The 57,237-nt window shown below is 46.4% G+C and carries 60 protein-coding genes, 1 tRNA gene and 1 pseudogene (2 of these 62 only partly in view); 47 read left to right on the top strand and 15 right to left on the bottom strand.

The annotated features are described in order from the left end of the window. The 4 genes in view from AC50X8_RS17135 to AC50X8_RS17150 are tightly spaced (at most 5 nt apart) and all read left to right on the top strand, a layout consistent with a single transcriptional unit that may run on beyond the window. Positions 1-1,404 carry the 3' portion of an exo-rhamnogalacturonan lyase family protein gene (locus tag AC50X8_RS17135; RefSeq protein ID WP_494880572.1) on the top strand. Its footprint begins 1,365 nt before the window's first position, so only the last 1,404 of its 2,769 coding nucleotides appear in the window; its start codon lies off the left edge, out of view; its stop codon occupies positions 1,402-1,404. Then, complete coding sequence (locus AC50X8_RS17140) at positions 1,401-2,075, top strand: DUF1961 family protein (RefSeq protein WP_494862022.1); 675 nt, start codon at positions 1,401-1,403, stop codon at positions 2,073-2,075. Before AC50X8_RS17135 ends, AC50X8_RS17140 begins: the two co-directional genes overlap by 4 nt. Before the next feature lie 2 nt (positions 2,076-2,077). Beyond that, on the top strand, positions 2,078-2,893 hold the full coding sequence (locus AC50X8_RS17145; protein WP_056041898.1) for a polysaccharide deacetylase family protein: 816 nt from the start codon (positions 2,078-2,080) through the stop codon (positions 2,891-2,893). A gap of 5 nt (positions 2,894-2,898) precedes the next feature. Beyond that, complete coding sequence (locus AC50X8_RS17150) at positions 2,899-4,173, top strand: rhamnogalacturonan lyase family protein (RefSeq protein ID WP_494880577.1); 1,275 nt, start codon at positions 2,899-2,901, stop codon at positions 4,171-4,173. A gap of 92 nt (positions 4,174-4,265) precedes the next feature. Here AC50X8_RS17150 and AC50X8_RS17155 read toward each other — a convergent pair whose 3' ends face one another. Continuing rightward, on the bottom strand, positions 4,266-4,859 hold the full coding sequence (locus AC50X8_RS17155) for a YdeI/OmpD-associated family protein (RefSeq protein ID WP_494880581.1): 594 nt from the start codon (positions 4,857-4,859) through the stop codon (positions 4,266-4,268). Between the two features lie 169 nt (positions 4,860-5,028). After that, the gene (locus AC50X8_RS17160; RefSeq protein ID WP_494880583.1) at positions 5,029-6,120 is read right to left on the bottom strand and encodes a GGDEF domain-containing protein; all 1,092 of its coding nucleotides are present in this window, start codon (positions 6,118-6,120) and stop codon (positions 5,029-5,031) included. A 305-nt stretch (positions 6,121-6,425) separates the two neighbouring features. On the opposite strand from AC50X8_RS17160, the gene AC50X8_RS17165 reads away from it, so the two are divergent. Continuing rightward, positions 6,426-7,559 (top strand): glycosyltransferase family 4 protein, encoded by a 1,134-nt coding sequence (locus AC50X8_RS17165; protein WP_056041890.1) that lies wholly within the window; start codon positions 6,426-6,428, stop codon positions 7,557-7,559. 55 nt (positions 7,560-7,614) lie between these two features. On the opposite strand, the gene AC50X8_RS17170 is transcribed toward AC50X8_RS17165, so the two are convergent. Further along, complete coding sequence (locus tag AC50X8_RS17170) at positions 7,615-8,658, bottom strand: YkvI family membrane protein (protein WP_056042087.1); 1,044 nt, start codon at positions 8,656-8,658, stop codon at positions 7,615-7,617. 123 nt (positions 8,659-8,781) lie between these two features. Between AC50X8_RS17170 and AC50X8_RS17175 the strand changes: the two genes are divergently transcribed. Continuing rightward, positions 8,782-10,071 (top strand): ArsB/NhaD family transporter, encoded by a 1,290-nt coding sequence (locus AC50X8_RS17175; protein WP_494880585.1) that lies wholly within the window; start codon positions 8,782-8,784, stop codon positions 10,069-10,071. A 2-nt stretch (positions 10,072-10,073) separates the two neighbouring features. Here the strand turns inward: AC50X8_RS17175 and AC50X8_RS17180 are convergent, their stop codons facing one another. Next, entirely contained in the window at positions 10,074-10,787 is a 714-nt protein-coding gene (locus tag AC50X8_RS17180; RefSeq protein WP_494880587.1) for a hypothetical protein, read from the bottom strand. Positions 10,788-11,019: 232 nt separating this feature from the next. Between AC50X8_RS17180 and AC50X8_RS17185 the strand changes: the two genes are divergently transcribed. From AC50X8_RS17185 to AC50X8_RS17205, 5 genes are all read left to right on the top strand, one after another. Further along, positions 11,020-11,589, top strand: a complete 570-nt coding sequence (locus tag AC50X8_RS17185) for a xanthine phosphoribosyltransferase (RefSeq protein ID WP_056041884.1) — start codon at positions 11,020-11,022, stop codon at positions 11,587-11,589. Positions 11,590-11,671: 82 nt separating this feature from the next. Further along, positions 11,672-11,992, top strand: a complete 321-nt coding sequence (locus AC50X8_RS17190) for a hypothetical protein (protein WP_046229684.1) — start codon at positions 11,672-11,674, stop codon at positions 11,990-11,992. 111 nt (positions 11,993-12,103) lie between these two features. Then, the gene (locus tag AC50X8_RS17195; RefSeq protein ID WP_056041882.1) at positions 12,104-12,328 is read left to right on the top strand and encodes a hypothetical protein; all 225 of its coding nucleotides are present in this window, start codon (positions 12,104-12,106) and stop codon (positions 12,326-12,328) included. Between the two features lie 3 nt (positions 12,329-12,331). Beyond that, positions 12,332-12,904, top strand: coding sequence for a xanthine phosphoribosyltransferase (locus AC50X8_RS17200; protein WP_494862007.1), 573 nt, complete (start codon positions 12,332-12,334; stop codon positions 12,902-12,904). A gap of 14 nt (positions 12,905-12,918) precedes the next feature. After that, positions 12,919-13,344, top strand: coding sequence for an Rrf2 family transcriptional regulator (locus tag AC50X8_RS17205; RefSeq protein ID WP_099521865.1), 426 nt, complete (start codon positions 12,919-12,921; stop codon positions 13,342-13,344). 59 nt (positions 13,345-13,403) lie between these two features. Here the strand turns inward: AC50X8_RS17205 and AC50X8_RS17210 are convergent, their stop codons facing one another. Continuing rightward, positions 13,404-13,751 (bottom strand): hypothetical protein, encoded by a 348-nt coding sequence (locus AC50X8_RS17210; RefSeq protein WP_494880589.1) that lies wholly within the window; start codon positions 13,749-13,751, stop codon positions 13,404-13,406. 177 nt (positions 13,752-13,928) lie between these two features. On the opposite strand from AC50X8_RS17210, the gene AC50X8_RS17215 reads away from it, so the two are divergent. After that, entirely contained in the window at positions 13,929-14,504 is a 576-nt protein-coding gene (locus AC50X8_RS17215) for a GNAT family N-acetyltransferase (protein ID WP_056041877.1), read from the top strand. Positions 14,505-14,558: 54 nt separating this feature from the next. Continuing rightward, on the top strand, positions 14,559-15,095 hold the full coding sequence (locus AC50X8_RS17220; RefSeq protein ID WP_056041875.1) for a ClbS/DfsB family four-helix bundle protein: 537 nt from the start codon (positions 14,559-14,561) through the stop codon (positions 15,093-15,095). 103 nt (positions 15,096-15,198) lie between these two features. Here AC50X8_RS17220 and AC50X8_RS17225 read toward each other — a convergent pair whose 3' ends face one another. Further along, complete coding sequence (locus AC50X8_RS17225) at positions 15,199-15,795, bottom strand: TetR/AcrR family transcriptional regulator (protein WP_056041873.1); 597 nt, start codon at positions 15,793-15,795, stop codon at positions 15,199-15,201. Between the two features lie 97 nt (positions 15,796-15,892). Between AC50X8_RS17225 and AC50X8_RS17230 the strand changes: the two genes are divergently transcribed. From AC50X8_RS17230 to AC50X8_RS17250, 5 genes are all read left to right on the top strand, one after another. After that, positions 15,893-16,444, top strand: coding sequence for a hypothetical protein (locus AC50X8_RS17230; RefSeq protein WP_494861997.1), 552 nt, complete (start codon positions 15,893-15,895; stop codon positions 16,442-16,444). A gap of 233 nt (positions 16,445-16,677) precedes the next feature. Next, on the top strand, positions 16,678-17,358 hold the full coding sequence (locus AC50X8_RS17235) for a response regulator transcription factor (protein ID WP_056041870.1): 681 nt from the start codon (positions 16,678-16,680) through the stop codon (positions 17,356-17,358). Next, positions 17,355-19,121 carry a sensor histidine kinase gene (locus AC50X8_RS17240; RefSeq protein WP_494861995.1) on the top strand — a complete coding sequence of 589 codons (1,767 nt, stop codon included), beginning with the start codon at positions 17,355-17,357 and terminating at the stop codon, positions 19,119-19,121. Before AC50X8_RS17235 ends, AC50X8_RS17240 begins: the two co-directional genes overlap by 4 nt. A 94-nt stretch (positions 19,122-19,215) precedes the next feature. Further along, entirely contained in the window at positions 19,216-19,614 is a 399-nt protein-coding gene (locus AC50X8_RS17245) for an Rrf2 family transcriptional regulator (RefSeq protein WP_056041866.1), read from the top strand. A 95-nt stretch (positions 19,615-19,709) separates the two neighbouring features. After that, positions 19,710-20,261, top strand: coding sequence for a methylated-DNA--[protein]-cysteine S-methyltransferase (locus AC50X8_RS17250; protein WP_056041863.1), 552 nt, complete (start codon positions 19,710-19,712; stop codon positions 20,259-20,261). Positions 20,262-20,354: 93 nt separating this feature from the next. Here the strand turns inward: AC50X8_RS17250 and AC50X8_RS17255 are convergent, their stop codons facing one another. Then, positions 20,355-21,299, bottom strand: a complete 945-nt coding sequence (locus tag AC50X8_RS17255) for a helix-turn-helix transcriptional regulator (protein WP_056041862.1) — start codon at positions 21,297-21,299, stop codon at positions 20,355-20,357. A gap of 142 nt (positions 21,300-21,441) precedes the next feature. Here AC50X8_RS17255 and AC50X8_RS17260 point away from each other — a divergent pair, with 142 nt between their 5' ends. The 7 genes and pseudogenes from AC50X8_RS17260 to pelA (AC50X8_RS17290) all read left to right on the top strand — a co-directional run bounded on the left by AC50X8_RS17260 (position 21,442) and on the right by pelA (AC50X8_RS17290) (position 27,957). Then, positions 21,442-21,615: a hypothetical protein gene (locus AC50X8_RS17260; RefSeq protein WP_442952561.1), complete on the top strand. Its 174-nt coding sequence runs from the start codon at positions 21,442-21,444 to the stop codon at positions 21,613-21,615. Between the two features lie 14 nt (positions 21,616-21,629). Continuing rightward, a pseudogene (locus AC50X8_RS17265) lies at positions 21,630-22,494 on the top strand (MFS transporter); the annotation flags it as partial. A 153-nt stretch (positions 22,495-22,647) separates the two neighbouring features. After that, positions 22,648-25,224, top strand: coding sequence for an excinuclease ABC subunit UvrA (gene uvrA / locus AC50X8_RS17270; RefSeq protein WP_494880592.1), 2,577 nt, complete (start codon positions 22,648-22,650; stop codon positions 25,222-25,224). After that, positions 25,190-25,510 (top strand): hypothetical protein, encoded by a 321-nt coding sequence (locus AC50X8_RS17275; protein ID WP_056041855.1) that lies wholly within the window; start codon positions 25,190-25,192, stop codon positions 25,508-25,510. Before uvrA ends, AC50X8_RS17275 begins: the two co-directional genes overlap by 35 nt. 21 nt (positions 25,511-25,531) lie before the next feature. Then, positions 25,532-26,137: a pentapeptide repeat-containing protein gene (locus tag AC50X8_RS17280; protein WP_494861988.1), complete on the top strand. Its 606-nt coding sequence runs from the start codon at positions 25,532-25,534 to the stop codon at positions 26,135-26,137. A 210-nt stretch (positions 26,138-26,347) separates the two neighbouring features. Then, complete coding sequence (locus AC50X8_RS17285; RefSeq protein ID WP_494880771.1) at positions 26,348-26,839, top strand: EVE domain-containing protein; 492 nt, start codon at positions 26,348-26,350, stop codon at positions 26,837-26,839. Positions 26,840-27,006: 167 nt separating this feature from the next. Continuing rightward, complete coding sequence (pelA, locus tag AC50X8_RS17290) at positions 27,007-27,957, top strand: pectate lyase (RefSeq protein ID WP_056041851.1); 951 nt, start codon at positions 27,007-27,009, stop codon at positions 27,955-27,957. A 146-nt stretch (positions 27,958-28,103) separates the two neighbouring features. Here pelA (AC50X8_RS17290) and AC50X8_RS17295 read toward each other — a convergent pair whose 3' ends face one another. The 3 genes from AC50X8_RS17295 to AC50X8_RS17305 are packed head-to-tail and all read right to left on the bottom strand — an operon-like array spanning position 28,104 to position 30,557. Further along, positions 28,104-29,108, bottom strand: a complete 1,005-nt coding sequence (locus tag AC50X8_RS17295; protein WP_056041849.1) for an alpha/beta hydrolase family protein — start codon at positions 29,106-29,108, stop codon at positions 28,104-28,106. Positions 29,109-29,133: 25 nt separating this feature from the next. Further along, a complete protein-coding gene (locus tag AC50X8_RS17300; RefSeq protein ID WP_494880595.1) occupies positions 29,134-29,769 on the bottom strand; it encodes a GNAT family N-acetyltransferase in 636 nt (211 codons plus the stop codon). After that, positions 29,766-30,557, bottom strand: coding sequence for a helix-turn-helix domain-containing protein (locus AC50X8_RS17305; protein ID WP_494880597.1), 792 nt, complete (start codon positions 30,555-30,557; stop codon positions 29,766-29,768). The genes AC50X8_RS17300 and AC50X8_RS17305 overlap by 4 nt, the downstream gene beginning before the upstream one ends. Before the next feature lie 269 nt (positions 30,558-30,826). Here AC50X8_RS17305 and pelA (AC50X8_RS17310) point away from each other — a divergent pair, with 269 nt between their 5' ends. The 12 genes from pelA (AC50X8_RS17310) (at position 30,827) to AC50X8_RS17365 (ending at position 43,196) form a co-directional block, all read left to right on the top strand. Beyond that, positions 30,827-31,777: a pectate lyase gene (pelA, locus tag AC50X8_RS17310; RefSeq protein ID WP_056041843.1), complete on the top strand. Its 951-nt coding sequence runs from the start codon at positions 30,827-30,829 to the stop codon at positions 31,775-31,777. Positions 31,778-31,975: 198 nt separating this feature from the next. Continuing rightward, complete coding sequence (locus tag AC50X8_RS17315; RefSeq protein WP_494880599.1) at positions 31,976-33,013, top strand: DMT family transporter; 1,038 nt, start codon at positions 31,976-31,978, stop codon at positions 33,011-33,013. Positions 33,014-33,292: 279 nt separating this feature from the next. Beyond that, complete coding sequence (locus tag AC50X8_RS17320; protein ID WP_494880773.1) at positions 33,293-34,123, top strand: histidine racemase CntK family protein; 831 nt, start codon at positions 33,293-33,295, stop codon at positions 34,121-34,123. A 27-nt stretch (positions 34,124-34,150) separates the two neighbouring features. Further along, positions 34,151-34,948: a methyltransferase domain-containing protein gene (locus AC50X8_RS17325; protein WP_494880601.1), complete on the top strand. Its 798-nt coding sequence runs from the start codon at positions 34,151-34,153 to the stop codon at positions 34,946-34,948. 46 nt (positions 34,949-34,994) lie between these two features. Beyond that, on the top strand, positions 34,995-36,308 hold the full coding sequence (locus tag AC50X8_RS17330; RefSeq protein WP_494880603.1) for an opine metallophore biosynthesis dehydrogenase: 1,314 nt from the start codon (positions 34,995-34,997) through the stop codon (positions 36,306-36,308). 31 nt (positions 36,309-36,339) lie between these two features. Continuing rightward, the gene (cntA, locus tag AC50X8_RS17335) at positions 36,340-37,974 is read left to right on the top strand and encodes a staphylopine-dependent metal ABC transporter substrate-binding lipoprotein (protein WP_494880605.1); all 1,635 of its coding nucleotides are present in this window, start codon (positions 36,340-36,342) and stop codon (positions 37,972-37,974) included. 26 nt (positions 37,975-38,000) lie between these two features. Further along, positions 38,001-38,933 (top strand): nickel/cobalt ABC transporter permease, encoded by a 933-nt coding sequence (gene opp1B / locus AC50X8_RS17340; RefSeq protein WP_056041833.1) that lies wholly within the window; start codon positions 38,001-38,003, stop codon positions 38,931-38,933. Beyond that, on the top strand, positions 38,934-39,827 hold the full coding sequence (gene cntC / locus AC50X8_RS17345; protein WP_494880607.1) for a staphylopine uptake ABC transporter permease subunit CntC: 894 nt from the start codon (positions 38,934-38,936) through the stop codon (positions 39,825-39,827). It abuts the gene before it with no gap. Between the two features lie 4 nt (positions 39,828-39,831). Further along, entirely contained in the window at positions 39,832-40,653 is an 822-nt protein-coding gene (gene cntD, locus AC50X8_RS17350) for a staphylopine uptake ABC transporter ATP-binding protein CntD (RefSeq protein ID WP_056041829.1), read from the top strand. Beyond that, entirely contained in the window at positions 40,640-41,383 is a 744-nt protein-coding gene (locus AC50X8_RS17355; protein ID WP_056041827.1) for an ABC transporter ATP-binding protein, read from the top strand. Before cntD ends, AC50X8_RS17355 begins: the two co-directional genes overlap by 14 nt. Before the next feature lie 62 nt (positions 41,384-41,445). Beyond that, a complete protein-coding gene (gene cntE, locus AC50X8_RS17360; protein WP_494880609.1) occupies positions 41,446-42,636 on the top strand; it encodes a staphylopine family metallophore export MFS transporter CntE in 1,191 nt (396 codons plus the stop codon). Between the two features lie 251 nt (positions 42,637-42,887). After that, the gene (locus AC50X8_RS17365) at positions 42,888-43,196 is read left to right on the top strand and encodes a hypothetical protein (RefSeq protein ID WP_056041823.1); all 309 of its coding nucleotides are present in this window, start codon (positions 42,888-42,890) and stop codon (positions 43,194-43,196) included. An 81-nt stretch (positions 43,197-43,277) separates the two neighbouring features. Here the strand turns inward: AC50X8_RS17365 and AC50X8_RS17370 are convergent, their stop codons facing one another. Further along, on the bottom strand, positions 43,278-43,940 hold the full coding sequence (locus AC50X8_RS17370) for a helix-turn-helix transcriptional regulator (protein ID WP_056041821.1): 663 nt from the start codon (positions 43,938-43,940) through the stop codon (positions 43,278-43,280). 169 nt (positions 43,941-44,109) lie between these two features. On the opposite strand from AC50X8_RS17370, the gene AC50X8_RS17375 reads away from it, so the two are divergent. The 8 genes from AC50X8_RS17375 (at position 44,110) to AC50X8_RS17410 (ending at position 52,678) form a co-directional block, all read left to right on the top strand. Further along, positions 44,110-45,510: an MFS transporter gene (locus tag AC50X8_RS17375; protein WP_494861968.1), complete on the top strand. Its 1,401-nt coding sequence runs from the start codon at positions 44,110-44,112 to the stop codon at positions 45,508-45,510. Between the two features lie 19 nt (positions 45,511-45,529). Beyond that, entirely contained in the window at positions 45,530-46,894 is a 1,365-nt protein-coding gene (locus AC50X8_RS17380; RefSeq protein WP_494861966.1) for an FAD-binding oxidoreductase, read from the top strand. 62 nt (positions 46,895-46,956) lie between these two features. Next, the gene (locus AC50X8_RS17385) at positions 46,957-47,880 is read left to right on the top strand and encodes a transposase (RefSeq protein ID WP_494880611.1); all 924 of its coding nucleotides are present in this window, start codon (positions 46,957-46,959) and stop codon (positions 47,878-47,880) included. Between the two features lies 1 nt (position 47,881). Next, positions 47,882-48,238: a HesB/IscA family protein gene (locus AC50X8_RS17390; protein WP_494880613.1), complete on the top strand. Its 357-nt coding sequence runs from the start codon at positions 47,882-47,884 to the stop codon at positions 48,236-48,238. Positions 48,239-48,380: 142 nt separating this feature from the next. Beyond that, complete coding sequence (locus AC50X8_RS17395; RefSeq protein ID WP_056041814.1) at positions 48,381-48,563, top strand: hypothetical protein; 183 nt, start codon at positions 48,381-48,383, stop codon at positions 48,561-48,563. A 149-nt stretch (positions 48,564-48,712) separates the two neighbouring features. Continuing rightward, positions 48,713-50,365 (top strand): spore germination protein, encoded by a 1,653-nt coding sequence (locus AC50X8_RS17400; RefSeq protein WP_056041812.1) that lies wholly within the window; start codon positions 48,713-48,715, stop codon positions 50,363-50,365. Between the two features lie 26 nt (positions 50,366-50,391). Next, positions 50,392-51,495, top strand: a complete 1,104-nt coding sequence (locus tag AC50X8_RS17405; RefSeq protein ID WP_494861961.1) for a GerAB/ArcD/ProY family transporter — start codon at positions 50,392-50,394, stop codon at positions 51,493-51,495. Further along, positions 51,488-52,678, top strand: a complete 1,191-nt coding sequence (locus AC50X8_RS17410) for a Ger(x)C family spore germination protein (protein WP_494861959.1) — start codon at positions 51,488-51,490, stop codon at positions 52,676-52,678. Before AC50X8_RS17405 ends, AC50X8_RS17410 begins: the two co-directional genes overlap by 8 nt. A gap of 169 nt (positions 52,679-52,847) precedes the next feature. On the opposite strand, the gene AC50X8_RS17415 is transcribed toward AC50X8_RS17410, so the two are convergent. Beyond that, a complete protein-coding gene (locus tag AC50X8_RS17415) occupies positions 52,848-53,264 on the bottom strand; it encodes a MarR family winged helix-turn-helix transcriptional regulator (protein WP_155973513.1) in 417 nt (138 codons plus the stop codon). A gap of 365 nt (positions 53,265-53,629) precedes the next feature. Here AC50X8_RS17415 and AC50X8_RS17420 point away from each other — a divergent pair, with 365 nt between their 5' ends. Further along, entirely contained in the window at positions 53,630-54,640 is a 1,011-nt protein-coding gene (locus tag AC50X8_RS17420) for an LLM class flavin-dependent oxidoreductase (protein ID WP_056041805.1), read from the top strand. Positions 54,641-54,726: 86 nt separating this feature from the next. On the opposite strand, the gene AC50X8_RS17425 is transcribed toward AC50X8_RS17420, so the two are convergent. From AC50X8_RS17425 to AC50X8_RS17435, 3 genes are all read right to left on the bottom strand, one after another. Continuing rightward, positions 54,727-54,810, bottom strand: a tRNA-Leu gene (locus AC50X8_RS17425). An 80-nt stretch (positions 54,811-54,890) separates the two neighbouring features. Then, a complete protein-coding gene (locus AC50X8_RS17430; protein WP_494880615.1) occupies positions 54,891-55,625 on the bottom strand; it encodes a hypothetical protein in 735 nt (244 codons plus the stop codon). A gap of 60 nt (positions 55,626-55,685) precedes the next feature. Then, a complete protein-coding gene (locus AC50X8_RS17435) occupies positions 55,686-56,516 on the bottom strand; it encodes a hypothetical protein (protein WP_494880617.1) in 831 nt (276 codons plus the stop codon). 203 nt (positions 56,517-56,719) lie between these two features. Here AC50X8_RS17435 and AC50X8_RS17440 point away from each other — a divergent pair, with 203 nt between their 5' ends. Then, a protein-coding gene (locus AC50X8_RS17440) for a divergent polysaccharide deacetylase family protein (RefSeq protein WP_494880619.1) crosses the window boundary here: on the top strand, positions 56,720-57,237 show its 5' portion. The gene runs 427 nt beyond the window's last position; 518 of the gene's 945 nt are visible here — the first part of the coding sequence; its start codon is at positions 56,720-56,722; the stop codon falls past the right edge of the window.

The raw sequence follows: 57,237 nt of genomic DNA on the forward strand, positions 1-57,237 counted from the left end.
GCCAATACGAGCGAGCTGACGCTTTGGTGCACGGCGGCAACGCCAAATGAAGAGGGGCTGGCGCATATGCTGGCGGAAATTCAGTCGCCCTCCCAGCTTGTATGCGAGCCGGAGCATTTGCATGAGGCACGTGCCTTCGGCATTTGGAGCTTGCCGGATCGCAGCACCGCTGCAAAGGCGCAGCTAGAGGAGCGGCTGGATGGCATTGTCGCCTTTTATCAGGCTGAGGTGGAGCAGCGCCGTTGGTACGGCTTTTGGGATTTTGGCGATTTCATGCACAGCTATGATCCGGTCCGTCATGTGTGGAACTATGATCTTGGCGGCTGTGCATGGCAAAATTCAGAGCTGGTGCCGAATATGTGGCTGTGGCTTATGTTCATGCGCAGCGGGCGCGAGGATATTTTCCGTTTGGCTGAGGCGATGACGCGGCATACGAGCGAGGTGGATGTGTATCATTTTGGCGAATATGCCGGGCTTGGCTCGCGGCATAACGTGGTTCATTGGGGCTGCGGCTGCAAGGAGGCGCGCATTGCGATGGCGGGGCTGCACCGCTATTACTATTATTTGACCGCCGATGAGCGCATTGGCGATATGCTTGATGAGGTAAAGGACGCCGATTTCAGCACGGTGGTGCTGGACCCGATGCGCGCATATTTTCCAAAAGACGAGCATCCGGCCCATATTCGTGTCGGGCCGGATTGGGCCGCGTTCAGTTCAAACTGGATGACGCGCTGGGAGCGCTTCGAGGATACGTTGTACCGGGATAAAATAGTAACCGGCATTAACAGCGTCAAGCAGGCGAAATATCGGCTCATCTCCGGGCCAACATATGGCTATGACCCGACGACCAATGTGCTTACGCCATTTGGCGAGGACAATTATGGCCGCCATTTGGCCATATGCATGGGTGCGCCGCAGGTATGGTTTGAGCTGGCGATGATGCTGAAGGACCCGGAATGGGAAGATATGATGGGTGAGTTAGGCGTTTATTACAACTGGACGCAGGAGCAAAAGGATGAGCTGACGGGCGGGGAAATCAGCGACAGCCGTTTTGAGCATCCGGTCCTCAGCATTGCGATTACCGCTTACGGCGCTTTCCGCCGCCAAGATGCGGCAACGGCAGCCTTTGCCTGGAAAACGCTGCTGGGCAATGCTTTTGCCCGCACGGACTTGCTGGGCGAGGCTGCCCTTGTCCAAAACATCCGCAGTATGAAGGAAATCGATTGGATCAATACGAATGAGGCGTCGCAGTGGTCGCTGAATACGATCATTAGCCTGGAGCTGATCCCAGAGGCGCTGCCTGCTATGGAGTTGGCGCCTCCAGGGACAGGCGGCGATGGCCAGGCCGATCAGATCGGTGCAGCGGCAGAAGCGCAGGAGCAGAAGGAGTTGAGCGGGCGATGATACCAGCTCACTGGAAGCTGATCTATGACAATCCGCTGAGCTGTGCGGAGGATATGAACGGTTTCCGCGCGGAGGGGGATGCTGTCCTCTCCTTTCCGCAGCAGCGGCTGCGTCTAGCCAGTGCCCGGGATGCGGCAGAAGGCCAGCAGGCGAACTTTGTATTATGGTGCCCGCATCATTTTCCGGCGGATGTGGCGATTGCTTGGGATTTTCGCCCGATTGCGGAGCCGGGGCTGGCGATCTTGTTTTTTGCAGCGGAGGGGCGCAGCGGGGAGGATTTGTTCGATTGTGCGCTTGCTGCGCGAAACGGCCCCTATGAGCAATATCATCACGGCGATATAAATGCGCTGCATTTGGCTTATTTTCGCAGACGCTGGCCGGAGGAACGGCAGTTCCATACTTGCAATTTGCGCAAAAGCTACGGCTTTCATCTCGTGGCGCAAGGCGCCGATCCGCTGCCGGGGACGGCAGACTGCGCAGAAAGCTATCGCATGCTGCTTGTGAAGCGGGGCGGGAGCATTTATTTTTCTATGAATGAGCTGCCTATTCTGGAATGGAAGGATGACGGCGTAGCTTATGGCCCGCTGCTCGGAGCTGGCAAAATCGGATTTCGGCAAATGGCGCCGCTCGTTGCGGAATATACCAATTTGAAAGTATATGGGGAGGAATGAAGATGCCGTCTATACTGCTTTGTTTTCCACAGGGCAAGCATAAAGCATTGACAATGAGCTATGACGATGGGGTGAGCGCAGATAAGCGCCTCGTAAATATTTTTAACCAGCATGGCATTAAAGGCACGTTTCATATCAATGGCGGGCTGTTCGGCACGGGGCGCAGGCTGACGGAGCAGGAGGCGGTAAAGCTTTACGACGGGCACGAGGTTTCCGCTCATACGCTGACCCATCCGACGATTGCACGATGCCCGGCTGAGCAGATTGTGCATGAGGTGATGGAGGACCGCAAACGGCTGGAGCAATTGTTCGGGTATGCCGTTAGAGGGATGTCTTATCCGAATGGTTCGTTCAGTCCAGCGATTAAGACGATGCTGCCCTCGCTGGGCATTGAATATGCGCGGGTTGTACAGACGACAGGAGGCTTTGGCCTGCCAGACGATTGGCATGAATGGAAGGCGACCTGCCACCATAATGATCGTCTGATGGAGCATGCGGAGACGTTTGCGGGACTGCACAAAACGCAATATTTGTATCTCATGTACGTATGGGGCCACAGCTACGAGTTTGATGACCAAGGCAATTGGGAGCTGATGGAGCAGTTTTGCGAGTACATCGGGGGCCGGGATGATATTTGGTACGCAACGAATAAGGAGATTGTTGATTATATAAAAGCGTATGAGCGGCTGCAATTTTCAGCTGCTTTAACGTTTGTGGAAAATCCGAATGCGCAAAGCATCTGGCTTAGCGTAGATGGCGTAAAGCTCGAAGTTGCAGGCGGCAGCCGCGTATCCCTTATAGGAAGCAAGGAGGAATAACGATTATGTCAGGAACGGAATCGGTATATACGCTCGGAAGCATCGACATTAGGGAGGCAGGGCCGCGCTGCAAAATGCTGATCGGCGATTTGGATGGTGATGGCCGCATGGAACTGCTGCTCGTACAGCCGGACAATCGGCAGGATGTTCGCTATATTCCCCATCAGGTACGGTGCCTGACCGCCTATGATTTGCAGGGCAGGCTGCTGTGGCAGCATGGCAAGCCAGATCCAGAGGCAGGCAAACAAGGCTCGGATTATCCCGTGCAAATTTATGATTTGGATGGGGACGGCAGGCTGGAGGTGCTATGCATTATGGAGGACCGTTTTTTGCTGCTGGATGGCGCGACTGGGACGGTTAAGGAAAGCTATGACCTGCCGGATCCTCATGCCCATGACTGCATCATCATTGCGAACTTATCAGGCGGCGAGCACGCCTCCGACATTATTTTGAAAGACCGCTACCATAAGCTGTGGGCGCTTAATCGGCATTTTGAGCTGTTGTGGACGCATGAGGGCAACCCGGGGCATTATCCATGGGTGTACGATTTGGATGGCGACGGCAAGGATGAGGTAATGGCGGGCTATGATTTGCTGGATGCGGCGGGCAAGCTCCGCTGGAGCTGTACGGATCTGGATGACCATGCCGACTGCATCTGGGTTGGCGATGTGAATGGCGACGGAGAGCCGGAGCTCGTCATTGGCGGCAGCGTTACGGTCATGTACAGCCGCAGCGGCGAGGAGTTATGGCGTTATGAAGGCTCCATTGAATCGCAGCACATCGCACTAGGACGTTTTCGCAGCGACTCGCCTGGTCTGCAAGTGGCCGGGCTCGACCGGCTCGTACGCGAGGATGATGGCAAAGGCCTGAAAGGGAAAGACGCGCTGTTCTTGCTTGATGCCACAGGACAAGAGCTGTGGAAGGAGGACCGCAGTACGGCTGGCTGGCTGACGATCATTGAGACGGTGAGCGTCTGGCGCGAGCAGGCGCCTGACTATATTCTTGGCTACCGCCGTGGGGGTGGCGTATTTCCTGCCCTGTATGACGGTTATGGAGAAGTCGTTGCAGAGTTTCCTATGGAAGGCTACGCGGTACATGCGGATTTGCTAGGAAGCGGGACGGAGCAGGTTGTTATTTATAACGATGAGCTGGCGACGATCTATGCAAGCAAGCCGAAGGAGCTTGAGCCGGCACCGGGGCAGGGCGGAGCGCTTGCACAGCCTAAGCGGCTGTACAGCTCGACGCTGTATCCCGGCGGAGAGGTTCCTATTCAATCCTAACCATTATTCTTTTTCTTTGGATCAGGCTTTACTCCAGATTTTACTGCACGTTTAGAGAGAAGGAGCTTCTACTACTTAGAAGTTCCTTCTTTTTAATCCTTTAATCCTTTTCCATTCAAAATTTGCTGCATATATTTTTCAACCCGTGATTGCCGTGTTTTGGATTGTTTAGGTTCAGAAAAATAAAAAATGTAAGCTCTTTGCCGTCCGGGTGTCAATGCTTCAAAAGCCGTCTTCAAGGCAGGAATTTCATCGAGTTTATTTTGAAGTTCTTCAGGAATGGTGTATTCTGTATTCTTTTTAAATTCCACTTCCAGACCGGCCTTTTCAACTTCAATAGCTTCATAAATATAGGCTTTCAAAGTCGTTTCCATTTCAACGATCTGTTGAACATTGGTAAACCTAATTTGGCGCGCCGCCTGTACATTTTCCGTTTGTTGAATTAGAATGCCATGGGTATCGCGCAACAAGGCGCCTTTGTGAAACAGTAGCGCACAATATTCTTTAAATCCGTGTATTAAAACGATGTTTTTATTTTCAAGCGTGTAACAAGGATGCATCCACTTAAAATCTTCGGTCAGCTCACAGTCAAGAACGATCGTTCGCAGCTTCTCATATTCTTCCTTCCACATTTTAGCTTTGCTCAAAAATGCTTCAACCTGAGCATTCATTGCACTTTCTGTCATCAAGGCACACTCTTTTCTTCGCTTATTTCGTCTTTGCATCACATAGGTTCAATTGTAATGATTTTTTATGGATTGTACAGTTGCACACAAAAAGACACATTAGCGAAAGGATTAACCTTCCGCTAATGCGTCTTTATTAATTACCGTTATGATCCAAAAGGGACGGCTGCTAAAGCGACTGCTTCATAGCCGCAGAGGCGGGAGCTATGGTGACGCGGTTTTTACCGCTTTTTTTGGATGTATACATCGCTTCATCAGCGGCTTTCACCAGCTCCTGAATGTCTGCGTTTTTCTTCGCGATGCATACGCCGACGCTGATCGTCACGATCGTCTCCAGCTCTACGCGCTTGCGGATCGATTCAGCTACCCGCTCCGGCTTCACCTTGTCGAGGGTAATGCAGGTGAGCAGCTCTTCGCCGCCATATCTTCCGGCCGTTCCAATTCCCGCCGATTCCTCTTTCAAAATTTCCGACACCTGCTTCAGCACAATATCCGCCTTATGATGGCCTTGCGTATCATTAAGCTGCTTGAAGTTGTCAATGTCGCAGAAAATAACGGCCACGCCTTTGCCGCGCTTCATCAGCTGGCCCGCCTTCATATTGAAAGTGCGGCGATTATACAGCCCCGTCAAACCATCGGTAATCGACGATTGATAGGTTGCAATAAGACGCTCAATAACCCAATCAAACAACAGCAGAAACAGCTGGACAAAATAGACGACCGACAGCAAATAGGTGAAAATTTGCATCCCTGGCATCGTGCCGTGAAAAGCGTACGCATCAGCCAAATGAGCGAGCTCATAGACGAAATAGGTGACGAGGCTGGCGAAATATTTCGTATTCATATCGATACCCTTCGTATCGAGCAAAACCAGAAACGTAACGATCAGGGCGTAAAAATCAAGGCCGATAAAGTTGCCTGCTCTGCCTGAGGCAGCCTCTGCTCCAGTGAAGGACATATACGTAATGTGCAGCCCAGCGATCACAAAAGTGAGAACGAGCATGACGACAAAAGGCGTCACTTTCAGGCGGGTTCCCCGATGAGTATATAATTTCATGAAAACAAGGTTTATAATGATAAAAGAAATGATTTGCAATGTTGTAGCCAGCAGATGAATCCACGGCGGAATAGCGGTGCCTGCATAAGCAAGCATGGCCAGCAGCGCCTGATGAATCATGAAGAAGGGCAGCGTTGCATTGAGCAGCCCATACGTTCGATTGTTCTTGTAGCTGGCGCTAAGGCGCACAGACATGAATAACATAAGAATAAGGATGAGAATAACGCATGAAGATGCGAGCAGTTGACCATTAGGTCCTGCTAACCAGGAAAGGATTGTCATTGTAAGACCACCATATGCTCAAAATATAAAAATTAAAAAAATAATTGCGCTTGTCAACATTCGTCTTGTTTACAGAAACATATGTTCTACTATATCATGTTTGATGGCAGATGAACAACGCCAATATAAGTAGTATCGGCATCGTTGCCCAAAATGTGTAATCCGTTGCAAGCAATCGAATACGGGTAATTGAGGCTTTGAGCGCAAATTTGGAGGAGATTGAAGTTATGAACATCTTACAAGCTTTATTTTTCCCGCCGGAGCAGCCGGGTGGTGTTTCTTCCATGATTCCCTATATTCAGGACCGCTTTCAGCAAATGGGATGGGAAATGGAGCTATTCTCGATTCCGAAGCGAGTAAGAGGAAAAGGGCAGGAGGAAGTGGTATTCGAAACATTCGATTACCACGCTTTTGAAGGGGATCCGCTTGTCGATAAATATATTCAAACGTACCGCGATTACGTCTGGTGGACGAAGCTGCGGCTGAAGAAGTCCTATGATATTATTCATGCGCATCATCCGATTGCGGCGCTGGTTATGAAGCAGCTTTATCCAGACACGCCCGTCATGATGACGATTCACTCCAGCTATGAACGCGAGCTAATATTGAATGGCAAAATCGAAGAGAATGGCAAGGTGCATCAATTTTTGACCGCTATTTACGGCGAGCTGGAAGCGCGTGTTGACAAGCTGCTGACGGTGTCGGAATCATTCCGCACGTATATTTCTCCTTATGTGTTGGACGCAGCAGCGATTAAGGTCATTCCGAACGGATTTGATGAGAAGCGCTTTAAGCCGATTGCCCATGAAAATGAAGTTCCACAGCTCATTACCGTATGCCGCCTAGTACCGGCCAAAGGCATTGACATTCTTCTTCATGGCTGTGCCGAGCTGAAGCGCAGGGGTCATCCCTTCGTCCTGCATATTATTGGAGATGGGCCGATTCGCCTTGAGCTGGAGCAGCTTGCAGTCGAGCTGGATTTATATGACGATATTATTTTTTACGGTTACATGCTGCATCCCGAGGAATTTATGCCGTTTTTTGATATTTTCGTGCTGCCTTCGCGTGCGGAGGCGTTCGGTTCCGTATTTGCCGAGGCCGCGCTCTGCTGGTTGGCGCTTGTCGGAACGAATGTCGGGGGCATTTCGGAGCAAATTGATGATGGCGTCAATGGATTGCTCGTACCGCCAGAGGACCCGATTGCACTTGCTGAGGCGCTGGAGAAGCTGGTTACGGATTCCTCTTATCGCTACAACTTGGCGCGTTCAGGCTGGGATAAAGCAAAGCAGGTTTATTCGCTGACGCGGGTTATTGCACAGTTGAAAAAAGTGTACGTCAATACGCTGCGTCAAGCGGAATAATCAAATGCTGTCATTTCGGAGTGGGCTGGAGCAGAAGGCCAAGGGCAGAAGCTGCCTAAGCCTCGCTCCGGTCCATTCGCTTGCGGATAATTAAATACAGCCAGCCGAGACTGATCAGCCCGAATATCGGGTAAAGAGTGGATAGAAGCGGCCCGAATCCGATCTGGCTTGCCATATAGCAGAACAGCAGGATGATCGTTGTAATAATGGAACGTGACCATTTCAGCCGCTCTTGCAGCTGGAGGGTAAGGCCGTAAATGTCGGCGATCAGGGTGGTGAAAATTTCGGCGAAAATCAGGAATACATAAATAAATTGCACGCTTTGCCCAAGCTGCTTGGCGATGCCTCCCATTGGAATGGCATATTGCTGAATGCCAGGCATATGTACGGACAAGGCAATATGGCCGGCAAGAAGCATGAAGCCAATGCCAATGCCGCCGAGCCAAGAGCCGATGATGATCACTTTACGGTCGCGGATTTCGGCTCCGAGCGGGACAAGTACCGCTTGGGACATCGACAGGTTGAAGGCGGCATACAGGAAAGGCGCAGCCCATGCTGCCCAGATCGAATGATCGCTGGCAAGCGAGATAAAGCGCCCGGCGCCTGGCGTATTGAATGTATCAATAATAATGAGGACGGTAAACAGCAGCATGACGGGAACGACGATCGCATTGACCATCAAAATCGACTTCATCCCTTTGCGCAGCAGGAAATAACAGCCGACAATCGTAATGAGCAGGCCGGTTTGATAAGAGATATTCCAGTTTTCATAAAAAATCGTTCCGGCTCCAGCTAGCATAACGGCGGTAACCCCGAGCAAAATAACGAACATAAAGTGGCTGATCCAACGGCCATATTGCTCGCCAAACAGCGCTTTATTCAGATCTTCATACGATTTGGCGCGAATATCGCTGGCAATCAGCATCATTTTGGTACCTAGCCATATGAAGAGGAAGGTCGCTAAAGCGATCGTCAGCGTCCCCCAATAGCCGAAACGGGTGAAAAATTGTAAAATTTCCTGCCCTGTCGCAAAGCCGGCTCCCACAACAGTACCCATATAGGTAGATGCAATTTGCAGCACCTTACCTGTTCGTTTCATTATCATGATTTGCCCTTCCCCCGTTTCCGAACTCTTCTGCACATGCTTTATAGAAGGTATGTCCAAAACGGGACGGGCATGACTGCAAGTTCATCTGACTAAAGGCAGGTTGGCATAAAGGCTATGACTATGATTATTTCCATTATCGTATTTATTATCACGCTGGCGCTTATACTGGTGAAGCCAAAAGGCATGAATGAAGCTTTAATTGCGCTTGCCGGAGCTATTATTTTATTTGTTTTACAGCTGCTAAAGCTGGAGGATGTCGTATACATCTGGGGATTTGTGTGGAATGCGACGTTTTCATTGATTGGCATTATGATTTTTACGTCTTTGCTGGATCAAAATGGCTTTTTCCGCTGGGCGGCGCTGCATATTGTCCATCGCTTTAACCGACTGCCGCTGCTGCTGTTTACAATGCTGTCGCTGCTCGCTGCGGGAATTACGATTTTTTTCAACAACGATGGAACGATTTTGATTATGGTGCCAATTGTGCTCGAAGTAACCGCGCTGCTGAAGCTGTCCCGTAAAGCAAGGCTCGCCTACTTGCTCGGAATCGGGCTGATGGCAGATACAGCAAGCGCTCCCTTGATGATGAGCAACTTGACGAATATATTGACGGCCGATTTTTTTCATATTCCTTTTGATCAATATGCCTCGCAAATGCTGCTGCCTGGACTTGCGGCAATTAGCGCGACCATTGCAGTTACTTTAACTTATTTTGGCCGGATCATTAAAAATGACAAGAGCAGGGGCGACATGCCAAAGGTATTTCCGAAGCCTGCAACCGTGCTGGGCCATGTTACGCTGTTCAGGCTTTCCTGGGTCATTATCATCATCATGATGGCCGGTTATTTGATGTCGGAGCATTTCGGGCTTCCAGCTTGTGTGATTGCGCTTGGTTGTGCGGGGCTCCATTGGGTGGCGTCGGCTATTTTTAAACAAGTGGATGCCAAACAGACGGTGCTGCGGGCACCGTGGCTCATTATCGTATTTGCGCTGGCGATGAATTTGGTTGTGTACAGTTTGCATGTGCATGGGGCTGTTGCGTGGTTTCCGGACTTGATTGCTGCGGCTTCCAGCGGCTCGCCAATGGCTGGCATATTTGGTTCGGGATTGTTGTTTGCGCTGCTGGCGGCAGCTATTAACAACCTGCCCGCGGTTCTCATTTCGTCGCTTGCGATTACTCAGGTGAATGGGGCAGATTATTTGCCTTACGCCAGCCTGCTAGGAACGGCGATTGGGGCGAAGCTTACGCCCATCGGTTCGCTTGCTACGCTGCTGTGGCTGCAACTGCTGAGTCAGGGCGGCGTAAAGGTTTCATGGCGGGAGTATACGAAATATGGGCTGCTGTTTACGTTTCCGATTTTGCTCGTTGCTTTACTCATGCTGTGGTTGACCGGGGATTACTAAAGCTAGCTGCGGGCAAGCAGCTTGATGGACACGATCTCGCTTAAATCGGGATCAAGATCGAGCTTGAGCAGCGTCTTTGTTCCCTCGTATGCGATAATAAAGCCGCTTTGTGACGTAGGTTTGCCAAGCGCCTTAACGGCAGTTTTGGAATGGTCGCCGATTTTAACGCCGCTAAGTCCGGTTTTTACTTTTTTATCATACACTTCGATGTATTGAATCGTATTTTTGTCGCTCAGGCCAATAGCGAAGCCATCATATTCGTGGACTTCAATTTTAACCTGATTTTCTTCCTCCAGCGTGTAGGAATCGAGAGCAGTGCCAAAAAGCTTCGTCATGGCTGCTTTGGAATCGCCGATTGCAAGGCCGAGAAGTGCCGGCTTGGCGGCATTCCATTTTCCTTCTTCCGTTGTTTTGGCTGGTGTTGTTTTATTGCTCGACAAGCCGTTTGCAGCATTCACTTCGGTACTGGCGTCTACATGATCTTCAATCGCCTGATTTTGCACAGGGCTTTGCTGTTGCTCCAGAACGTTTTCCAAATAGGTTTTTTGCGGGCTGTCCGACTGAGTGAGCAGCTGGTCTGCTGTCAAGGGAGTACTTGCGCTTTGAGCCGTTTCATTTGGCCCGGCCATGCTTTGACAGCCAGCTGTTGCAACGGCAATGGTTATAACTGCGGCATGTTTTGCAAATCGATAAGGTGATTTCTTCATGTTCGTCACTTTGCAGCGCTCCTCGCTTGTCATCATTGTGATGATGCTTTTATTCTACTATAAGGTAAAACGGATGATATTGGGAAAAAGTTTCTGTTAAAGGGCAAAAAAGTTGGGGAAACGACCCATTAATTCCTATGGGCGGAAACGAGGAGGCAAGTTATGCGTTTCTTATTGCGCTGCTGGCTATACCTATGGTAAGTTATCCAAAAGGAATTTTTGGTGGGGGGAATGGCATACGATGGATATTTTAAAACAACGAATTTTGGAACAGGCTTCGGTACTGTCAACGGATGTGCTTAGGCTGGATTCTATTATCAACCACCAGGTCGATCCTGCATTAACGATGGAAATGGGCCATGAGTTTGCAAACCGCTTCGCTGGGGAGCAAATTACGAAGGTCATCACAATAGAGTCTTCAGGCATCCCGTCTGCTTTTGCAGCTGCTTATGTGCTTGGTGTACCGCTTGTTTTTGCAAGACGCAAAAAGACGCTAATCGCAGATAATGACGCTTATTGTGAGCGTGTCCCTTCGTTTACGAAAGGGATGGTTACCGATATTATGGTATCCAAGCAATATTTGACAAGCGAAGACCGGGTGCTGTTTATTGATGATATTATTGCCAATGGCGATGCAGCACGAGGACTTCTCAAAATTATTGAGCGCTCTGGCGCAAAGCTTGTGGGCATGGGTGTTGTCGTGGAAAAATCGTTTCAGGCAGGCTCGCGCACGCTGCGTGAGCAAGGGGTTCGCGTGGAATCGCTCGTTAGCATCTCGTCGCTTGAAGGCGGCCAAATTACATTTGAGTAAGATGTTCCAGAACAATTGCTCTTTCCCCGCAAGTGAAATTGGCTTATAATAAAACGTAAGTGATCGAGGGGAGGCAGAAATAATGGGAAATTGGTCAGCAGAATTCATGGATGTCAAATTATCCGATGCGAAAAATCATTTTGAGCGTGCATTAGATTGCAAACATACGGAATTTGATGATTTGTACCCTTATATGATTGAGCATCCGCAATTTTTCTGGTACAAAAGATATGTAGCATGGTCAGAGCTGCTTACGATCGTGAAGCTGTTTGAAGAGCTGGATCTGGAATGGCGTGAGCCGTTTAGCGAGCGTCAAGCCGAGTACATTGGTAAGCGTGTCATGTCCTCGCGCGTATTGGATGAGTGGTATGAAACGAATGATTCCAAGGAACATGTTGGCTAAGGCATACGCAGATCAATAGCATATATCAGCCTCAATAAACGGTTCTACAGTTTATTGAGGTTTTTTTTCACCATATACGGGAGTGCGGCTTGAGGGGAGGAGTGTTCGTGCATGGTTAGTGAGGAATTGCTGGATCAGTTCCGAATAAGCGGCGAGAAAGTGCGCGTTGTCCGCGACGGGCTGGAGATGAATGACGTCATTGGCATCGTCGTAGCTTGGGATGATGCTTCCGTCGTCATTCGCAGAGCAAACAGGCGGGTCGTCAAGCTGAGCAGGACGTATTTGTATGAACCGGCCTCTCAGGAACGTGGCAGCATTTTGGAAGGGGAAGTATGACGGATGGAGCTTTTGAAGCAGAAGATTAGAGAAGAGGGCATCGTGCTAGGCGAGCAGGTGCTTAAAGTAGATTCGTTTTTGAATCACCAGATTGATCCGAAATTGATGTTTGCCATTGGGGAGCATCTTGCAGAGCTGTTTGCTGCTGCGGGTGTGACGAAGGTGTTAACGATTGAATCATCAGGAATTGCGCCTGCCGTCATGGCGGCAATGAAGCTGGACGTTCCGCTGATTTTTGCCCGGAAACGCAAGTCATTGACGCTTCAAGATGATTTATACACGCATAAGGTATATTCCTTTACGAAGCAGGAGGAGAGCGAGGTTAGCGTTGCCCGCAAGTTTGTACAGGCGGACGATGTGTTTCTCGTCATCGATGATTTCCTGGCAAATGGGGAGGCGGCACTTGGCATGGCGCGCATCGTAGAGCAAGCTGGAGCCAAAGTTGCAGGAATCGGCATCGTCATTGAAAAGTCTTTCCAGCCGGGCAGAGAACGATTGCTTGAGCTGGGATACCGAGTGGAGTCGCTGGCAAGAATTGCTTCACTTTCGAATGGACAGGTTGCATTTGTCGAATAGAAAGCAGGGTGGTCATCGTGACTAGCAATCGGTTTGCAGTAGCCATACACATCATGAGCCTGCTGGATTTGGATAAGGACGAGCGTTTGACGTCCGACCATATTGCAGGCAGTGTGAATACAAACCCGGTTGTCATTCGCCGCATCATCGGCATGCTGGCGAAAGCGGGTCTTGTACAGACTAGTCCGGGAGTGGCTGGAGCGAGCATTACCCGTCCGCTGGACGAAATTTCGCTGCTCGATATTTATCGGGCAGTTCAATCGCAGACGCAGGAGGAATTGTTTGCGATTCATGACAAGCCGAATCCGGCTTGTCCGACTGGACGAAACATCCAGTCGTCGCTCGAAGAGGTGTTTGCTGAAGCGCAGCAGGCGATGGAGGATAAGCTTGCATCCATACGGCTGTCGCAGGTAACACAGAGTATTGCGAGTAAAATTTAACAAACAAGAAGAGCTGGGCCTTCATAGGCCCAGCTCTTCTTGTTTGTATTTGCTTCAGCTCAAGGGAGCAAAGGAGCATGGCGATTAACGGTTGCCGCCAGTGCGGTTGCCGCCAGTGCGGTTGCCGCCAGTGCGGTTGCCGCCAGTGCGGTTGCCGCCAGTGCGGTTGCCGCCAGTGCGGTTGCCGCCAGTGCGGTTGCCGCCAGTACGGTTGCCGCCAGTGCGGTTGCCGCCAGTACGGTTGCCGCCAGTGCGGTTGCCGCCAGTACGGTTGCCGCCAGTACGGTTGCCGCCAGTGCGGTTGCCGCCAGTACGGTTGCCGCCAGTACGGTTGCCGCCAGTACGGTTACCTTCAGAACGGTGTGAACTTTCGATGTTAGGCATATGCATTCCCCTTTCCACTTCATAAGATAATATATGAAGCGAACCTAGTGTTTGTAACGAGACAATTGATTGTTTTATAGATTAATAGGCTCATAAAGGAATAGAGGGGAAAGCTGGCGAAAATAGGCTGGTAAAATAATGGAATCGCCGTTATACTATAAAAAATTTATTTCCTTATCCTTCAGGAGGTGCTGTATGAAATGAGCGAAAATCCAATTTTAATTTCTTTCCCTGAATCGTTTGAAACCGAGCACTTGCTCATTCGGGCTCCGCAGTGGGGGGACGGTGTTTTTAGCAATGAGGCGATTGTTGAAAGCCTGGAGCAGTTGAAGCCGTGGATGCCATTTGTGCAAACCATGCCTACTGTAGAGCAATCGGAAGCTTATGTAAGGAAGGCTCGGTTGAATTTTTTGGAGCGTACCGATTTGCCCCTGCATTTGTTTGATAAGCAGACGGGTGAATTTGTCGGCAGCAGCGGATTGCACCGATTTGACTGGGATGTGCGGAGGTTTGAAATCGGCTATTGGCTGAGAACGTCGCGTTCCGGCCAAGGTTTGATGACGGAGGCGGTAAATGGAATTACCACCTTTGCCATTCAGGAGCTGAATGCCAGCCGAATCGAAATTCGCTGTAATGAGATGAACCACGCCAGTGCGCGGGTAGCGGAGCGGGCCGGTTTTACGCTGGAGGGCATTTTGCGAAAGTCCGCCCGTGAGCAGACAGGCGAGCTTGCTAATACTTGTGTTTATGCGAAGGTGAAAGGGTATGAATTTTAATTCATCATTGCACACGGATGTGATATAACCGAAATGATAAAGAGGGGTGTTATTATGGCGAGCTATGAATATACATCCAAAAAAGAACTGTTGGAAGTTATCCACTCCAATTATGTACTGCTCGACAAGGAGTTTGATGAAATCAGCAATGATCAAAAGGATGACAGAATACCGGACGTGGATAAAACGCCTGCTGAAATAATCGCTTACCAACTGGGCTGGCTTGGTCTAGTTATGGGCTGGGATAGGGATGAGGAAGCAGGGCGCCGTGTCATTATGCCAACTCCAGATCATAAATGGAACCAGCTCGGTAACCTGTACCAATCTTTTTACGAGAGGTACGGTGCATATTCCCTATCTGAGCTTAGAGACTTATTTCGGAAAGAGGAGCAGCGCTGGCTGGAATGGATTGACACATTAACCGAGGACGAGCTTTTTATACAAGGCGCTCGCCACTGGACGGGTAGTAAGGAAAACTGGCCGATGGCCCGGTGGATTCATATTAATTCGGCGGCTCCATTTAAATCATTCCGTGCGAAAATAAGGAAATGGAAAAAATATAATATAAAGCATAAATCATTAACTCCATAGTAAATGATACATATGGAAGCCATTAAATAAGCCGGATCAACGGCATAGCTTATTTAATGGCTTCCAACTGACCAGCTCCTATTTTTTGAAAACATCCAGATGTTCAAGGGATTTTCATCAGTGTATCGAGATGCTGGATAACGATGCTTTTCATCCTTTCCTTGCTGAATCGCTGTGGATAGGTGACGCCATGCACGACAAGTCCGTCCACTAGGGCATGAAGCCTTGCCGTTTCGTATTCGGCATCTATATTTGCTATCGTTACGCCTTGCTGGATAAGACGCTCTAACGACCTTCTTAGGCCGTTGTATATTTCCTCATAGGTGCTGAGGCTTATCGCTCGTATCGCTTCGCTTACGGACGCTCTTCCTGCGAAGGCGAGCCAAATTTGCGCTTCTTGCATACTCACTTCCTCCAGTGGCATCAGCTCCCAGATGATCAGCTCCATATCGTGGCGGACCATTCCGGTAAAGGGCAGCGCTTGTATACGCTCATTGACACGCTGTGAAACAAGCTGCATGGAAAAGACCAGCAGCTCGTCCTGCGAAACAAAATAATGTCTAATGGATCCGAGCGACATGGCCATCTCGTCGGCAACGCGGCGCACGGAGACGCTGTCCAGCCCTTCCCTAACGATAATGCGCCATACGGCTTCGGCAATTTCTTCTTTTCGTTTATTGTGATCAACTATTTTTGGCATGAGTGTATTATAGCGCAGTTGTTTTTTTAATACAATTGAGCTATAATAACAACGGTGTTTAAATAATACATTCGTACTAAAAAAGGCGGAGGATACAATGGCCGTGTTTATTATTGGCTGTGAAATGGCTTTCTGGGTGTTTGTGCTGGCTGGTCTAATTAGCCGCTATATGCTGCGCGCCCCTAAGCTAGGAGCGTTTCTGCTGTACTGCACCCCTGTCATCGATCTGGTGCTGCTTGCCGCTACAGTTATTCACCTTCGTGGCGGGGCAGAGGCGAGCTTCGTTCACGGGCTGGCTGCCATATATATCGGCTGTTCGATCGCATATGGGCATTCGATGATCCGTTGGGCAGATGTGCAGTTTGCCCATCGCTTTGCCGGAGGCCTTGCACCACAGAAGAAAGCGAAAACGGGTGAAGAGCATGCCCGCAATGAGCGGTTAGGCTGGCTTCGCCATCTCGCTGCTTGGGCTATTGGATGTGCAGTGTTGTATGGCATGATTATAATGGTTAACGAGCCGCCCCAGACAGTGGCTTTAAGGCAAGTCATGGAGTGGTGGACATGGGTGCTCGGCATTGATTTTGTGATCAGCTTCAGCTATACGATCTGGCCAAGAAAGGCTAAAGCAGCTAATGAGAAAGCCAGTTGACTAGCAAGTAGGTTAATGGTGTACAAAAAGAACGAAGCGAAGGCGCTTCTTCCCTTTGGAAGAGCAGCTATGCTTCGTTCTTTTTGCTATATGGTTATGCAGCACGCCCTATCTCCTCAAACTAGATTGGGTATAATAGATAAGATCGATCTGCTCTGAGCGGATTGGGCACATAAAAGCCATAGTCGATTGTTAAAGTAAGGATCATTATGGATAGAAGAGGAACTCAAATAATGAATAAAACGTTATTGCTAGTTGAAGACGAAAGCTTGATTCGGGAAGTGATAGCCGATTATTTCAAGATGAGCGGCTGGCGCGTATTTGAGGCGGAAAATGGCAAGGAAGCGCTGCTTTGGCTGGGCACTGTGCAGCCCGATCTGATCATTCTCGACATTATGATGCCGCAATTGGATGGCTTCGAGGTATGCCGGCAGGTACGGAGCAGCTTGGCTATTCCGATTATTTTATTGACGGCTAAATCAAGCGATGAAGATAAAATTATGGGGTTTGAGCTAGGTGCCGACGATTATGTGACGAAGCCCTTCAGTCCTAAGGTGCTGCTGGCGCGAGCAGCCGCCTTAATGAAACGGGTGGAGGGCAGCGTCGTGCTGCAGCCGAATATATTGAAATTTGGCGATGCGATGCTTAATTTGACCGCTCACCGTTTGGATGTAAGCGGCGCCGAGGTGGTGCTCGCGCCTAAAGAATACGATTTGTTATTGTTTTTAATTAAAAATAAAGGGATTGTTTTGCGCAGAGACGTCATTTTGAACCAAATTTGGGGGATGGATTTTGAAGGGGATTCCCGTGTCGTTGATTCCCATATTAAGAAGCTCCGGAGCAAGCTCGGCTTTGAGGCCCGGCATATTCGCACCGTTATTGGTACGGGTTATAAATTTGAGGAGGAGCCATGAAGAAGCGGGGAGTTACTTTTAAGCTGTTCATTATGACCGTTGTCTTTTTTCTTTGTTTTTACGGCATGGTCATCCTCTGTCAGCTGCTGCTGTTTGATCAATTTTATGAAAATCAGAAAATAAGCGGCAATGAAAAGCAGCTGGCGAAATTTGCCCAAAACTATGCCCAGACCGGCTGGAGCTCCAGCAAAACGTCTAATGAAGCTGCCCGTTTTATGCTTCAAAATAAAATCCAGCTCGCCATTTTAACGCTGGACGGCAAAGTGAGAATGGATGATCCTTATCACATTACATTAAAAACGGATGATCAAAGCTTGTATGTTGTTCCCTTGTCCTTGTTCTTGAATAGCTACGAAACGGAATTCCGGGCAGCCGGCATTCAGTCGGGGAATGTTGTAACGGTGGAAGGGGAGATGGAGCCTGGGGCAGAATCGATGAATCAGGTGCTTTATCCGTTAAGCATTCACAAAACGGGCCGCCCAAGTGTAGGCTACACCTCCAATGTGACGATCGGAGGCGAGTATAAGAAGGTTTCCGGCATCGTCACCGAACTGATCCAACCCGTTTCGAGGACGTATACGACGCGGCAAGGCATTTTGCTGGATGCGATCAGCGAGTGGTTCCCACTCAGTCAGGAGCGGAAGGAAAAGCTCGAAAACATGGAGGTTGTAGAGGAAAAGTGGACGCAAACATGGTCAGGTGTTCGCAATTCGATCATGATTTATCCCGTTGAGCAGCAATCGGGGGAAGTGGATTTGCTGTTTTCCGTCACCTCTCTGCAGGAAATCGGCGAAACGAATGAAGCTTTGCGTTGGTTTTACGTCTATTTAGGTGTAGGTGGATTTATCCTCATCATCATTTTATCGTTCTTTTTTTCAAAAATGGTTACCCGTCCGCTCATTTCGATGAACAATGCAGCCAAAAGGATGGTGCAGCTCGATTTCAGCGTGCATGAGCCAATTCGGCAAAACGATGAGCTGGGAAGCTTATCAAGCAGCCTCCATACCCTTTCACGCAGCTTGGACACTGCACTAGGAGATCTGAAGAAGGCCAATCAGCAGCTTGTAAAAGATATTGCGGAAAAGCAAAGGATGGAACAGGCTCAGCAGGAATTTTTCGCAAATGCTTCTCATGAGCTGAAAACGCCGCTTAGTATTGTGAAAAGCTTCAGCGAAGGGCTGCAGGATGGCGTAGGAGCGGGAAAGCAGGATCACTATTTAAAGGTGATTGTAGAGGAAGCGCAGAACATGGAAATGCTTGTGGAGGACATGCTCAATTTGGCCACGCTGCAATCCGATACGTTCAAGCTGCGTAAAAGCACATTTATGCTTAGCGAGCTGCTTGAGGAAGTGACGGGAAACTATGTCCATATGCTGCAAGCTAAGCAGCTTGAGGCTACCGTCATGACGAGCAATGAGCTCCCGCTGCATGCCGACGCGAGGTGGATGAAGCATGTGCTATCAAATTTCATAGGCAATGCGATTCAGCACGCGCAGGAAAACAGCGCCATTACGATTCAGATTGAGGGCAGAGGGAGCAGGCTGATTTTCTCCATAGAAAATGTTGGCGATACGATTCCCGAGGAAAAGCTGGAGCAAATATGGCAGCGTTTTTACCGCGTCGAAAGCTCGCGCAATCGGCGAACAGGAGGCACGGGACTGGGACTCTCTATTGTGAAACGGATCTTGGAGCTCCATGAAAGTGAGTACCAGGTTGAAAATACCGAGAAGGGCGTGAAATTCACGGTCATTTTTAAAGGCTGATGCCCGCTTTGTAGTCACCCGGCAAGCTTGACTAGCTAAGCTAATAACCGCTAATATAGATAAATGAAGTCTTGTATTGAGGGGAATGACCCGCATGAAATATTCAAAAGCTACTAACTATGCTCTTCATACGATGCTGTTTCTTGTGGCGACCAGCCCGGATAAGCCAGTTGGGGTTCAGCAGTTGGCAGAGAGGCAGCAAGTATCGCCTACCTATTTGTCCAAAATATTGACCAAGCTCGTTAAAGCGGGCATGATTGAATCCGCTTCAGGCGCCAACGGAGGCTACAAGCTAAAGCGCAATTGGGAACAAATATCGTTTCTGGATATTATTCATGCCATCGAAGGCACGGCCTCCTTGTTTGATTGCTCGCTGAATCATAGTTCCACTTGTTTAATTCAACAAGTGATGGTGTCAGCTGAGGGGAAGATGGAGGAGCATCTAAGAAATCAAACGATATTTGAGCTTGCTCAAAAAATGCCGGAACATTAGCATAGACGGATGCCCATAGACTGGACGCTTGGAGTAGAAGCGTCCAGTCTATGGGTTTCTTTTTCATAACATTCGCTAGGAAAGGACGAGGGCTGATGAGAACGGATATGATGTGGATGGAGCTGGAGCTTGCCAAGCAAAGGTGGTTATTGCTTGCAACCGAGCGGGGGCTGTGCCGTGTAGTATTCCCACATGAGGAGCTGGAAGGCTGGCGCAATTGGATGAACAAAGCAGCGCCCGGCAAGGAGCCGCGGGAAGATGCAGAGGCGATTAGACGGACAGGCATTGTGGAATGGCTGGAGCGTTATTTTGCCGGGGAACGCAGCTCCTTTGCTGAAATACCGCTCGATTTAATCGGGACGGCCTTTCAACAGCAAGTATGGACCGCGCTTGGTCAGGTGCCTTATGGTGAGACTCGAACCTATGGCGATATTGCGGCTGCCATCGGACGGCCTACGGCAGTACGGGCTGTCGGTGCTGCGAATGGCGCCAACCCGATTCCGATTTTGCTGCCCTGCCACCGAATTGTTGGGGCGGACCGCAAGCTGACTGGCTTTCGCGGAGGTCTGGAGATGAAGCGCAAGCTGCTGGAGCTGGAGCGCATTGAAGGCATAGCAGACGGTGGGCATGCAAGATTTCAATTTTAGCGTGAAGCTTGGACACTCGTATTTCGTCCAAGCTTCACGCTTTTTTTGCTTAAGGTTTATTAGGTTATGCCGCTTTCAAAAGCTGTTACAAGCTTATTTCTCATGGTCCACCTGCGGGAATGCACGCAGCTTGTAAGTATCCACTAAATGATTAATTCTCTTAATAAGCTCTAAACGCACATGTTCAGGCTCCAGGCACTCGCATTTATCGCCAAAGCCAAGTAAATAACCGTATCCAAGGTCATTTTCATTGAATGGAAAGGAAACGACAAAATTATTTCCTCCATGAGGCTCGACGTTTTGCTCCCCGCAGTACTCCACCATAAAGTCGCGAAGCGACTCATCAATTAGAAGCTTAATGGTAATCGTATGTTTTTCAGCCATTTCGAATAGCTCTGGCCCAATTTCCCTAGGCACAAAGCTTTCATTAAGAGGTTTAAGAGCTGAAATGCGAGATAATTTAAATGTGCGAAAATCCTGTTTGGCCATACAATAGCCCTGTAAATACCAGTTTGAATTTTTCAGTACCAAACGGTAGGGCTCGATTTTTCTCAGCGTCCGCTTGCTGTTATGGTCAGAATATTTAAACGACAATAGCTTCTTCTCATGAATCGCATTTTTCATTTCCTCGAAATTCGGCTTTACGTTACGGTTGCCTAGCCAGGGCGTATGGTCAATAGAAATTTGACTTTCAAAATCCTTCATTTGCTCTTCGGAAACGAGCCCCTTTACTTTCGCAATCGTAGTTAAAATTTCTTCACTGGACATTGAAGCTTGAATGCTGTTAAGCCCAATTAATAAGGCCGTTATATCCGAAACGGTAAATAGCTTTTTTTCTATTTTGTAGGCTTCCATAATGCCAATACCGCCATGAACACCCGGATAAGAAATAATGGGAATGCCGGCTCTATTTATCGCTTCTATATCTCGGAAAATCGTGCGAGGAGTGACTTCAAACATTTTGGCAAGGGTAGAAGTACTGACCTTATTACGCTCAAGCAGCAGCATAACGATGGATAATAGTCGATCAATCTTCAAGGGATTCATCCTTATTTTTTATTTTTTTTTGCGAAAAAAACTATGACATACTGTTGTCATAATTCTATATGATAACTTTAATTATGTCGATGGACATAAACGAACAAATCCAAATTTATAAGGGATATGGAGGTATTAAAAGATGAAATTAATGGTAACCGGAGCAACGGGTCAGCTTGGATCATTGATCGTCGAATCATTGCTGCAGCTAGTTCCTGCAAATAGCTTGGCTGTAATCGAGAGTGACGACCCGCCAAAGCTGCTTGGCCGCCGCATGATTCCGCTCCATGAAGTGATCCGCAAGCTGATTTCCTAGATAAAGATGCTGGTATTGGGGGAATTTCAGGCAGCTTCGAGGTGCTGATGACAGCCCGTATTTTCCAGGCGATCGGAACAGGACTTCTGCTCCCGCTTATGTTCAATACGGTGCTTATTATATTTCCGCCCCATAAGCGTGGCTTTGCCATGGGACTTGTGACACTCGTATTTACGGCTGCACCTGCTGTAGGTCCAACCGTCTCCGGATTGATGATTGCCCATTTAAGCTGGCACTGGATTTTCTGGCTATCCCTCGTTCTTATGCTAATTGCATCGCTTGTTGGGTTCATATATATGCAAAATGTATCTGCCATTACCAAACCGCGCATCTTTCACTCGTATTGTTCGTCATTCGGCAATTGATGATGAAGCAGCCATTAATGAATTTAAGAGCATTCAAGCACCCGATGTTTGTTGTTTTGGCCGTCTGTTCGACCAATTCGGCCCTCGATGGCACGTGATACCGGGCATCTTTTTAGCGGCGGTTACGATTTGGTTCTTCTCGGCTGTAACGGCTGTATCCACGATTGCGTTCATTGTCATGCTGCATATTTGTCTCATGATCGGTGTTTTATTAGTGTGGATGCCAGCCCAGACGAATGGGATGAATCAGCTACCTCGCCATATGCATCCGGATGGAACAGCGATTATGAATACGCTCATCCAGATTGCAGGCGCGATTGGCATGGCTGTAGCGGTTAGCGTCATGACATCCGGTGCCAATCACTATATGCAAAATGCAGCTGGGGAAAGCGGTTCGACATTTACACCAGCCGCGCTTACGGCAGGCATTCAGGATGCCTTTGTGTTTGTCCTATTCGTTGCAGTCGCAAGGGCCATCGTTGGACTGTTTATTAAACGTGTAAAAGCTGCCTAGTTCATTCGAGATATAAATGATATAGAGACTTAATCAACGGATATCCAGCTTTAGAGAGCTATCCGTTGATTTTTTTCATGAACAGACGTGGCAGGCGGAAGACGGTTATTTGAGCTTTTTACAACCTGCTTGAGTCGTTTAGGAGGTTAGCAGATGGACCATTTTATACAGGTTAGTGGTGCGCGGGAAAATAATTTAAAAAACATTAGTATTCAAATTCCCCGTGATCAAATCGTCGTATTTACTGGAGTGAGCGGCTCTGGCAAATCCAGCTTGGCGTTTGATACCCTTTATGCGGAGGGCCAAAAACGTTATGTAGAGTCATTATCTGCGTATGCCCGGCATTTTTTGGGACAAGTCGGCAAGCCGGATGTTGACGCCATAGAAGGGCTTTCGCCAGCGATTGCCATTCAGCAAAAAACGACCTCCAACAACCCGCGTTCTACCGTCGGGACACTTACGGAAATTTATGATTATTTGCGTTTGCTGTGGGCCAGAGTCGGAACGCCGCATTGCCCCGTTTGCAACGATGAAATTAGCCGGCAATCTGTTGATGAAATCGTTGATCAAATTTATAGTTTGCCGCAAGGAACGAGGTTTGCAGTGCTTGCCCCTATCGTGCGAAAGCAAAAAGGCGAGCACCGTAAAATACTGGAGCACGCCAAGGCTAGCGGTTATGCGCGTGTCCGGGTGGACGGCTCCTTTTATCAGCTGGATGATGATATTCCATTTCATAAAAACGAGAAGCATACGGTGGAAATTGTCGTTGACCGGCTTACGGTGAAAGCAGATGATTCACAGCGGCTGACCGATTCCCTTGAAACCGCGTTTTCGCTAGCTGGGGATATCGTCCTTATTTATCAGTATGACAGCGGGGAAGAGGCTTGCTTCTCCCAGAGCTACAGCTGTCCACGCTGCGAGGTGTCATTAGCCGAGTTAACGCCACGCATGTTTTCATTCAATAACCAAGAAGGGGCATGCCGGACCTGCTCCGGGCTAGGCTTTCAAGTCAAAGCGGCCTCTTTTAAGGGAGCTGCTGGGATGCAGCAGGAGGCTGTGGATGAAACGCTTGCGCCGCCATGCCCAGATTGCCACGGAGACCGTCTTGCGCCCATGCTGCTTGCTGTCTCGGTTGGCGGTATGAATATCGCTGAATTTTGCAGGTTATCTGTTTCTGCTGCCCTTGATTTTATTGCGAATTTGAGGCTGCCTGGAACGAAGGCGGCGATTGCTGAATTGATCGTTGCGGAAATTGGTTCCCGGCTTCAGTTTATGAACAATGTAGGCTTGGAATATTTACAGCTTTCAAGGACATCTGGCACCCTTTCCGGGGGTGAGAGCCAGCGCATTAGATTAGCCTCCCAAATCGGTTCAGGCTTAACCGGCGTATTATATATTTTAGACGAGCCCTCCATTGGCCTTCATCAACGAGACAATGCGCGACTGTTGTCGGCATTAGGGGACATGCGTGAAATGGGGAATACGCTCATTGTTGTTGAGCATGATGAAGAAACGATTAGACAAGCAGATTGGATTGTAGATATTGGGCCCGGCGCTGGAAAAAATGGCGGATATGTTGTTGCGCAAGGAAAGCTCGTCGACATTGCGAAGGAACCAAGCTCGATAACCGGACAATATTTATCTCGTAAAAAACAAATTGCCGTCCCGGAATACAGGCGTAAAGGCAATGGGAAAGCTTTAACGATTATCGGTGCGGCAGAAAATAATTTGAAGAATATTGACGTTTCCATACCACTGGGCACCTTTACATGTGTGACGGGGGTTTCGGGTTCTGGAAAATCAAGCTTAATCAATGAAATCGTCTATAAAAGGCTGGCTGCGGAGCTCAACCATGCCCACATGAGTGCGGGAAATCATCAGCAAATGCAAGGAATCGATTTTTTGGATAAAATCATTCACATTGACCAAAGCCCGATAGGGCGTACCCCGCGCTCCAACCCGGCTACGTACACCGGACTTTTTGACCAAATTAGGTCGCTATACGCCCTGACGAATGAAGCGAAAGTTCGTGGCTACGGTCCGGGAAGATTTTCGTTCAATATATCGGGAGGCCGCTGTGAGGCATGTGCCGGCGACGGAATGATGAAGCTGGAGATGCATTTTCTTCCTAGCGTATTTGTAGCCTGTGATGTATGCAAAGGGAAACGCTACAATCGTGAAACGCTGGAGGTTCACTATAAAGGTAAAAGCATAGCGGAAGTGTTAGAAATGACAGCGGATGAAGCGGTCACATTTTTCGGCAACGTTCCTAAAATTCGTAAAAAGATCGAAGCGCTTTGCAAGGTTGGACTGGGGTATGTACAGCTGGGACAATCCTCCACGACGTTGTCAGGAGGGGAAGCACAGCGGGTGAAGCTTGCAGCAGAGCTGCAGAAGCCGGCTACAGGCTCAACCCTATATGTTATGGATGAACCTACGACAGGGCTGCATGTGGCGGATGTGCATCAACTGGTTCATATAGTGCATGCACTCGTCGATGGCGGGAATACGGTAGTTGTTATTGAGCACAATTTGGATTTGATTAAAAACGCAGATTATATCATCGATTTAGGCCCCGAAGGTGGTACACATGGCGGCAGTATCGTTTGCACAGGTACCCCAGAGGAGGTAGCCGATTGCGAAGCGAGCTACACCGGCCAATATTTGCGAGCTGAGCTGAAAGGAAACGAATCCAATGAATATGATGGATCAACCGGTTACCCATATTAAATTTGGTATTGGGCGTGTAGTAGGCAAGGAAGACGGGAAAATAAACGTTTTATTTTCAAATGCAATTGGGGAAAAATCATTCCAATATCCGGAAGCTTTTGCTCAATTTCTGCAAATGAACAATTCTGATCTCCAAAACTTTATTATATCGGAATATCAATCGAAGCAAGAAAAGCTGCTCAGAGAAGAGGCGGATCAATTGGCTGCTGTACTAGCTGAGCGAAAAACGCCAGAAAAATCAACAAAGTCATCGAAGAAAAAGGCAGAATCCAAAAAGAAGCAATAAAATAGGGCAGGAGGGTTATTTTTGTACCAATACAAGGAGCAGTCTTATAATGAGGTTCGGTTTGATGGACGTGATTTGCGTTATGGCGAATTATTTCGCTGTACGTTTACTAAATGCACATTTACGAATACTTCCATGGAGGAAGTAGTTACGACTAACTGTCGTTTTGTCGAATGCAGCTTTCGCGGAACATCCTTAAACGGCTCCGTTCATACGGGGACAGCATTCGAAAATTGTAATTTCAACGATGCAAACCTATTTGTTTCCATATTCAACGCTTGCAAAATGACAGGCTCCGACTTTTCGAGTGCCCAAATGGACGGAATTACGATTGCTCAAGGAGATTGGGCTTACACGAACTTAAGGCATGCCCGATTTTCAAAACAAGATTTAAGAGGCGTTCGTTTTTTGGAGGCTGACTTTACGGATGCTAATTTGGAGAAGGCGGATTTAAGAGATGCCGATCTGACCCGAATTTCTTTAAGCAAAGCTAGACTTAAAGGAGCCGATTTAAGAGGGGCCAAGCTGGATGGAATTGATTTAAAGGGCCTTGATTTGAAGGGGGTGCGTATGGATAGCGAACAGGCCGTTATTTTCTTGCGATCCTATGGAGCCATCATCAATTAATTTGAAGGAAATGGACGAGCTAGAGAAGGTGATTAACACTACTGACAACCTGTTGTCAGTAGTGTTTTTGTATAGTTAGCTTAATAAAAGGCCGAGGAGAGAGCAAATATGTTACGAAATGAAGCGTATGATGCGAAAGCCGTAATGAGGAAGTTAGAGCAATTGGCGCAAAGGGGACACACTCAGCAGCCGGCGCAGCTTGCATTGTCCATGGAGCAAAATAGTTTAGCCGCAGTAGCAAGCGATTCGCTAGAGCAGCGCCGCTATTGGATAGGCGTCGTCTCGGAAGCGCATGTGCGGAACGGTGTGGAGGAGGGCGTTGCCCAGCTTTGCAACGGCAAGGAAGCTGCGCTGAAGCGGATGCGGGCGGGAGATTGGCTCATTTATTATTCGCCGCGTACGGAGATGAACGGAGGAGAATCGCTGCAGGCGTTTACCGCCATTGGGCAGATGATGGATGACCGGATTTATCCGCATCAAATGACGGAATCGTTTATTCCCTTTCGGCGGGCCGTTCGCTTTCTGCCTTGCCGGACCGTGAAAATCGCGGGTCTGTTGGACGACTTGACGTTTACGAGTGGCAAACGCAACTGGGGCTATTGCTTCCGCTTCGGACAAATTAAAATTAGCGAGGCGGATTTTTTGACAATTGCCATAAAAATGCTAGGGGAAAGTATAGAGGAAGAGCTACATGCTTTATAGGTGTATAGCGAATGTCATATAACGCCATGTTTAGACACTCTTCTACATCTAGCGACAATTTTTTACAAGGATATTATTGACAAATTAACAGGGTCTAAGTATAATTCGAAAGGTAATTATGATACAAAAATTACAACTATTTGAAAATTAGGAGGATGATTTGTTCCATGAAAAAAAGTACGGTATCCGTAGCTCTAGCTTTTACTATGCTGCTCTCGGCTCCAGCAGTGCTGCTGCAGCCAGCTGCAACCGTTATGGCGGCAGATGCGTCGGGTACGACAGCAAGCATCTCGAATGTGCTGAAGAACCAGCAAAGTGACGGAGGGTGGAGAAAAGATTACGGACAGAGCAGCGGCGAATGGGCTAAATCTACGATTGATAATAAGGCAACTTATTCGGAGATTCGCAGATTAGCTAGTGAGTATAAGAAAACGAAGGACAGCAAATATTCCGCAGCGGCGATCAAGGGCATTAATTTCCTGATCAATATGCAATATGCCAATGGCGGTTTCCCGCAAGTGTATCAAAGCTCCGGCTATCATAAACATATTACTTATAATGATAATGCGATGATTAATGTGCTGATTTTGCTGGATGAGGTTGCGAACAAGAAAGGCGATTTCTCCTTTATCGACAGCACTTTGGCTAGCAAAAGCAAGCAAGCGGTGGACAAAGGAGTAGACTGCATCCTGAAATCACAGGTTACTGTCAATGGCAAATTGACGGCATGGGGACAGCAGCATGATTCCAGCACGCTGAAGCCAGCCGGAGCTAGAATCTATGAAGTGCCGTCTCTCACCGCTCAGGAGAGTGTAAACATTGTAAAATTTCTAAAAACAAGAGCATCCGATGCTAAAATCGCTGCGGCCATCAAGGGCGCTGAAGACTGGTTCAAAGCGTCGCAGATTACGGGAATCCGGGTCGAGAAGAAGAGCGGCGATGTCGTTGTCATTAGCGATCCAAATGTGAAGACGCCGATCTGGGCACGCTTTTACGAAATAGGCAGCAACAAGCCGATTTTTGTAGGCCGGGACGGCATAGTGAAGTACAAGCTTAGCGACATCGAGAAAGAAAGAAGAACAGGCTATGCCTGGTATGGCAACTGGCCGGCTAAGTAATGGTGCAATTGCCTTTGTCATAGGAATAGGGATAGCGATAGGGATAGGGATAGGGATAGGGATAGGAACCAGCCGCGAGATTGCGCAGCTGGTTCCTATTTTTACTGCAGCATCCTTTTGGTTTCGTTCCTGACATTCAGATCAAGTCAGGGAAGCTGTTTTATAAAAAGCTCGATTTGATTCATATATTCGCTGACGGTTATTTTTCTTGGCGCAAACAGACTAATAAAAGTTGCTTTAAGCTCCGAATCTGCCGTGCTCGTGCTCAGCATCGAATGCTCTGTATTCGGGAAGACCGCGACAGTGAGCAGCGAAGGGGCTACGCCCTCGCGGTACACCTGTTCAGTCTCTTTTACATCTATGTGAATATCGTCCTCTCCGAGCAGCAGAAGCACGGGTGAACGGAAATTAGCCAGATCGCCAGCGGCGTCAGATAAAAAGTTTTTGCTCACAAATGCCCATCTTTCCTGTGACATCATTTCGCCTTGATGAGCTGTTTTTACATATTTCTCGTACGGGGCTTTGTTTTTTAACAGCGCATTGACTTGTTGCTCATATGCTAGCCGGGCTGTAATATCGTCCTCTGAGTACCCTTCCTTTTTCATTTGTTCGCGCGTATTATATTGACCCTGAGACAGCCAATTGATGGCAGGGGATACCAAAATGCTGAAAGCAAGCTGTTCTTCCCCTGCAAGCTTTGGGATGACCCATCCGGCTTGGCTGGCACCCCATGCACCGATTCTTGTATGATCAATCATGGGCTGTGTTCTGGCCCACGCTAAAGCTTGCTGCGCCTCTTCTACCCGGTCATCGATGCTCTGATCGAGCCAGTTGCCGGCAGAGCCGTCAATTCCCCGCTTATTGAGGGACAAAGAAGCGTAGCCGTGGGCAGCAAGCCGCTCCCAAAGCGGCTTGTATCCGTCATTATGAGAGGCATTAATCGGGCCGTCACCATGCACGAACAATACAAGCCCAAGCTTTCCCGAAGCGTGTTTGGGCATGGCGAGTATGCCTGTTAATTGGCCTTCGGGGCTGGGAATCTGGATCGTTTGCTCTACAATGTCAAAGCTATTTTGCTGCAATACATAGAAAGTCGAACTGCCTATAATCAATAAAATAACGATAAGGACAATGCCCATTTTCTTTTTCATAGCGGCTCCTCAATAGGTATTCATTTTATTTCAACTTAATTTTCATATATTCCCATTCCAATTCATGGAACAACATATACTTTAGCAGGCTGCGTTCTTTACGATGCATGTGATAGGAAAGCTGTTCATATAACCGTTTGGCGCCCAGATTATGGCTCGAAACGTGCAGACTCAGGACATTAAAAGAAGGATGGGCACGGGCATAAAGCTCCGCCCACCCCAGCATCAGCTTGCCGATGCCTTCGCCTCGATAATTAGGATGGACGGTTAAGTCTGCGATATAACATTCGCCTGGTTGCGGCTTGTACGATAGAAAATACAAACCAAGCAGCAGTTTGAGTAAAGCTCCCTTACCAAATATACGGAATTCCCGCCATAAAGGGAGCATAGGCTGTGGTGTGCTTCCTTCCAGTTCGGACTCAGGCCACCACTTGATGGACAATGTCCCTACGATATTACCAGCTTGCAGCGCTACTACTCGATGTGTTGCGGGCTCATTGGGAAAGTGCTCCAGAAGCTTCTCAAAAAAGAGCGCAAGAATAGAGTCATTCAGCTTAGAAAGCTTAAAAAATTTCTCTTTAAAGCCGTGTACAAGCAATTGGCCGACTTGCCGATTATATTTGGCCTGCATCGGCTCAATTGTAATAGAAGAAACCTTCATATTTTCGCCTCCTGTTCGGCACGTAAGGCTGTTTCAACTTGGATGAGCAGCTCATAATGGAGTTTGTCGTGGCTAAACAAAGATAAATAAGATTTTTCAATGACAATTAACGGTCCCTCCGTAACATAAGCTTGTGCTGCTGCATGACCGTATAGCTGTTCGATTCGTTGTTCAAGCTCTTCCTCGTCGTTAACCTGGAAATGGGCGGAAAGATAGTCTCCTGAAGGCAGGACAAGGTCGCTGGGTTCGGGTGTTTCGGTGCATAGCTTAAGGGTAGATGATTGTTCATACACATAATAAATATCCGACTCGAACAAGTCCGGAACAGGGTCCGACTGTTCAGACAGCAGCCTCGCATGAAGTTTAGTTTGTTCAGCCTTGGCGAACCAGCACTTCAAATGAACAGGTTTTTGCCATTTGATTTGATAGGGCTTGTTCTGTGTGCTAAATGCTTGCTGTTCATGAAGCACTTTGCGAATTAAAAGTTGGAGCTCCTGGAGCCTGGCAATCTCCTGATCGGTTTCGAGCAAAGACGTATGCAGCAATTGCTCATATTGCTCGGAAGAATAGGTAGAGAAGCAGTCCTTAATAGACGAGACAGGTATACCGAGCCTGCGCAGCAGTAATATATGGGACAACCGATAAATCTGATCTATTCCGTACATTCTATACTGGTTGTTATCAATATACGCAGGTTGAAGAATTCCTTTTTCTTCAAAATAACGAATTTGATGAACAGATACATGCATGAGTTTTGCGAGACTGCTAATTGTAATATCATTTTTCATTATGTCGCTCCTACTATTTTATGGGGGGAACATTGTCATTAGCTTCACTATATACCTTAGGTCAGCCCTAAGGTCAAGCCTGTGCTCCATTTATTTTCATTTGGCTTATGGATGGTTAGAAAATCGCCAACGACAGACAGCTTTCTACACAAAAATACAATTTTTTACAAGGATATTATTGACAATTGAGTCGAGACTCAGTAAACTAAAAAAGTAATTAAATATCATTAATTACAACTATTAGGAAAAAAGAAAGGGGATTTTGTTCAATGAAAAGAAGTACAGTAACCGCAGCTTTAGCTCTTAGCATGCTTCTCTCTGTTCCAGCCGTAATCATGCAACCGCTTACGACAGTGATGGCGGCAGATGCTTCGGGCACGACAGCAAGCCTTTCCGATGTTTTGAAAAACCAGCAAGCGGATGGAGGCTGGAGAAAGGATTACTCAGAAACTAGTGGCGAGTGGTCCAAGTCAACAATCGACAATAAGGCAACTTACTCGGAAATTCGCAGATTGGCGACCGAATATCAGAAAACGAAGGACAGCAAATATTCCACAGCGGCAATCAAGGGCATTAATTTTCTAATCAATATGCAATATGCGAATGGAGGATTCCCACAAGTTTATCAAAGCTCTGGGTATCATAAACATATTACCTATAATGATAATGCAATGGTTAATGTCCTGATTTTATTGGATGAAATTGCGAATAAAAAAGGGGATTTCTCCTTTATCGACAGCACGCTCGCTGCCAAAAGCAAGCAGGCGGTAGATAAAGGGGTAGACTGCATTTTGAACACGCAAGTTACAGTTAGCGGCAAATTGACAGCATGGGGCCAGCAGCATGACTCCAGCACATTGAAGCCGGCGGGGGCAAGAATTTATGAAGTGCCTTCACTCACCGCTCAGGAGAGCGTAAACATTGTGAAGTTTTTGAAAACGAGAACGTCCACTACGAAAATCGCCGCTGCGATTAAAGGGGCTGAAGATTGGTTCAAAGCGGTACAAATTAAGGGAATCCGGGTCGAGAAAACGAGCAATGATGTTGTTGTAATCAGCGATCCGAGCGTCACTACCCCAATCTGGGCGCGGTTCTATGAGATTGGTACCAACAAGCCAATCTTTGTGGGCCGTGACGGTGTAGTGAAGTACAAGCTCAGCGATATTGACCAGGAAAGAAGAACAGGCTACGCCTGGTATGGCAACTGGCCATCCAAGTAAGTAGAGGGATGCTCTTTCGAAATAGAAGGTGCGGAGAACTGAATTGAAAGCGATTTCCTGATTGTGCCATAAGCCCGGAGGACCTTGATTATAAAAGGTTTTTCCGGGCTTATTCGATTTTTCTCCTTACAAGCCGTGCCGAATTATGATATGGTCGTTGGAGGCGTGCCATTAGAGCTGACGCTTGAGATATAAAGGATGAGGAGAAGGTTGGCTGTGAAGGAACAGAAGGAACAAGAGAATCAACAGAAACAACGTAATGAAATGGAACAAAACAATCGAAGCAGGTTTAGCGATCCGAAATTTGTAGCATTAATGGCTACTTTGTGCTGCTTATTGTGGGGGAGTGCCTATCCGACTATTAAGCTGGGCTACCTTGCCTTTGACATTATGCCAGAGGACATCGCTTCAAAATATGTTTTTGCCGGCTATCGCTTTGTGCTGGCAGGGCTGGTGCTGCTGGTGTTATTCCGGGCAACGGGCAAGAAGGTGCTTTCCTTATCCAAAAGCCAGCTATCAAGCTTGCTCGTTCTTGGCCTGCTGCAGACAGGTCTCCAATATATATTTTTTTATGTGGGAGTAGGCAATACAACAGGCGTCAAAGGCTCGATTATGAATGCGACGACAACCTTTTTCAGCGTCATTTTAGCCCATTACCTTTATAAAAATGACAAGCTGGGCAAAAATAAAATTCTCGGCTGCCTGCTCGGGTTTGTCGGCGTTATTGTTGTGAATTTCCATGCGGATTTGCTGGAGTTTTCCTTTACCTTTACAGGGGAGGGGTTCGTCATTGTGGCTGCCCTCATCTTCTCCATCACGGCCATTTATGCCAAAAAGCTGACAGCCACCATTGATGTTTTGCTAGTGACAGGCTACAGCTTGCTCATTGGCGGCTTGGCCCTAACCTTGCTAGGTCTTGGACTTGGGGGCCGTGTGACGCATTTTACACCGGAGTCGACAGGCAACCTTATTTATTTGGCGCTGCTGTCCTCGGCCGCGTTCTGCCTGTGGAATTTGCTGCTTAAATATAACAAAGTCGGGCAGGTGTCTGTTTATAACTTCCTGATTCCTGTATTCGGGACCTTGCTGTCGGCATTATTTCTCGGTGAACAGATTATGGAGTATAAAAATCTAGTGGCCCTTCTGTTCGTTTCTCTTGGCATTTATATGGTCAATCGGACAAGAAAAGAGGTCATAGTCTCTCAAAGTTCCGAAGCCTTGCGAAGCAGTCGTTGATAGTAGTCGTTAATAGACGATGCTTCAGCGTAAAATACGTCAAAGCGTCAGAAGTTAAAACCCGTCAAGAGCCTTGTGAGATCAAGGCTCTTGACGGGTTTTTTTGATTGTTCCATTTTGAAGCTGCTAGTCCGAGCACAATCTGTCTATTTTCATCATTGACAGTGCTCCAAATTATGGTTATGATGTACTCGAATGTTAATAGTAATTATTACTATTAAGCAACAATAAAGCAAGAGGAGCGCTGGATCAAAAAAATTGAATTAGAGGGTAGTTATGATGAAACGAGAAATCGATTTTGTAAAGTTCAACCCCACGCAAAATATGACCATTCTTGTGAAAACCAATCATGCCGCTTCCGAGTACAAGCAAATTGCTTCAAAAATGATGTCTTATGACCATGTTTATGCTGAACAAGTAGGCTTTATCGAACAGCCCAAGCACGGTGCTGCTGCCTATTTGCAAATGGCGGGAGGTGAGTTTTGCGGAAATGCGTGTATGGCGCTGGCTGCATTTATTGCTTCTGAACAAGGAATCAATCAAAGCGATTTAATGGAAATCGTATTAGAAGCGTCGGGAACCGATCAATTAGTGACATGCCAAGTAAAAAAAATGCAAGAGGAGTTTTTTTGCCAAGTGGCGATGCCTATGCCTCGAAAAATCGAGCAGAAGACCGTTGTGTATGAAGGCGATGATTTGAATATTGTCATTGTGCGCTATGATGATTTTTTTCATATTGTCATTGAAGTAGAGCAGTTCGACAGGGCCGAGAAGGACAGAGCACAATCACTAGCCAAGCTGCTTGGCATAACGTTAGGAGCCAACTTGATCGGCATATTATTGTTTAAATCTGACTCTAATGAAATGGCTCCGCTCATTTACGTTCCTTCTTTAGACAGCATGATATGGGAGCGAGGGTGCGGATCAGGTACGGCTTCACTTGGCGCATATCTGTCTTGGAAAAACAAAGGAGCTATTGCTGCACCAGTTAAGCAGCCCGGCGGCACGATTCATGTAACGGCTGATTGCTATAAAGATGAAGTAACAAGCTTGAAAATTGAAGGATCTGTTGGAATCGTAGCACAAGGCAAAGCATTTATTTCTGTATAACGATTAATGGGTATGGGGGGGAAGGGAATGAATCAGTTAACGACATTTGAACAAAGCTTGACCTTGTTTCGAGAACGGTTTACGGATTTAGTAAAGCGATATGACGGCACAGCTCATAATAGCTCGGAGCTAGAGCGGGTCATAGATGACTATTCAGCTTTCATCCTAGACGAGGGGAACAAAGCATCATGGGAAGCCTTGGAGCAGCAAGTCGGTAATGAGCTTCCTCTGCTTCTCGCTGACCTAAGGAAGATGTCTTCGTTATGCGTCGCTATTATGGAAAAATATCGCGCCTTGAAGCTGCTGGATGGAGAAGTGGACAATACCGATTATTTTAAAAATATCGAGTCCTGCATTGAACAAGAATTTGGCAGCTTTCAGGTCACGGAGGGATCCACCGTATTGTTGATTGGCTCAGGCTCGTTCCCCATGACGCCATTATTTATCGCAAAGCGGACGGGCGCACAAGTAGTCGGCATTGATATCGATGAGGAAGCTATCGAGCTAGGACGAAAAGTGATACATAAATTAGGAAGCGAATTAAACATTCGGTTAGAAAAATCGTTCATAGAGCAGCTTGATATCATCAAGGATGTGACCCATATTATTTTCAGCTCAACCGTTTCCAATAAATACGAGCTGCTGGAGCAATTATATGACTTAACGAATGAGCAAGTGGTCGTGGCGATGAGATACGGCGATCAACTGAAGTCCTTATTCAATTACCCTATGCAAGCGGTGGATGAAGGAAGGTGGAGGCTGGTTGACACCATATTGCGTCCTGACCATGTGTTTGATATAGCTTTGTACAAGCGTAATTCTTAGATTTAAAAAAAGCACAGGCTTCATCATGATTCAAAAGGAGGTTTACATGAGTGAATTCCAACGCGTGTTAATCGTAGGCACGGGGCCCGCTTCTATTCAGCTTGCCGTCACGCTAAAAAAGGATTTGAACAGCTGTATTGGCATTGTTGGCAGAAAGTCGGCTCGTTCGGAACGTTTTTTTACGGCACTTAAGCACAGCCAAAATCAAGTGAGGGTAGACGTTCAAAATAAAAAGCATCAGCAGATGGAAGGCAGCTGTATCATCGATCATGTTTATGATGGATATGGCAGCATGACGGGAGAATGGGATACGCTGATCTTTGCTGTCACAACCGATGCGTATATGGAGGTTTTGAAGCAGCTTAATGATCAACTGCTCCAACAAGTAAGGTGCATCGTATTAATTTCGCCCACCTTCGGCTCCAACAGCTTAGTACGCCATTATATGAATACGATTTTGCCAAATGTAAATGTGGACATCATCAGCTTTTCTACCTACCTTGGCGATACACGCTGGAAGAGCGGCGAGCCAACCAATCATGTGTTGACGACAGGGGTTAAGAAAAAGGTTTTCATTGGCTCCTCGAACAATGCTTCACCCCATGTAGAAAGGCTCTGTGCATTATTTGAACGATTGGGCATTAGGCTGGAAGTCATGAGCAGTCCCATAGAGGCGGAGACGAGAAACATCTCTCTCTATGTCCATCCGCCATTGTTTATGAACCCTTTCTCACTAAACGTTATCTTCGGCCATTCAGCTGTAAGGAAATATGTATATAAAATGTTTCCCGAAGGACCTATTACGCAATATTTAATTCGCGATATGCTGGCCGGGTGGAAAGAGATGACGAATGTGATCGAAAAGCTGAATTTGAAAGGTGTAAATCTGCTGAAGTTCATGATCGATGATAATTATCCGGTTAGATTAGAGAGCTTATCGCGTCATGATATCGATAATTTTATTCAGTTGGAGACGATCCATCAAGAGTATTTATTGTACATACGCTATACGTCGCTGTTAATCGACCCATTCTCGGAGCCGGATCAGGACGGGAAATATTTCGATTTTTCCGCCGTTCCCATTCGTCAAATCTTCGTCAACCAAGAGCAATATTGGGATATTCCACGAATGCCCAAGGAGGATTATTATCGGATAAAAATCATTCAGGGCATTGCAAGATTCGCAGGCTCAAGCTGCCCAACCCTTGATCAATTCATTGCAGCCTATGAACATAAAATCGAGGAAGCTGCCCAAGCGCTTAAAGGCGAAAAAATATCGGATGCATTCGTTGTCCAGAGCTTTGAAGAAGATTTGAAGATGATCTGCAGTGAAATCGGCAGCAGCATAGAACACAGGTGATGGAGTGCGCACTTATACAGGAGGATATGACATGACAAGAAAAATCGTTGTTTTATTATCTGCATTAATCGTTTCAATTGTATTATTGGCAGGCTGCAGTGGAGGTAATGATCGTAATGCTGGAAATGCTGGAAATGCTGCAAAAACAGAAGCAGCGGATCAAGGCAAGGAGCTGGTGTACGCCACAGCAAAAGATATTAATGATATGAACCCCCATCTGTATCCCGGCTCATTGCCAGCGCAAGGGATGGTGTACGAATCATTAGTTGAAAACACGGAGGATGGTATCAAGCCATTGCTTGCCGAGTCCTGGACAGTGTCTAACGATGGCAAAGTATACACCTTTCATTTAAGAAAAGATGTGAAATTCCACGATGGCGAGCCATTTAACGCCGATGCGGTAAAGAAGAATATAGAAGCGGTGCAAAGCAATGCAAGCAAGCATGCCTGGATCAAGCTTTCGACGAAAATTGTGAGCGTAAGCGTACTCGATGAGTATACGTTTGAAATGGTGCTGTCCGAGCCGTATTACCCGGCATTGCTTGAATTATCGATGACTAGACCCTATGTATTCATCTCGCCCAAAGATTTTGTTAATGGGGAAACGAAAGATGGCGTAAGCGGCCATAACGGCACGGGGCCCTATAAGCTGACCGAACATAAAACCGATCAATATGCGGTATTCGAAGCGAATGATAGCTATTGGGGCGGTGCGCCAAAGGTGAAGAACATTACAGCGAAGGTGCTTCCGGCAGGGGAGACAACCTTTTTGGCGCTGCAAAAGGGAGAGGTCAACTTTATATTTACAGATGATCGGGGCTCAGACAGCATTGATGTGGAGGCGATGAATCAGTTAATGGATTCGGGCGACTTCCAGCTTGTCAGAAGCAAAGCGATGAATACGAAAATGATCGTTGCCAACAGCAGCAAAGCGGATAATCCCGCCCATGAAACGGCTGTTCGTGAAGCCATTTGGTATTCGATTGACAGAGAAACGATCAGCAAGCAAATTTTTAGCGGTACGGAAACAGCAGCCCATACGCTATTTTCCGCTAACGTCCATTATGCCAATGTCGAGCTAAAGCAACGCGGCTTTAATTTGGATACAGCGAAGCAGCTACTGGAGAAAGCAGGCTGGATGCAGAAGAATGGCAGCGAGATTAGAATGAAGGACGGCAAGCCATTAGCGATGAAGCTTTATTATGACGTCAGCTCCTCCTCGCAAAAAACAGAGGCCGAGTTCATTCAAAACACAGTAAAAAAGATCGGGGTCCAGTTGGAGCTTATCGGCGAAGAATCTTCCTCCATTGCAAGCAGAAGAGCTACGGGAGACTATGATTTGCTGTTCAATCAAACATGGGGACTCGCCTACGACCCGCAGAGCACCATTTCCGCTTTTACTTCCGAGTCGGCTTATTACCACACGACAAGCGGCATCAACCAAGCGGATGAGCTGTACAAGAAAATTGATGAAGTAATGGTCACGCTGGATGAGGAAAAACGGAAATCGTTGTATGCGGATATTTTAGCGATCGTTCATGATGAAGCCGTCTTTATTCCCATTACCAATGGCAGCGTTACGATTGTAGCTCCCAAAGACTTGCAGGGTATTTCATTTAAGCAAACCCAATTTGAACTGCCCTTTGAGCAAATGCATTTTGAATAGATGATAACCAAAACAAGGAGCTTGCTATGGTCAGCTATATTATCAAACGGTCACTCCTTTCGATTCCGTTGCTTGTAATCATATCTTTTTTAACGTTTGGCTTGAACAATTTGTCCCCGTTAGATCCGGCTGAAGTCATATTGCACGCGCAAGGCGTGCCGGCCATTACGGATGAATTAATAGCGGAAACGAAAGCAGCGCTTGGGATGGATCGGCCATTTCTAATCCGCTATTTGAACTGGTTCGTGTCATGCCTGCAGCTTGATTTCGGGAACTCGTATGTTACCGGCAAAACCGTGTGGTCCTTGCTGGCTCCCGCTTTTCTAAATACGTTAAAGCTGACGTTGGTGTCGGCGGCTGCCATTATTGCGCTGTCCATTGGATTAGGTGTAATTAGTGCCCTTAGAGAAGGGAAAATGACCGATAAATCGATTAGAGGCGTTTCCTTTTTTCTAACCTCCATGCCGCCTTATTGGCTTGCGGCGCTTATGGTTTGGTATTTTTCCGTGCAATTGGATTTGCTGCCGACAAGCGGGATGGATTCGTACGCAAGTTATATTTTACCGGTTCTTGTAATCACGATCAGTTATACAGGCATTTATTTTCGAATCGTTCGAAGCTCGATGTTAAGTAATATGAATGAAGACTACGTGCTGTATGGCAGGGCAAGCGGTTTGCCAGAGATGAAAATAACGATGCATATATTGAGAAATTCATTGCAGGTTGCTGTATCAGTGTTTTGTATGGCGATCCCGATTATTTTAGGCAGCACGGTCGTTGTGGAAAATATTTTTGCATGGCCGGGGTTAGGAACGCTGAGTGTTAAAGCCATTCTTAGCAGGGATTTCCCGATCATTCAGGCGTATGTCCTTGTACTCGCCATGGCTTTTGTGCTGTTCAACACCGTTTCTGACATTATGAATGCGGCGATGAACCCTAAATTAAGGAAGGGACACTAAATGAAACGATTGCGATTTCTGTTGAAAGATAAGCTGGCCGCAGCTTCTTTATCGATTCTTGTTTTGACCCTGGCTGCCGGCATATTCGCTCCTTTATTTGCTCCGCATGATCCTGAAGAAGTGCATATGGAGCTTCGATATGCTGCGTCATCGTGGGAGTATTTGTTAGGCAACGATCACCTTGGGCGCTGCATTTTATCGAGATTAATTTTTGGAATCCGTCCTAGTGTGCTTTGGGTGCTTGCTGCATTGGCCGTATCAGTCGGAATTGGAGCGGTTTTAGGCTTAATAGCCGGTTACTTTAGAGGGATCATAGATGCCATTGTGATGAGAATTTGTGATGTGATGCTTTCTTTCCCTGGCTATGTCATGACCTTGGCCGTGATCGGTATTTTGGGGGTAGGCCTTGAAAATATTTTGCTCGCTTTCGTCTTGATGAAATGGGCATGGTTTGCGCGAATCATTAGAACTTCTGTGATGCAATATGCTGAATCCGACTATGTGAAATTTTCCAAAGTGCTTGGTGTCAGCAACCTCAAAATCATAGCCAAGCATATTGTTCCAGTAGCGCTTCCGGAAATTGCGGTCATTGCAAGCAGTTCCTTCGGTTCCATGATATTGCAATTATCAGGCTTTTCGTTTCTTGGCTTAGGCATTCAGGCTCCGAATGCGGAGTGGGGCATGATGTTAAATGAGGCGAGGGAAGTAATGTTCTCAAAGCCAGCGTTTATGCTCGCGCCCGGTTTAACGATTATTATAGTCGTATCGGCGATCAATTTTTTATCGGATGCGCTTCAGGTTGCTTTGGATACTAAATTATTGGCCTCCAAATATAAACAGCAAGCACGGGGACTTGCTGCCATTGCTAGACTACAAGGCAAGGAGGTGGCTTGATTTTATGGCTATTTTGGAAGTGGCGAATTTGAAAATTTGGGACAGCCAGACGGGTCAGGTCATTGTTCCGGGCAGCTCCTTTCATGTCAAGCAAGGCCGCTGCCTAGCCATTGTCGGCGAAAGCGGAAGCGGGAAATCCCTCACATGCAGAGCCATCATGAGATTAAACAAGCCTGGCATCCGCCAAGCTGGGGACATTTTGTTTAACGGGGTCAATCTCAGCGAGCTTTCAGAAAAGGAAATGAGGAAAAAACGAGGCAAGCAGCTGTGTATGATTTTGCAAAATGGAATGCGTGCCTTTGATCCTTCTTGCGTGGTCGGCGTTCATTTGCGGGAAACGCTGGCCTGCCATTTCGGTTGGGGCCGAGAAGAAATAACGGCTAAAATGAAACGTGCTATGGAAAGCGTGATGCTGAAAGATCCGATCGCGGTGATGAATATGTATCCGCATCAGTTGTCCGGCGGCATGCTGCAGCGGATTATGATTGCGCTCACTCTGGTGCTAGAGCCTGCTATCGTTATCGCGGATGAGCCGACGACGGCTCTTGATACGATCTCGCAGTTCGAGGTCGTTGAACAATTTATTCAATTGCGGGAGAAAATGGGCTGCTCGATGATTTTTATTTCACATGATTTAGGCATCGTCCGAAAAATAGCGGATGACGTTCTGGTTATGAAAGAAGGGGAAATTGTGGATCGCGGGACGAGCCCGTTTATTTTCTCGGAGTCTGCGCATGCCTATACCCGATATTTAGTATCCTCGAAGCAAGCGCTGAATGATCATTTCAAGCGATTAATGGGAGGAGTTAGCCTTGCTCAGCGTTGACCATGTTCATAAAACCTATTTAAAAGGCGGATTTTTCTCAAAAGAAATACAGCAGGTGCTGACAGACATTAGCTTCGAATGCGGGCAGGGTGAATGCTTGGGCATTATCGGGGAAAGCGGAAGCGGCAAATCGACATTGGGACGATTATTATTGGGGCTTGAAAAGCCTGATAGCGGAACGATTTTATTTGAGGGGAACAACGTAGAGGATCGACGAGCGAGACGGGGACAGATTAGCGCCGTATTTCAGGACTATTCCTCCTCGATTAACCCCTTTTATACAGTAGAACAGGCACTGATGGAGCCTTTGAAGCAGCAAAGCAGAGGTCGCCTTGAAGCTCAGGACAAAATGGATTTGCTCCTGCAGCAGGTGGGCTTAAACACGTCCTATCGAAAAAAATATCCGCATGAGCTATCGGGTGGGGAAGCTCAACGCGTATGCATTGCAAGAGCCGTTGCAACAGAACCAAAATGTATCGTATTTGATGAAGCGATTAGCTCTTTGGACGGCTCCGTGCAAATGCAGGTGCTGGAATTGCTAAAAAGCTTGAGGAAAATTTACAACATGGCTTATATTTTCATCACCCATGATATTCAGGCTGCCGCTTATATTTGCGATAAAGTTTTGATGATTAGAAATGGTCAAATCGAAGAAATGGTCCATATGGAACAATTAAAAGACGTCCAGTCAGCGTATGCAAGGAGATTGCTGCAGATGATCATTACCTGACGCTAGCAGCAAAGAGAGTTCCAGAGCCAGTCACAAGGAGAATAGAGGAAGGAGCAGAAGTGGTGAGAGGAGCTCTATCATGGCCTTTTGTTCGATTATATATTTTGACCCTGTTGTATTTTAGTGCAAACTCCATACTTAATATCATTATCCCCTTGAAGGGAGAATCGCTTGGCGCTACCAATACAACGATTGGTATCATTATGGGGGCGTATTTATTTACAACGATGTTTTTTCGGCCATGGGCGGGCAAAATGATTCAAAGGTACGGACCCATCCGTGTGCTGCGCACCATTCTTATTATGAATGGCTTTGCTTTAATCCTATATACGTTTACGGGATTAGAGGGCTATTTCGTCGCTCGCATGCTGCAAGGCGTATGTACGGCTTTTTTCTCCATGGCTTTGCAACTGGGCATTATCGATGCGCTGCCAGAAAAGGATCGTTCACAGGGGATTTCCATGTATTCCTTATGCGCTTCGATGCCGGGTATTATTGGTCCATTACTGGCTTTAGGCATTTGGCAAACAGGGCAGATGAATGATTTTACAGTGGCGATGATTGCCATTGCTGTCCTTACAGGCGTAGTAGGGTATAGCGCCAAAATGGACAATCAAGAGGCCAAGCCTTTTCCCGACAAGTCAGAGCAGGGGGCAAAAATGTCCGCTTCCTTTGGCCAGTTATTCAAAAACCCGCATTTGTTCAAATGCAGTGTGCTGATGCTGATCGCTTCCCTTGTATTTGGAGCGGTAACCACCTTCATACCGCTTTACGCTGCACAAGTCGAAGGTGGCAATGCGGCTATTTATCTCATGCTGCAGGCAGGAGCGGTAGTCGTGGCCCGATTTGTATTACGAAAGAAAATTCCATCAGACGGAAAATGGCATTCAGCTTTTATCATGGTTATTATGCTGATGCTAGCTGCAGCGGCGTTATGTGTGGGCTTTTCTGCAAGGGGTGGAGCCGGGTTTTTCTATGTCGGTGCAGGTTTGATGGGGATCGCTCAGGCGCTGCTTTATCCTACATTAACAACTTATTTAACGTTTGTATTGCCGCAATTGAATCGTAATGTATTAATTGGTTTATTTATTGCGATGGCGGATTTGGGCGTTTCGCTTGGAGGAGTTATTATGGGGCCGATAGCGGATATTTTTTCTTATTCCTTTATGTATATGATATGCGCGATATTGGGCGTGTCGATGATTGTTTTTTCTTATGAGCGACGTAAAATTTTTGTTGAATATAAGAAATGATAAGTACGATCCTTATAATGGGCTTCTATTTCAACGCGAAACGGTAGCTTTGCAGCCAGAGGACGGCGGCAGCCGTTTATGCATGGGATCAAAATAGAGCTGCTGCGTGAAAGCAAGGCTTGAGCTCGTATCACGCACTCCAAGCCGCAGAAATAGGGGAGGCCATAGCCTTCCATGTCAAACATACAAGCCGCATTCTCTTTCTGCGAATACAATAACGTGTATTCCAAAACCGAAAGGGGATAATTATTTTGAACAGAAATAATTACTATAATATGGGTGTTATAGGCAATATGGGTAATGTAGGCGGTATGAATGACATGAACTTTTGTCCCGATTGTCCAACGCAGACGATCTATGATCCTCCGATTGTACAATACGAGAACTACTATCACCCACAGCTTGTGAATGTCGTTCAAAACATTGAAACCGTGAAGCAGCATCATTGTTGTCCTGTCTACAAGCAGCATTTCACGCATACGGAGAAAAATGTTATGGTTTCGAGTGCGAGACGCGCAAAGCGGGCTAAAGCATCTGCTAATAAACGTTCAAAAAAATAGGCTGAATAGTAAACTAAGACCCGTAAGAACAGCTGCTTGGTGAGCCAAGCGACCGTCTTGCGGGTCTTTATTTAAGCAGAATTAGGCTTGCTTGCCTATGCTAACCCTGTAGACACAGTTTCGGCCTCCCACCAAAATATGCTCCACCCGTTCGATAAGCGCCTGCTCTCCGAGAACAGCTCGGAATAAATGCAGCTCATTTTTACATAACCCGGTACAGACTACGGCAGCCTCGCAAATCGGACAATGCTTCTCAATAAATAGATAGCTCCCATCGTCTTGCTCCTTAATCTCGGCCATATAGCCTTCATTTGTTCGAATCTCGGCCAGCTTCTCTAGCTTGTCCCTTATGTCCGATGCGTCACCAAGGTGCTGAAGATATTGCGCTTGCATATTTTTATCCCGGACAGCGAGCAGCTTGTCTAACCCCTCGTTACCGAAAGCCTCTCTCATCGAATGGATCAAACTGACGGACAACTCCGAATAACCGCTTGGAAAAAAACGATTAGCTTCGGGAGTTAATCTCCATAGCTTTGCCGGCCGGCCCATGGGGCGGGCTTCTTCTTCATGTGTAACTAATCCTTCTTCTTTCAGGGCATTTAAATGCTGGCGAATCGCCATTCCAGATAGCATAAATTCGGAGGCTAGTGCCATCACATCCATCCCGCCCTGCTGCTTTAGCAGATCAATGATCGCTCTTCGGGTTCTGGTCGAGGAATCTTTATTTGTTTGATTTCGGCTCATGGTGCCCTCCTTATTAAGCAACTGAATCTACTACATCGCTCCTTACATTTTAAATAAAAATGTTGACAAAGTCAAAGGCGAACGGTACCGTATACTTTGTAAAGAAAAATGTTTACTAAGTATCCGGATACGGTGTATACATAACAATCTTGTTTGGAGGTCAATTTTAATGTCTAATCATCAAAGCATTTTCAGCCCGCGTTACTTTGCATTGTCTATAGGAATTATCCTGTCCGTGATGGCGGTTGGATTCGAAGGCCTTTCGGTAACGACGATTGCTCCTTCCATCGCTGGCGACTTGAACGGCATTGACCTATTTGGCTGGATATTCAGCACGTATCTGCTTGCGCAGATTATTGGCACCTTGGTCGTTGGTCGTATCATTGATCGAAAAGGGCCAGCAGCACCGTTCACTTACGCCCTGTTATTATTCATCGTTGGACTGATCGCTGCGGCGACAGCAAGTGATATGTATATGATGATTTTGGCCCGAGCCATGCAGGGCCTAGGTGCCGGTGCCATGATGACTTGTGTTTACACGGCAATATCTTTAAGCTACCCCGATGAATTACGTGCGAAAATACTCGGAGCATTCGGTACTGCCTATGTGCTTCCATCTATGCTCGGCCCATACGTTGCAGGCCTTATCGCCGATCAATGGTCCTGGCGCTTCGTTTTCTGGGGAATATTACCGATCCTGATCGTTTCAGCGCTGCTTAGCCTGCCTGCTTTTAGGAAGCTGAAAACGCAGGGGACACAAGGGGAAAATGGAGCTGCCGCTACATGGATGGCGTTGCTATTGACGGTCGGTACGGGGATTTTATTAGTTGGTCTCAGCAAGCTGCCGACCATTACAGGGTTTGTTTTAGGCATTATCGGCTTAGTGCTAATGGTATATCCGCTGCGCAAACTGCTCCCCAAGGGAACGCTTGCTATGAGAAGAGGCATGCCGGCTATTCTCGCAACACGTGGGCTATTCTTCGCCGCTTATACGAGCACACAAAATTTTCTGGTATTGGCTTTAATAGATGTGAAAGGAATTACGCCTTCTCAGGCCGGATTAATTGTAGCTAGCGCCGCACTGAGCTGGTGCGTCATTGCTTATCTGCAAGGACGTTGGGATTCGGCAGACCAGGGACGTGGACGTCATACAAGAATTATTCTGGGTGTGCTGCTGCTTGCAATTGGGATTGCCTTCGTATTTTGGGTACCCGTTGTAACCGTTGCTGTCGCGGTTATTGGCCAAATTATAGCGGGGATTGGAATCGGATTGGCGCATCCGATTAGCGGCGTAGTGGCTTTTTCCCAAACAGGTGAAGAAGGGGTTGGCAAAACCTCGGCAAATCTGCAATTTGCAGATTCTTTTACACCGGGCGTCGTTATCGGGATAGGCGGTTCTATCCTAGTTGTTTGCCAAGCTGCCGGGATGTCGATGCAAGCTGCATTAACTGTAACGATGGGTTTTCATCTCTTGTTAATCGTTATGAGTTTATTAGCTAGCACACGGATTACACCAGCAACTGAAGCAAATAGAGCAAGTCTTCAAACTTCAGGCTTGAAAAACAAATAAACGAAAGGAGAGATGTACAATGTTTAACACCTTAAAAGCTAATATTGATGGAAATCTCATTTTACCAGGAGAGCAAGGGTACGACGAAAGAAGAAAGGTGTGGAATTTGGCCATTGATAAATATCCGGCAGCCATATTGGTTTGCAAGACTTCAACCGATGTTGTCGCTGCCGTTCAATTTGCCAAGGAGAAAGACATCCCCGTTTCCATTCGGGGTGGTGGTCATCATGTTGCTGGAACAGCCGTTTGCGATAAAGGTATCATGATTGATTTATCCGATATGCGTAAGGTTACCGTAGACACTATAAGGCGTATAGCTGTTGTAGAACCAGGCGCAACTTTAGGGGATGTCGATGCACAGACGCAGAAATACGGTCTAGCTACTCCGACAGGAACGGTTTCAGAAACGGGCATTGCGGGACTCGCTTTATGCGGTGGACTCGGTTATCTAAAAGGGATGTACGGCATAACAAGCGACAATTTGATTTCGGCGCGTATCGTTACTGCTAACGGGGAAGAGAATCAAGTAAGCGAACAGGAAAATCCCGATTTGTATTGGGCCATTCGTGGTGGCGGGGGCAACTTCGGAGTCGTCACTTCCTTCGAATTTCAGCTTTACCCTATAGGTCCTGAAGTTTTGGCTGTCGATGTCATGTATGACTATAAAGATGCGAAGCAGATTTTGCAAAAAGCGCAGGCTTTCCTGCAGCAGGCACCGGATGAAGTGTCCTTTAATATGATGACCTTTCAGCTGCCTTCGCTGCCTAGTGTGCCTGAAGCAATGCATAACAAACGCGTTATAGTGATTGCCGGGTTATATGCAGGTGATAAGGCAGATGGGGAAAAGGCCATTCAACCACTGCGTGAATTGGCTATCCCGATTGCCGATCAAACGGGTATCGTTCTATATACTGAATTACAAAGTAGGTTCGACCTAGCAGCTCCGAAAAATGTTCCCGTTTATGGAACGTCACTTTTTGTTAAAGAATTGAACGATGAAATCATTGATACGCTGCTCAGCAAACTGGAAAACCCTCCAAGACCGTCTTTACTGGTACAATTCTGGAGCTGTCACGGCCGGATGAATCGCATACCTTCCGATGCTACCGCATTTGCTGTTCGTGATGCATCGTTTCTTCTCAGTTTGGATGTCGACTTTCCCATGGAGGAAGCGGAGAAGTGTGCCGATTGGATAGAATCCGTTTACGAGGCGTTATTGCCCTATTCGCTTCGCAAGTCATCTTATCTGAATACCGTTCGAGCCGATGAGCAAATAACGAAAGATGCCTATGCAGCTAATTACGAGAGGCTGCTCGCCATCAAGCAGCAATACGATCCGACAAACTTTTTCCGCAAAAATCATAATATTGACCCGCAAATTTAGTTTTCTTTTTGCAGGATTAATACTGCTGAGCAATGGGGTAGACCTTTTGAGGAGTGTTCGCCTTGCTTTCGAAAAATCGGCAAGAGGAAAATCGCAAAATATATTTTCGACCCGAATTTACTTTTTGCCCGCATTGTGAGAAGAAATTACAGCGTGCCCACACAGGATGGCACAAAAAAATTACGACGTTAAACGGTATTATTGAAGCATGGAGTATAGCCTACACATGCAAAAATATGATTTGCTCACACAAAGGCATCTTCTACAAATCAGCGGAAGCCGAAATGCTAGGCATGAAACAGTCATCCTATGGTGGGGATGTGCTAGGTCTTTTAGGAGAGTCTTGCTTTACACCTCATATGACGGTAAGCGAACTCACTGCTGCACTTCATGTGACGACTGAGCTCAATGGCGGCATTGTTTTGTCGATGCACGGTGTGCAGCAAAAAAAGGGGAACGAAACGCTCTACATCTTATATGAAGTATTTAGCGGCACGGTAATTGCTGCAAAAAATATGGAAAGTGGAACGGTTGCGGAACTTCAAGCTCTCATTTTGTCAGTCATTAAACTAGGATTTCCGATTGTAGGTATCGTGTTTGATGGCCAGTATAGTTTGCGCTTGGTCTTTGAAGGCTTGCTTCCCGGTTTACCTTACCAATACTGCCAATACCGCTATATCTCTAAACCAATTTTAGGGGAAGATCGCAAACTAAAAAAGCGACTGAAAAAGAATATGCGAGCTATAAGAGATTTTGAAAGAAAAATCGGGCTAATGGAAAAAAACATCAGCAAGCAATCAGATGAAGCCGGCACTTCAATTGGTGGAATGGCTGAAATTAATCTGGCCAAGAAATATACCGCAGCTGCTCGGGCTTTATTGTTGGAAGGCGGGGATCCCCCGTTTAACCTCCCCGGTATGCTGATCTATGAACGAGCACAAGCCATTCAGGCTTCGTTATCGCGATACTTAGTGAGGAGTGACTGAGATGATAGAAATCAGTGAAAAGGCCAAATCGGCTATCTATCAAATGATCTTGGATAAAAATATTGCTGATCTGTTTCTTCGAGTAGGTATTGAAGACGGCGGATGCAGCGGATTATCTTACAAAATTAAACTAGACGATCTGTTGACGGAAGAAGATGAGGTATTGCCGACTGAAACCTTCAATATCGTATGGGATAAACGGAGCATCGAATTTTTAGAAGGGATCAAAATTGACTACCAAAATCAAGGCATGACTGGCGGATTTACGATCGACAACCCTAATGCGAAAGCCTCCTGCGGCTGCGGCGCGAGCTTCAGAACAGCAACCTACAAAGGAAGCCGTAAAAAGTGTGACTGAACTGACAATTAAAATTTAGGAATAGAGGGGTGTGAAACAAGGTCGAGGCATAGGCGATAGTGAAATCTGAGGGAAATGAATAAATGAATGGAAATTCATCATAATACTCAAGTACACTTACCTATGGATTGGGGGATAAAACATGCTCGACAGCCTCGAGAGTAATTATGATTGTGCAAATGCGGGAGATGATCTGCATCAACTTAAGCAGGAGCTCGAATCGCTTCGTGAACAGCAAGCGGAGGACAAAGAAGCACAAGAAGCGATCAATCGACTTGAAAATCAAATTTCGTTCATATTGAACAAATGTGATATCAACCATTAGTCCGAATTTGTGAAAAAATGAACGCTAGCCCGATTTAGATCGTCAACTTCGATCTAAATCGGGCTTTTTGATTTTCTGAAAAATGGTGCATGAAAAGAAAATAAAGGGACAAGTTAAAATTGAGCTTTATTTAGGAAGGATGGAATAGCGTGTGGTCTGTTATAATATCGCACCTCCCTGATTGGAAAGTTTGTGCGCAGGCTATTTTAAGCCTGATCATTGCTATTACTCTTTATTATCTAAATAAATATTTGCGGTCATTAGTTACAAAAAAGAATGCTCCTATCCAAAAAGAACGGAAGAGTAAGCACCATGCCGCTCCTTCGAATTTGTCCGAAGATTATGATGAAAATTTGAATGCAATTAAACAAGCTATTGGCAGTAACAGTGATGTCCATTTTCGTGAATTTCAAATAACAGAATTTCATGCTCGGGCTACGCTCGTTTTTGTAGATGGGATGCAAAATGAAGAGCTGGTCAGTAAGCAGGTCATGAACATTTTAATGAAAGATGTTAAGCATGATATGACTGACGGGAGCCATTTCGTTAATCCATTGGAGTTCTCCTCGTATCTTAAAGATAAAGTACTACCTGTTTGCGAAGCCTATGAAGTTGCAGAACTTCATGATTTAAAACAATCCATTTTGATGGGTTTTACAGCCTTGTTCATTGAAGGCATGCCTCACGCCCTGCTTATCAGCTCGTCAGGAATGAAGACCAGGGCAATCAATGAACCAAGCTCTGAGGCTTTGCTTCGAGGTCCTCGTATCGGATTTACCGAGGTATTAAGTGAGAACACATCGATGCTGCGCAGACAAGGCTACAGTGAAGATCTGGAAATAAATATGTACGAGGTAGGAACTCGAATTAAAAAGAAGCTGGTTATTGCTTACATGAAGGAAATTGTTAATCCAGACCTGCTTCAGGAGGTAAAAGATCGAGTTGGAAAAATCAATATGGATTTCATTGCTGAATCGGGTTATGTGGAACAGCTCATTGAAGATGATTACCTAAGCCCATTTCAGCAAACTCAAAATACAGAACGCCCGGATCGGGTCATTAGCGGATTGTTAGAAGGAAGGATTGCCATTCTATTGGACGGCACTCCTTTTGCTCTAATTGTTCCAGTGACGTTTAGCATGCTGCTGCAATCGCCTGAGGATTATTATGATCGTTGGCTGCCGGGGACTCTTTTGCGCATGCTGCGATTTTTCGCAGCGTTCTTGGCCCTTATGGCACCAGCTTTGTATATTTCGTTTATTTCCTTTCATCCGGGCTTAATCCCGACAGAGCTTGCCGTTACGATCATTGAAACAAGGCAGGGTGTCCCTTTTCCTTCATTGATAGAAGTGATGATTTTGGAAATATCGATTGAAATATTGCGTGAGGCAGGCATTCGCTTGCCTAAGCCTATTGGACCGGCAATGGGCATTGTTGGCGGTTTGATCATTGGTGAAGCAGCGGTCCAGGCAGGAATTGTCAGTCCTTTTTTGGTGATCGTAGTCGCTGTGACGGCTATATCGTCTTTCTCGATACCCGTATATAGCGCAGGGATTACACTGCGTATATTACGTTTCGCTGGCATGTTATGTGCGGCAGTGCTAGGGATGTTTGGAACCATTTTGTTTATATTGTTAATTTGCGGTCATTTAAGCAAGCTGAAAAGCTTTGGAGTTCCTTATGTGACTCCGATCTCACCGTTTCGCTTTAACGACTGGAAGGATTTATTTCTGCGTTCCCCGCTGCCTTTTATGAATAAACGACCGGACATGATGAAGACGCAAGATAAGAAGCGAAGATAGTAACGGCTTAGAGAGGGGGCGCAAACGTGTTTATTCGCAACGATGATAAAATCACCACAACACAAACATCGATCTTTATTACGGATTCAGTGCTGGGGGCTGGTATTTTGACCTTGCCCCGAGGTGTGATCGAAGCTGCACAAACACCGGATGTCTGGCTTTCTGTGCTATTAGGCGGCATTATCGTCATTTTGGTAACGATGGTCATGGTGAAATTAAGTCAGCAATTTCCTAATAACACGGTATATCAATACTCTAAAAGAATTGTAGGCACTATACCTGGCGGAATCTTAGGTGTTTGCTTGATTTGCTATTACATTATTATTGCGGGTTTTGAGGTAAGGATATTTGCAGAGATAACCATGTATTACTTGCTGGAAGGAACTCCGATCTGGGCTATTGTCATTCCCTTTATTTGGGTGGGCACCTATATTTGCTTTGGAGGGATTAATTCCATTGCACGAGTTTTTCAAATTATTTTCCCAATCAGCATTCTAATACTGGTGCTTTCGTATTTCCTCAGTATTCGATTATTTGATATTGATAATTTACGTCCTGTTTTGAGCGAAGGCGTCCTCCCCGTATTCAAAGGGTTGAAATCAACTGTACTTATATTTACAGGATGCGAAGTAATCATGACTCTCGTCGCACATATGCAGCATCCCGAGCGGGCAGTCAGAGCGACTGTTGCAGGAATAGGCGTTCCTTTTGTGCTATATCTTATGACTGTAGTCGTCGTCATAGGGGGAATGTCAATTGATTCGGTGCTGAATAGCACCTGGCCTACAATCGATCTTCTTCGCAGCTTTGAAATTACAGGATTAATTTTTGAACGTTTTGAGTTTCCGTTTCTAGTCATTTGGATGATGCAGTTATTTTGCAATTTCACCAGTTTTTACTTTAATGCTTCGTTAGGAATTTCACAGGTTTTTCATCTTAAAATTCACCCGGTGATATTTGGATTAATCCCCGTTATATTTATCACTACGATGCTTCCTGTGCGAATAAATGAAGTTTTTAAGCTAGGTGATACGATAGGCAAGATGGGGATCTTTTTGTTTTTTCTCGTGCCTGTCTTACTTACTGTCATATTGCTCTTTAGAAAGAAGGTTTTGAATCATCATGTATAGATTTAAAAACTTGTTTGCTTTACTTCTTTTATCGTCACTTGTTGTCACTCAAGGCTGCTGGAGCAGTAAAGAAATTGAGGATTTAAGTGTTTATGCAGGTCTGGCTCTGGATGTAGGGGAACGGCCTGAAGTTGAACGCAATCTGGAAAGACAAGGCGCCAATTATAAGAAAAAAAATCTGATTACAGCTACCATACAAATTGTTCCAATAAAATCGTTCGAACGGCAAGAAAAGTCAAAAGAGAAGCAGCTGTTGAAGTATTCAAATTTGCGCCTAACAGGGGATTCTGTCTTTGAAATTATGCGCCAATACTCAACAAGAAGGGAACGTCCAGTCATCGGGCACCATCTTAAAGTCATAGTAGTATCTACAAAAGTGGCACAACAGCATAAGATGGACCAACTAATGGACTTCGTGCTGCGTGATAATGATATACGTCCTAGCTGCCGGGTATTTTTTAGCAAGGGGAAGGCTTATGATACCTTTATTAGTAATCAACCGGAAGAAGTTCCCGCTTTTCGGATAAACTCGATGATCAATAATAGTTTCAGAACCAATAAGGTAATGAATGAGGTCAATCTGACTCGAATCGATGGATTGATTCATTCCAAGCAAAGCTTCTTGCTGCAAAATATTGTTAGTTCAAAGGGGGAAATAGAATTCTCAGGTGCCGGTATCATTAAGGGGGATTCGAGCAAATGGATTGGCGATTTGAATCAAGAAAATGTGGAAAGTCTATCCTGGATTCAAGGAACAGGTCAAGGAGGAGTAATCAAAAGTTATAATTGGAGAAATGAGAACATTACCTATGAGATTAAATCCATGAAAAGTAAAATGACTGCAAAACTGCAGGGTGATGAGATTTCCTTTCACGTTGCCATTGAATCAGACGGGAGATTGATTGAAAATTGGGATACGGAAGAAAATCCATCCAAGCTAACTTATTTAAAGGAAGCAGAGAAGGTTTTTGAAAAAAGATTAACGACGATGATTGATCATGTGATGGAGAAAATGCAGTCTAAATATAAGGTAGACGTAGCTGGATTCGGGAAATCTCTCGCTATTAAATATCCGCATAAATGGAAAAAGGTTAAGGACAACTGGGACGAAGTGTTCAGCCGGGTTCCCGTAACCTTTGAAATTAAATTGAAGATTACTGATTTTGGTTCTTCGACAAAATAAACTTATGCTCAGTTAGGGGGTGCATACAAACGATAAAAAGCGGTTCATTCATGGTGAATGAATGTCATGAAAAGGCCTCCCTCTAATGAAGAGGGAGGTAAGGATCGTCAGTAGAGGTGCAAAACTTGGATTCGTATATACGTTGGGTTTTGATTAATTATGGATAAGGTTATATTTTTTTGATGAGTATTTGTAATTCTTGTTTAATATTCTGTTCAGAAGCAGCAGAGAGATAAATTTGATGAAAGGTATCGATACATTTCCTTACTTCTTCTTCACCTCTTGCAGATAGACGTGTATAAACACCGCGGCGATCGCCCTCGCAAACATCTCGTTCAAGGCCCTTACAATTTTTTGCTTCTAGCCTGGTTACAAGCCTGGATACAGCACTTTGACTTAGCCCAACCAAGTCAGGCAGGTCTTGTAGTCTCAATTTTTTATCATCTGCTAGTAATAAATGATAGAGCACATAAAATTCTTTCAAGGTTATATTATGTTTATCTTGAAATGCAATTTCGAGTTTATTATTTATTTTCATTTGAATATGCGAAAGGGATAACCAATTATCTAAAAGTTCGTTATTCATAATAAGATTCTCCTATTCTATAAAATGAAGACCTATGATTATCGTATGGCACGGGGTTATACATAAATCCATTTAATCTATGATAACGTTTGTTTTGTTTCAAGTCCATTTTGTTTTACTTTGAAAAGGCAATAATAAGGAATAAGGGCTCAAGGAAACCTTGAAACCTGTAATAGGTAGTCTTTTAAAAGAATTACATGATATTGACATGTCATATTTTGCGTGCAATAATGTATGCGTGCGAATGCATTTATTTTTTGTCGTAGTGTCGAATCGTCAAGTGGATAGTAATGGAAATATAAATATACCCGTTTCTGTCTTGGATCTTGCCCGTAAGCCCACAGGGAAAAGGAGGAATGATTAATATGATTAAATTAGGTGTGCTTGACCAAGTACTTGTCCCTGAAGGCAAAACAGCCACAGAAGGACTGCAGCAATCGACTCGTCTCATACAAGCGGTGGAGGAACTAGGCTACTCCCGTTTTTGGGTGTCCGAGCATCATTCCATGCGTGCGCTTGCTTTCTCAAGTCCGGAGGTGCTAATCGCCCATTTGGCAGCTGCAACCTCCCGTATTCGTGTCGGTTCTGGCGGTATCATGCTTCCACATTACAGTGCCTACAAAGTTGCAGAGAATTTTCGGCTGCTGGAGGCGCTTCATCCAAACCGTATCGACTTAGGTTTGGGTCGGGCACCGGGCGGTATGCCGCTTGCGACCAGAGCGCTGCAACAGGATAAATACGTTGATGTGAATAAATACCCTCAGCAGGTGCAGGATATTATCGGCTATTTGCATGGTTCAATGCCTGCTGGGCATCCGTTTGAGAAGCTGCTCGCTGCACCTGCTATTTCGACGGCACCTGAAATATGGCTGCTTGGTTCCAGTGGTGAAAGTGCAAGAATAGCGGCAAGGCTGGGCACTTCTTATGCGTTCGCGGAGTTTTTCGGCACGCCTGGCGGAGAAGAGGCGATGCAGCATTATAACGAGCATTTTAAATCTAACAACGTATTACAAAATCATCCACGTTCTATAATTGCAACTATTGTGATTTGCGCTGAAACGGAAGAAGAAGCGAATCGATTGGCGATGAGCAGCGATTTGTTATTCCTCGGTATTCAAACAGGTCTGGAGGTGCCATTTCTGCCCTCTGTGCAGACTGCAGCCGATTATCCGTATACGGAGCAGGATCGGCATCATATTCTGCAAACTCGCCAGCGGCGGGTTATCGGTACGCCAGAACAGGTAAAGAAACAACTGCTTCTGATGAGCAAGGAATACAATGTTGGGGAGATTCTCATCAATAGCCCGATTTATGATGAGAAAGCGCGAATCCATTCCTACAGGCTGATTGCAGATGCATTTGGGATGAGCGTGTAGCAGCTTGAATTTCAAAAGCATATAAAAAAACAGGTTCGTGAATCGCTCTAAGAGCCATTTCACGAACCTGTTAGTTGAAGATTTAATGCGGTCGAGAGGACTCGAACCTCCACGGCTGTTACACCACTAGAACCTGAATCTAGCGCGTCTGCCAATTCCGCCACGACCGCACATGCAAAATTTACATTTTTAATTTAGCATGTTGTCATGGGGGAAGTCAAGTTGGCTTTAAGAAGTTGAAATTTTCAGTCTAATCGGTTGCGTCATCATAATAGTAATCGTCAATGTCATTGGCCACGATCTTGAACCAAATGCCAGAGCTTCGGTCACTTTCGATGGAGTAGGTTATTCCAGCTGTCTCAACACTACTTTCCATGTTATACAAATCAACATCAGAATCATCCCATAACAGAGAGATTACAATGTCTTCCACATTCGTATCGATTTCGGATACTGGATTAGCGGCAGCGATTGTAGTATGAATAGTATTCAGAAGATTATTTAGCGTATCTTGCGTTTCATCATTTTGGATGAAAATCGTCACCCCGGGGATGCTCCCGTCATATGGGCTAATAATGCCTGCCAATTTATGAGTTTCAGAGAAGTCATATTGAAAGGAAATTACGCCATCCCCAATATCGGTTAAGGTCATTTCTCCTAATTTTGGCGTTACGTCTAACAGCCGGGCTGCCTCATTAAATTTGGATTGCAACTCCTCCAAGTTCTCCCATATTTTAATAGGAGCGCTTTCCAATGGTGACTCCGTTATCGGCTCCTCATCCAATACATACTCATCATCCAGTTCCTCTTCCATTGTAAAAGCAGGCTCTTCCTCCGCAATCGTAGGAATTGCTTCCGTATTAGAGGTTAGCCCAACCGAAAAAGCCCGGCTTGGGTTGAGCGTCTTATTAATGAAATAGCCTAGCATAATGGAGCCGATTAATAAAAGCAATACCGTCCAAATAATATAAAATGATTTATGCAAAAGATCACGCTGCCTTTATGTAGAATGAGGTGAAAACATGAAATAGAAAAAGCTTTATTTTTAGTTATAGAGGGCAAGCAGCTGTTTCCAAATATGAAATTTCTCGCCGCAGGCAGGGCAATTCGTGTGTCCAGCCAAATAGGGCAGCTGTGCCTTAAGCTGCTCATCCCCCAAACGCTCAGCTCGGCTGTGTACATAACGAAGGCTGGCTTCCGCTGAGCTTGCAGGATCAGCAGGGGTAATATTCACAGGCGCATCCTTGTCGTTAAAAACGGGATCTGCCTTGTACGCGACAAGCTTCTCCCCGCTTTCATCCGGCCAAATGTACGTTTCATGCTCACAAGCAGGGCATGCAGCGACATATTCATCTCCCTCGCTGTGGGTTTGCAGCATATTGGCAACGGCTTGCTCCCCTTGAAAAGCAGCATCTGCGATTGCGATATAACGCTTCTCTGAGTCATCTTTATTAGGCCGCGCATAGTCGGCAATCTGCTCGGACATTTCACTAAACTTTTTAATGGCATCATAATAAGAAAGATAAATATCAGTCCGTACCTTTGCAGTAATATCAGGTACTAATTCCTCAAATTCAGCCGGCATTTCCGATGTTAAATGACAAGAATTGTTTGCTTCGAATAAGCCGCACGTGATGTAAATATCCAGCTTCACTTCCGGATCGTTCGAGAGCCGGGCGATTTCAGCCAAATAAGGGACCGCGGCGTAGGTGCACGGATAAATCGTATTTTGATGATAAAGATGTTCCCAGTAAAGCTCGTCTTTGACCTCTGAGTCATAGTTTTGCGCTAGCTGCTGCAGCATTTCCGGTACAGAATCGGCGAAGCCGTAAGGACCTTCCAGTTCCGACCAAATCGAGCTATTTAAAGCGAGCATAACGAATCGCCTCCTCATAAATAAATATCCAGCATCCTTCCTAGCTATTTTACTATGGAATTGGTGATTTTGGCGATATGTGACAAAGGAAGCAGAATAACGGCGAATTAATTTCCAGCATTCAGCATATTTTGGCGCAAGTTCACAAACAATGAAAGGGAATGAGTGATGACGCGTAGATAGCGAATGAGGAGTGTGGAAGTGTGAACGTGAAGAGAAGCTATTTATGGAAAAAGAAGGCGGTTAGGCTGCTTGGATTAACGATGCTGGTTTTGTCTATGAGCAATGGGACAGGAACCGCTTCCGTTTTTGCTGCCGAGCAGCATTCGCATGCATTCCAGCAACAACAGCAGATACAGCAGCAGCTAGTCTCGGAGACGCTGTCCGTTTCGCAAATACCATCGAATGAAGTGCAATCCCCTGCACAGGAGCGGCGCCACCTTGCCATCGTCATTGACGATTTCGGCAATGATATGGAGGGGACGGAGGAAATGCTGAAGCTGCCGATCAAGTTTACAGCGGCGGTGATGCCGTTTATGCCCTCTACGCAAAAAGATGCAGAGGAGGCGCATCGGCTGGGGCATGATGTCATCGTGCATATGCCAATGGAGCCAAATAAGGGCTTGAAAAAATGGCTCGGTCCCGGAGCCATTACGGCAGATCTAAGCGATGACGAAGTCCGCAAGCGTATCAATGCGGCCATTGACAATGTGCCGCATGC

This window comes from Paenibacillus sp. JT22N15 (assembly GCF_059383755.1).

Coding starts and splice junctions, on each gene's coding strand:
- AC50X8_RS17140 (WP_494862022.1), top strand. CDS start 1,401: ATGATACCAGCTCACTGGAAGCTGATCTATGACAATCCGCTGAGCTGT.
- AC50X8_RS17145 (WP_056041898.1), top strand. CDS start 2,078: ATGCCGTCTATACTGCTTTGTTTTCCACAGGGCAAGCATAAAGCATTG.
- AC50X8_RS17150 (WP_494880577.1), top strand. CDS start 2,899: ATGTCAGGAACGGAATCGGTATATACGCTCGGAAGCATCGACATTAGG.
- AC50X8_RS17155 (WP_494880581.1), bottom strand. CDS start 4,859: ATGACAGAAAGTGCAATGAATGCTCAGGTTGAAGCATTTTTGAGCAAA.
- AC50X8_RS17160 (WP_494880583.1), bottom strand. CDS start 6,120: ATGTTATTCATGTCTGTGCGCCTTAGCGCCAGCTACAAGAACAATCGA.
- AC50X8_RS17165 (WP_056041890.1), top strand. CDS start 6,426: ATGAACATCTTACAAGCTTTATTTTTCCCGCCGGAGCAGCCGGGTGGT.
- AC50X8_RS17170 (WP_056042087.1), bottom strand. CDS start 8,658: ATGAAACGAACAGGTAAGGTGCTGCAAATTGCATCTACCTATATGGGT.
- AC50X8_RS17175 (WP_494880585.1), top strand. CDS start 8,782: ATGACTATGATTATTTCCATTATCGTATTTATTATCACGCTGGCGCTT.
- AC50X8_RS17185 (WP_056041884.1), top strand. CDS start 11,020: ATGGATATTTTAAAACAACGAATTTTGGAACAGGCTTCGGTACTGTCA.
- AC50X8_RS17190 (WP_046229684.1), top strand. CDS start 11,672: ATGGGAAATTGGTCAGCAGAATTCATGGATGTCAAATTATCCGATGCG.
- AC50X8_RS17195 (WP_056041882.1), top strand. CDS start 12,104: ATGGTTAGTGAGGAATTGCTGGATCAGTTCCGAATAAGCGGCGAGAAA.
- AC50X8_RS17200 (WP_494862007.1), top strand. CDS start 12,332: ATGGAGCTTTTGAAGCAGAAGATTAGAGAAGAGGGCATCGTGCTAGGC.
- AC50X8_RS17210 (WP_494880589.1), bottom strand. CDS start 13,751: ATGAAGTGGAAAGGGGAATGCATATGCCTAACATCGAAAGTTCACACC.
- AC50X8_RS17215 (WP_056041877.1), top strand. CDS start 13,929: ATGAGCGAAAATCCAATTTTAATTTCTTTCCCTGAATCGTTTGAAACC.
- AC50X8_RS17220 (WP_056041875.1), top strand. CDS start 14,559: ATGGCGAGCTATGAATATACATCCAAAAAAGAACTGTTGGAAGTTATC.
- AC50X8_RS17225 (WP_056041873.1), bottom strand. CDS start 15,795: ATGCCAAAAATAGTTGATCACAATAAACGAAAAGAAGAAATTGCCGAA.
- AC50X8_RS17230 (WP_494861997.1), top strand. CDS start 15,893: ATGGCCGTGTTTATTATTGGCTGTGAAATGGCTTTCTGGGTGTTTGTG.
- AC50X8_RS17235 (WP_056041870.1), top strand. CDS start 16,678: ATGAATAAAACGTTATTGCTAGTTGAAGACGAAAGCTTGATTCGGGAA.
- AC50X8_RS17240 (WP_494861995.1), top strand. CDS start 17,355: ATGAAGAAGCGGGGAGTTACTTTTAAGCTGTTCATTATGACCGTTGTC.
- AC50X8_RS17245 (WP_056041866.1), top strand. CDS start 19,216: ATGAAATATTCAAAAGCTACTAACTATGCTCTTCATACGATGCTGTTT.
- AC50X8_RS17250 (WP_056041863.1), top strand. CDS start 19,710: ATGAGAACGGATATGATGTGGATGGAGCTGGAGCTTGCCAAGCAAAGG.
- AC50X8_RS17260 (WP_442952561.1), top strand. CDS start 21,442: ATGAAATTAATGGTAACCGGAGCAACGGGTCAGCTTGGATCATTGATC.
- uvrA (WP_494880592.1), top strand. CDS start 22,648: ATGGACCATTTTATACAGGTTAGTGGTGCGCGGGAAAATAATTTAAAA.
- AC50X8_RS17275 (WP_056041855.1), top strand. CDS start 25,190: ATGAATATGATGGATCAACCGGTTACCCATATTAAATTTGGTATTGGG.
- AC50X8_RS17285 (WP_494880771.1), top strand. CDS start 26,348: ATGGAGCAAAATAGTTTAGCCGCAGTAGCAAGCGATTCGCTAGAGCAG.
- pelA (WP_056041851.1), top strand. CDS start 27,007: ATGAAAAAAAGTACGGTATCCGTAGCTCTAGCTTTTACTATGCTGCTC.
- AC50X8_RS17295 (WP_056041849.1), bottom strand. CDS start 29,108: ATGAAAAAGAAAATGGGCATTGTCCTTATCGTTATTTTATTGATTATA.
- AC50X8_RS17300 (WP_494880595.1), bottom strand. CDS start 29,769: ATGAAGGTTTCTTCTATTACAATTGAGCCGATGCAGGCCAAATATAAT.
- AC50X8_RS17305 (WP_494880597.1), bottom strand. CDS start 30,557: ATGAAAAATGATATTACAATTAGCAGTCTCGCAAAACTCATGCATGTA.
- pelA (WP_056041843.1), top strand. CDS start 30,827: ATGAAAAGAAGTACAGTAACCGCAGCTTTAGCTCTTAGCATGCTTCTC.
- AC50X8_RS17315 (WP_494880599.1), top strand. CDS start 31,976: ATGAGGAGAAGGTTGGCTGTGAAGGAACAGAAGGAACAAGAGAATCAA.
- AC50X8_RS17320 (WP_494880773.1), top strand. CDS start 33,293: ATGAAACGAGAAATCGATTTTGTAAAGTTCAACCCCACGCAAAATATG.
- AC50X8_RS17325 (WP_494880601.1), top strand. CDS start 34,151: ATGAATCAGTTAACGACATTTGAACAAAGCTTGACCTTGTTTCGAGAA.
- AC50X8_RS17330 (WP_494880603.1), top strand. CDS start 34,995: ATGAGTGAATTCCAACGCGTGTTAATCGTAGGCACGGGGCCCGCTTCT.
- cntA (WP_494880605.1), top strand. CDS start 36,340: ATGACAAGAAAAATCGTTGTTTTATTATCTGCATTAATCGTTTCAATT.
- opp1B (WP_056041833.1), top strand. CDS start 38,001: ATGGTCAGCTATATTATCAAACGGTCACTCCTTTCGATTCCGTTGCTT.
- cntC (WP_494880607.1), top strand. CDS start 38,934: ATGAAACGATTGCGATTTCTGTTGAAAGATAAGCTGGCCGCAGCTTCT.
- cntD (WP_056041829.1), top strand. CDS start 39,832: ATGGCTATTTTGGAAGTGGCGAATTTGAAAATTTGGGACAGCCAGACG.
- AC50X8_RS17370 (WP_056041821.1), bottom strand. CDS start 43,940: ATGAGCCGAAATCAAACAAATAAAGATTCCTCGACCAGAACCCGAAGA.
- AC50X8_RS17375 (WP_494861968.1), top strand. CDS start 44,110: ATGTCTAATCATCAAAGCATTTTCAGCCCGCGTTACTTTGCATTGTCT.
- AC50X8_RS17380 (WP_494861966.1), top strand. CDS start 45,530: ATGTTTAACACCTTAAAAGCTAATATTGATGGAAATCTCATTTTACCA.
- AC50X8_RS17390 (WP_494880613.1), top strand. CDS start 47,882: ATGATAGAAATCAGTGAAAAGGCCAAATCGGCTATCTATCAAATGATC.
- AC50X8_RS17395 (WP_056041814.1), top strand. CDS start 48,381: ATGCTCGACAGCCTCGAGAGTAATTATGATTGTGCAAATGCGGGAGAT.
- AC50X8_RS17410 (WP_494861959.1), top strand. CDS start 51,488: ATGTATAGATTTAAAAACTTGTTTGCTTTACTTCTTTTATCGTCACTT.
- AC50X8_RS17415 (WP_155973513.1), bottom strand. CDS start 53,264: ATGAATAACGAACTTTTAGATAATTGGTTATCCCTTTCGCATATTCAA.
- AC50X8_RS17420 (WP_056041805.1), top strand. CDS start 53,630: ATGATTAAATTAGGTGTGCTTGACCAAGTACTTGTCCCTGAAGGCAAA.
- AC50X8_RS17435 (WP_494880617.1), bottom strand. CDS start 56,516: ATGCTCGCTTTAAATAGCTCGATTTGGTCGGAACTGGAAGGTCCTTAC.